Source organism: Sphingomonas parva (ex Maeng et al. 2020) (assembly GCF_004564275.1).
GTDB classification, from domain to species: domain Bacteria; phylum Pseudomonadota; class Alphaproteobacteria; order Sphingomonadales; family Sphingomonadaceae; genus Allosphingosinicella; species Allosphingosinicella parva.
The window spans coordinates 1-41,888 of record NZ_SPDV01000055.1; the positions used below are offsets into that span (position 1 = coordinate 1).

The following is a 41,888-nucleotide window of genomic DNA, read 5'->3' on the forward strand; positions in this document are numbered from 1 at the left end:
GCGGCCGGCGCCGGGCGCGGCCCGGCGCCGATCCTTCCCCGGCGGAGCACCTGCCGTGATCCTGGTCATCGACAATCACGACAGCTTCACCTGGAACATCGTCGACTATCTGCGCGCGCTCGGCGCCACGGTCCGGGTCGAGCGCAGCGACGAGATCTCGGTGGCCGAGGCGGTGGCCTCCGGCGCCGAGGGCCTGCTGATCTCGCCGGGCCCGGGCCGCCCGGAAGAGGCCGGCATCTCGATGCCGCTCGTCCAGGCCTGCGCCGCGGCCGGCCGCCCTTTGCTCGGCATCTGCCTCGGCCATCAGGCGATTGCCACCGGCTTCGGCGGCAGCATCGGCCGGGCGCCGGCGCCGATGCACGGCAAGACCTCGGAGGTCCGGCACGACGGCACCGGCGTGTTCGCCGGCCTCCCTTCGCCTCTCACCGCGGCGCGATACCATTCGCTGGTCGCCTCGGGCGCGCTCCCCGAATGCCTGGCCGTCAACGCCAGAGCCGAGGACGGCAGCGTCCAGGGCCTGCGCCACCGCACGCTGCCGATCCACGGCGTCCAGTTCCATCCGGAGAGCATCGCCAGCGAGGGCGGCCACGCCCTGCTCGCCAATTTCCTCGCCCTCGCAAACTCCGCGACGAGGAGCCGTTCGGCCCGCGCCTGAAACGAGTTGACAGGCCCGGACATGTTTCCTAAACGTTCCATGTCCGTTCCACGAGGGCCAGGCGATGCTGACGCGCAAGCAACACGAGCTGCTCACCTACATTCACGACAAATTGGCCGAGACCGGCGTCTCTCCCTCCTTCGAGGAGATGAAGGACGCGCTCGACCTCAAGTCGAAGTCCGGTGTCCACCGGCTGATCTCCGCGCTCGAGGAGCGCGGCTTCCTCCGCCGCCTGCCCAATCGGGCGCGCGCGCTGGAGGTCGTCCGCATGCCCGACGTCAAGGCCGGCATCGCCAGCCAGCCGACGCCGCCGGTCAGCGTTCCTTCCGCCGCCAACGATGTGATCGAACTGCCGCTCCACGGCCGCATCGCCGCCGGAATGCCGATCGAGGCGCTGGAGGGCCAGAGCAGCCTGCCCGTCCCCGCCGCCCTGCTCGGCCCGGGTGAGCATTACGCGCTCGAGGTGGCCGGCGATTCGATGGTCGAGGAAGGCATTCTCGACGGCGATTACGCGCTGATCCGCAAGACCGACATGGCGCGCGACGGCGAGATCGTGGTCGCCCTGATCAACGACGAGGAAGCGACCCTCAAGACCTTCCGCCGCGAAGGCACGATGGTCCGCCTCGATCCGGCCAATCGCAATTACGACCCCCAGCGCTACCGCCCCGACCAGGTCCGCATCCAGGGCAGACTCGCCGGCCTGCTGCGGCGGTATTGATTTTGCGACCTGCGATCTAGAAGCCCTCCCCCTCGATGGGGGAGGGTTTGGGAAAAGCTGCTCATAGGGCGTTCCAGCACCTCCGCCGGCACAGACTGGCTCCTCCCCCTTGAGGGGGGAGGCTGGGTGGGGGTGGAGTTCGAGGAGGCACCGCATGCGTCGTCGTCCCGCCACTGACTTAATCTCACCCGCTCGGCGCCTACGAAAGCATTCAACAGACGCCGAACGGCGCATCTGGCGGCTGCTTAGAGAGAACTTCCGGGAGTGGCGGTTTCGAAGGCAGGTGCCATTGCGGACCTTTATAGTCGACTTCGCAAGTCACCCGGCAAAACTCGTCATCGAGGCCGATGGCGGTCATCATGGAGGCGATGCCGACATCCAGCGCGATCGCCTCCTCGCCGATGAAGGCTATGGCGTTCTGCGCTTCTGGAATCACGATGTGCTCGGCAACAGCGAAGGCGTGTCCCTGAAGATCGCCGCAGCGCTGCACGAGCGCCACCCCCACCCCAACCCTCCCCCCTCGAGGGGGAGGGAGTGACTTCGAGGAGAGTTGACATGGCCCGCCTGAACTATGTCGAGCTGCCGGTCCGCGACGTCGGTGCCGCCACGGCGTTCTACGAGGCGGCGTTCGGCTGGTCGATGACCGCGTTCGGCCCGACCTATGCCGCGACGCTGACCGGCGACACCGATGTCGGCCTGCAGGGCGATCCGGCCGAGGCGACGCGGGCGCCGCTGCCGGTGATCGAGGTCGAGGATCTCGAGGCGGCGCTCGCCGCGGTGCAAGGCGCGGGAGGCACGATCGTCCGGCCGATCTTCGCTTTCCCGGGCGGGCGGCGCTTCCAGTTCCTCGATCCGAGCGGCAACGAGGTCGCGGCGGTCAAATCGGATTCGCATCCGGCCGGCTGATCGCCGGTGCCCAGGCCCCCGCAGCGGCGCCGCACGCCCCTCCCCTCGCCGCCAGACCCGAGGGCATTCGATCCGGTGAGACCAGTCTCGATGCTCCCTGTGAGGCGGAGCATCACGGGGAGGATTGCGGCCCGCGCGCCTTGGAGATGAAGGTCTCGGTTGCAATTCCGCCCCCCGCCGCGGACCCCAGGCCCTCGCCTCGCGGCGATGCCGCCTATTCGATCGTGTCGATCCAGGCGGGCAGCTCGGCGAGGCTCGCCAGCTCGCGGAAGCGGCGATGGTCGGTCGGCGGCGCCGCCGCCTCGTGCGCCCAAACCAGCTCGAACGGCACGAAAGCGGCATAGCCGCCCGCCTCGAGCACCGGCAGGATGTCGGACTTCATCGAATTGCCGGCCATCACCGCCTGCTCGGGAAAGACGCGGTAGCGCGCGAAGATCCGCCGATAGGTGTCGGGGTGCTTCTCGCTGACGATCTCCACCCCCTCGAACAGGTCGCCGATGCCCGAGGCGGCGAGCTTCGCTTCCTGGTGGTGGAGATCGCCCTTGGTGACGAGGATAAGCCGGCCGCGCTCGGCGAGGGCCGGCAGCGCCTCCTCGACGCCGGGCAGCATCTCGATCGGGTGCACGAGCATGTCGCGGCCCAGCGCCAGGATCTCGCGCACCGTTCGCGCCGGCAGCGCGTCTCCGGCAAGCTCCGAGGCCGCCTCAAGCATGGAGAGGATGAAGCCTTTCACGCCATAGCCGTAGACCGACAGGTTGCGGTGCTCGATCTCGTCGACCCTCGTCTGGATCTCTTCCGCCGGCGCGAATGGAGCGAGCAGGGCCGCGAAGTCGCCGAAGGTCCGGCGAAAGAAGGTTTCATTGTGCCAGAGCGTGTCGTCGGCATCGAGGCAGATGAGGGTGATCGGCATAGGCTGCGCGATCTAGACCGCGACTGCGGCGCGGGAAAGGCCGTGCTTCCCGGCCGGTCGCGACGGAGCGGCAGGAGGCCGTGGCGACGATCGCGATGGTGCCGGCACAAGAGCGTACATCATCCCTTAACCTAGTATAAGTCACACGTTTACAGCGACATAGAATTCGGCAGAGACAATCTGATCGGCAACGATCCTCAACGCCCTGGAGCAACGATGCAGTCCCGCCTTCCGCCAGAGCTTGAACGCTACACCCTCTCGCCGCCCTGGCAGCAGGAGCAGCAGGACGAGGCGCGGCGGCGCAAGGCGATCCAGGAGCTGCAGAGGCGCGCCGCGCGCGCCTGACCTTCGCCCCCTCCGACCGGGCCGAAACCTCTCTAGCGCACCGCCCAGGGGTGCTCCCCGGCGAAGGACGCGACCGTCGTCACCTCCGGCACCTTCCCCAGCACGATCGACAGGCCGCCCGTCCGGGCGAGCAACGCCCGGTCCGCCTTCAGCCAGCGCGGGCGGCAGGTGACCGGCAGCCGCCGGTCCGAGACGACGATGTCGGCCTCCGCGCAGGCGCGCCGCAGCGGATCGAAATCGACGAGATAGGGCGAGCGGGTGGCGAGCACCCGCCAGCGCGTGCCGTGGCGAATCACCTCGGCAGCGCACAGGTCCGGGCTGCACGATGCGCCGGCCAGGCTCTCGAGCTCGCGCGGCTCGCCTCCGATCCCGGCATTTTCCGACAAAGTGTCGCGCACGTAATCGCCGGCGCGCGGCCGCAGGATGGCGAGGCCGTCGCCGGTCCGCACCGCGAGATGGGCGCCGTCGCCGGTGACGAGCAGGTCCGGCGCCGGGGTGGCGAGCGCCCAGGCCGCGCCGGCCAGGATCGGCAGCAGACCGGCGATCCGCCAGCGGGTCCGCCACAGGGCCAGCCACAGCCCTCCTGCGACCAGGCAGGCGAACGCGCCGCGCGGAAGCGCGGGCAGCATCGCGACCGCGCCCGGCGCCGCGGCGACGGCGTGCGCAAGCCAGAGCAGGAAGGCGAGCGCGCGACCGGCCAGCCACCAGAAAGGCGCCGACAGGCCGAGCGGATCGGCGGCGAGCGCGAGAGCCTCCAGCGGCATGATCACGAAGGTGGTGAGCGGGATGGCGACGATGTTGGCGAGCGCGCCGTAGAGCCCCGCCTGGTGGAAATGGAACAGGGCGATCGGGATCAGCGCCAGCTCGACGGCGAGTCCGGTGAGCACCAGACCGGCGATCAGCCGCAGCAGCTTCAGCGGCAGCGCCTCGTCGCGCCGTGCCACGAAGGCACGCACCCGCGGATGGTCGTGCAGCACGACGATCGCCACGATCGCCGCGAAGCTCATCTGGAAGGATGGGCCGACGAGGCTCTCCGGCCAGACCAGCAGGACGATCAGCGCGCCGACCGCGACCAGGCGAAGCGTCAGCGCGTCTCGCCCCAACGCGATGCCGGCGAGCACGAGGATCGCGGCGATGCAGGAGCGGATCGTCGGCACCTCGGCGCCGGTGAACAGCGTATAGGCGATGCCGGCCGCCGCGCCGACGCCGGCGGCGATCACCACCAGGCGGAAGCGCAGCGCCAAGGCCGGGCTCAGCGCCAGCAGCTTCAGCGTCAGCAGCATCACCGCGCCGACCACTGCGGTGAGGTGCAGGCCGCTGACCGAGAGCAGGTGCGCGAGGCCCGAGCGGCGCATCGCCTCCGCATCCGCTTCGGGAATGCCGCCCTGGTCGCCGGTGGCGAGCGCCGCGGCGATGCCCCCTTCCCCGCCCGGCAGGCGCCTGCGCACATGATCGGCAAGGCTCTGTCGCGCGGACGCGAGGCGCGCCCGCCACCCGCGTCGCCGCGGCGGATCGGTGACCGTAACCTCGAGCGCGCGTGCGGTCGCCCCCAGCCGCTGGAACCAGGCGGCACGCGCGAAATCATAGGCACCCGGCACCGCCGGCGGCGGCGGCGGCATCAGCCAGGCGCGGACCGCCACGATCGCCTCCGCCTCGAGGTCGGGAGGCGCCTTCTCCTCGTCGAGGTTCAAGCGGATGCGCTCGGGCAGCCGCGCCGCCGCGCCGCGGCGATCGACCTTCACCACCAGGCGGACGATCTCCTCGGCAGGCAGGCGCTGCAGCGATTCGACCGTCGCGTCGAAGGTGGCGACGCCCTCGCGCCGCAGCACCGGCGCCGCGACACGCTCGGCCTTCCACCAGATGTTGGCGCAGCCGATCAGGGCGGCGAGCCAGAAGAGGGCGAGCGCCCGCGCCCAGCGCGTCTCGGCGGCGGCCGCGAAGCACGCCGCCGCCGTACCGCCGGCGAACAGCAGGAAGGCGGTCCAGGCGGGCGCGCTCGGCAGGACGAACCAGGCGGCGGTGCCGAGGCCGAGACCGACCGGCAGCCAGAGCGGAAGCTGGTCGCGCTCGGCATCGGCCAGCGCATCGAGCCGCGCCGAGCGCCGGGAGAGCGCGGCGCGAAGCCCGGCCGCCAAGCCCCTTGGTGGCGGCTCGTCCGCTATGCTAGGGGCGCATCCGTCACTGGCGGCCATGGCCGCATCCTTGGAGAATCGGCGCTTGAGCGCAACCGAAACCCAGCGCGAGGTCGTCACCCGCTTCGCGCCGTCCCCGACCGGCTTCCTGCACATCGGCGGCGCCCGCACGGCCCTGTTCAACTGGCTGTTCGCCCGCCATCACAAGGGCCGCTTCCTGCTGCGCATCGAGGACACCGACAAGGCGCGCTCGACCAAGCCGGCGATCGACGCGATCCTCGAGGGGATGCGCTGGCTCGATCTCGATTGGGACGGGCACGAATATTACCAGTCGCAATTCTGGGCCCGCCACGCCGAGGTGGCGAACGAGCTCCTCGCCCGCGGCCACGCCTATCGCTGCTACATGACCCAGGACGAGCTCGCCGCCGCCCGGGCCGAGGCCGAGCGCGAGCGGCGGCCGTTCCGCATCGTCAGCCCCTGGCGCGACTGCGCCGCGGACGCCGCGACGCCCGACCTCCCCTTCGTCGTCCGCCTCAAGGCGCCGCGCGAGGGCGAGACGGTGATCGAGGACCAGGTCCAGGGCACGGTCCGCGTCCAGAACAGCGAGATCGACGATTTCGTGCTGCTGCGCTCGGACGGGTCGCCGACCTACATGCTCGCGGTGGTCGTCGACGATCACGACATGGGCGTCACCCATGTGATCCGTGGCGACGACCATCTCAACAACGCCTTCCGCCAGCTCGCCATCATCCGCGGCATGGGCTGGCCGGAGCCGGTCTACGCCCATGTGCCGCTGATCCACGGACAGGACGGCGCCAAGATGTCGAAGCGGCACGGCGCGACCGGGGTGATGGACTATCACGAGATGGGCATCCTGCCCGAGGCGATGGCCAATTACCTGCTGCGGCTCGGCTGGGGCCATGGCGACGACGAGATCATCGCGCGCGAGGACGCGGTCCGCTGGTTCGATCTCGACCACGTCGGGCGCTCGCCGTCGCGGTTCGACACCAAGAAGCTCGAGAACCTCAACGCGCATTATATCCGCGAGGCGTCGGACGGACGGCTGGCCGGCCTCGTGACCCCGCGCGTCGAGGCGCTGATCGACGCGCGCCTCGACAGCGCGGAGATCGCTTTGCTGACCCGCGCGATGCCGGAGCTGAAGCCGCGCGCCAAGAACCTCAACGAGCTCGCCGAGGGCGCGACCTTCCTGTTCCGCGAGCGGCCGCTCGATCTGGACGACAAAGCCGCACAGCTCCTCTCAGGGGAGGGACCTCGGCTGCTCGCCCGCGTTTATGCGGGACTCTCCGCGCTTGACGAATGGAACGCCGAGACGACAGAGGCGGTCGTGCGCTACGTGGCGGAGACGACGGGAACGAAGCTCGGCCAGGTTGCGCAGCCGCTCAGGGCGGCCTTGACCGGGCGGGCGACGTCCCCCGGTATTTTCGATGTGCTGGTGCTGCTCGGGCGCGAGGAAAGCCTCGCCCGGATCGCGGACCGGATGATGACGGACGGAGAATAACATGGCGGACAATCAGGCCACTCTCGATTTCGGCGGCAAGACGAGCGCCATGCCCGTGCGGCAAGGCACGGTCGGCCCCGACGTGATCGACATCCGCAAGCTTTATGGCCAGACCGGCGCCTTCACTTACGATCCCGGCTTCACCTCGACGGCGGCGTGCGAGAGCGCGATCACCTATATCGACGGCGATCAGGGCATCCTGCTCCACCGCGGCTATCCGATCGACCAGCTCGCCGAGCATTCGACCTTCATGGAGGTCGCCTATCTGCTCCTCAACGGCGAGCTTCCGACCGCGGACGAGCACCAGAAGTTCGTCTACACGATCTCGCGCCACACCATGCTGCACGAGCAGCTGGCGACCTTCTACCGCGGCTTCCGCCGTGACGCGCACCCGATGGCGATCATGTGCGGCGTGGTCGGCGCGCTCTCCGCTTTCTACCACGATTCGACCGACATCACCGATCCCAAGCAGCGGATGATCGCCAGCCACCGGCTGATCGCGAAGATGCCGACGATCGCGGCGATGGCCTATAAATATTCGATCGGCCAGCCGTTCATGTACCCGCAGAACGACCTCAGCTACACGGGGAACTTCCTGCGCATGACCTTCGGCGTCCCGGCCGAGAATTACGAGGTCAATCCGGTCGTCGAGCAGGCGATGCGGCGGATCTTCATCCTCCACGCCGATCACGAGCAGAACGCCTCGACCTCGACCGTGCGCCTCGCCGGTTCGTCGGGCGCGAACCCTTTCGCCTGCATCGCGGCCGGCATCGCCTGCCTGTGGGGCCCGGCGCACGGCGGCGCCAACGAGGCGGCGCTCAACATGCTGCGCGAGATCGGCCGTCCGGAGCGGATCCCCGAGTTCATCGGCCGCGCCAAGGACAAGGACGATCCGTTCCGCCTGATGGGCTTCGGCCACCGGGTCTACAAGAATTTCGATCCGCGCGCGAAGGTGATGAAGGCGACCGCCGAGGCCGTGCTCAACGAGCTCGGCGTCACCGATCCGATCTTCGACGTCGCCCGGGAGCTCGAGCAGATCGCGCTCAAGGACGATTATTTCGTCGAGAAGAAGCTCTACCCGAACGTCGATTTCTATTCGGGCGTAATCCTCTCGGCGATCGGCTTCCCGACCTCGATGTTCACGGCGCTCTTCGCCCTCGCCCGCACCGTCGGCTGGGTCGCGCAGTGGAACGAGATGATCTCCGATCCCGAGCAGAAGATCGGCCGGCCGCGCCAGCTCTACACCGGCTCGGCGCAGCGCGACTACGTGCCCGTCGACCAGCGCTGATCGCCCTGCAGGGCAAGAAAGAGGGAGGCGGGTGCGGCGGCGCGCCCGCCCCTTCGCTCATCGGGCCATGCACTCGCGAAGCCGCACGAGCTTCTCCAAGACCGACCGGAACACCTCCGCCGTCTCGCGCGCATAGTCTTCGACCGGCCTGACATCGGGAGAAGCCACGCTCCGTAAGGGATCCGGCGCGAGGACGAAGGCCTCTCCGCCACGGAAATAGGCTCGGACGGCGCCGCCTTCGGCGATCTCGGTGAGCAGCGCCCGCAGGTCCGCACCCAGCATCGCGCATGCCGCCGCCGGATCGGTCGAGAAGACCTCCAAAGCGGCGTCGAAACAGGGATCGCCTTCGATGTCCACGGGCCGGAGTTGCACCCCGTCGCTCGGCACCGCTGCCTTACCGCCCTTCGGCAGGACAAGTGTGATCGGCTCCTTCACGGATTGGAGCGGCACCTGCCGCTCACGCCTTCCCGGAATGACCCGGTAGACGCGGCCGGTCAGTCCGCGCTCGAGACTGTAGGTCGCGGCGACCGCGATCTCGTCGACGCTGATCGCTGCCAAATTCTCGGCTCGCGCATTGCTCGGAACGCGTTCGAGCAGGAATGCGCCCGCACCCGCGAGCCCGTAGGGTTCGAACCAGTCTCGAACGAAGAGCAGTCCGGCGCGCTCGGCGACGGCCGGCAGCAACCACGGATCGATGCTGTCCGCGCCGACGCCGACGACGCCGCGCTGGACCTGGGTCGCGGCAGCCGCGACGATGCCAAGGGCGGCCAGGGTGCCGGCAACAGGAAAACCGTCCTCCGGAAAGAGCAGAAAAAAGGCCAGCAGGGCAGCGATGATCGCGACAGCGAGGCAGCCCCAGTGGCGCGGACGCGGCTCGCCGCGCTCCGCCTCCGCCTTCGCAATGCGGTGCTGGATCGCCTGGTCGGCGCTGAGGACGCTCCAGCCGCAGGCGGCGAGATCGACCATCTCGTTCCCCGTATGTTCCAGCGCGACATTGCCTCAGACGAAGAGCGATGTCCAGCCGGCGTCTGAAACAATTGATACCGCTTCACGCGCGCCGCGGCATCGGCGCGACACGCGCGGCAGCGATTGAACGATGCGTCGCCCGGCCCGCGAGCCGGGCCCAACAGACCAGGATAACGCGCATGAAGAGCCTCATCCTTGCCCTGCTGTTTGCGTCCGCGGCACCGGCCGCCGCCGCACCGGCCTCGGAGCCGAGCCTCGACGATGTCCGCGCCGCCACCGAGCGCTTCAAGGACGTCAAGGTCGCGCTCGCCGAGGGCTATCTCGCCGATCCCGAGAACATCTGCCACACTGCCGCGCACATGGGCCGCGACGCCAAGCTCGGCGGCATGGGCATCCATTATTTCCGCCCGGACCTGCTCGGCATCACGGCGCCGCCGAACCCGCGGATCGGCGGCGAAGGCGTGCACACCGATTTCCGCAAGCCGGCGATCCTGATCTACGAGCCCAATGCCAAGGGCGAGCTCGAGCTGATCGCGGTCGAGAACCTCGTCTTCGAGAAAGCGTGGCGCGCCTCAGGCAAGACCCAGCCGCCGACCTTCCAGGGCCAGACCTTCGACCACATGGTCGACGATCCGGCGACCGCGGAGGACGAGGCGCACAATTTTGAGCCGCATTACGATCTGCACGTCTGGCTCTACCGGCCGAACCCGGCGGGCATGTTCAAGCCGTTCAACCCGAATGTCACCTGCCAGTACAGCAAGCCGGCGCAAATGGCGCATGCCGGCCATGCCGGCCATGCCGGCGGCCAGGAGAGCCATACCGCGCACTCGGGCCACTAGCACAGGGCGTGATCGACGCTCCGGCGGCCCTGCCAACAGTGCCATGCCGGACGATCGCGCTCTCGCACGCGTCCCCCCGCCCCGCCCCTCCCGCGGGGGGACGCGTCACAACCGAGGCGACCGATAAAGTAAAAGCCCCAGCCGTTTCCGGCCGGGGCTTGGTTGGTAGTCACGGGGGGGGGGAGGTGACTACCAGCGGGGGGGTACTGGCAGAACGAGCACCCCTCGATGGGGTTCCCGGCAATTGACGATCGAGATGACGATCAAGGCGAATTTCCCGCGAGGCGTGCGCGAGGCGCGATGAGCCGCAGCAATCGGGCGGGCGAGGCAGACAAAAGGCGGCCAGGCCGCGCCGATCAGGCAAAACGAAGCGCCCCGGAATGGCTCCGGAGCGCTTCGCCGACAGTCCGCCATCCCGGCGACTATCTCCCGTCCCCGTGACCGGTTCTACACGATTCGAGCCGGATTTGGGAGTGCCGGGGCGCGCCCGCGGTTCAGGACGGCGCGCCAGACAGTCGCTCCGGCGCAACCGGCCTGACTCGTGCGAACGTCTGCGCGCGACCCTTGAATCACCAAAATCGTGCAAGCTCAATGACTTGGCAACTTGATCAAGATCAAGAAACGCCTACGGGCGAGTCGCGCCTAGCTGCGGCGGAGCGGCAGCGTGAAGGTGAACCGGGCCCCCTGCCCCGGCGCGCTGTCGACGCCGAGATCGCCGCCCATCGCCCGCGCCAGGCGCCGCGCGATGTACAGGCCGAGCCCGGTGCCTCCCGGCTCCGACGGATCGACCCGCTCGAACTTCTCGAACACGCGCGCCTGATCCTCGGCGGCGATGCCCTTGCCCTGGTCGGCGACGATCAGCACGGCGAGATCGCCCTCGCGGTCGGTCCGCACCCAGACGCTGCCGCCCTGCGGGGAATAGCGTATCGCATTGGTCAGCAGGTTCATCACGATCTGCAGCGCCCGCTTGAACTCGCCATAGGCAGGCACGGTGTCGTATTCAGCCGGGACGTCGATCCGCACCGCGCGCTCGGCGGCGCGGACGGAGAGCAGGCCGGCGGCCCGCCGCGCGACGTCGGCGAGGTCGATCTCCTCCCGCTCGGGCGCGAAGTCGGGCCGCTCAATCGCCTGGAGGTCCACCAGATCGTCGACCAGAGCGAGCAGGTGGCGCCCGGCCGCGGCGATGTCGCCCGCATAGCCGGCATAATCGGTGCGCAGCGGCCCTTCCGGCTGTGCGCCGATCGTCTCGGCGTTGCGGATGATATGGGCGAGCGGCGCGCGCAGGGCGCGGTCGAGCCGCTCCGAAAAGGCGCCATTGTCCTTCTGCGGCTCGGGCGGCTGCACCGGCGCCGGTTCCGAGACGAGGCTCGTCGCCGAGCCGCGGAAGCCGGAGAAACGGCCGTCGCCGTCGATCAACGGCACGCCGGCAAGGCGGTAGCGTTGGCTGCGGCCGCCGCGCAGCTGGGCGATCTGGCCGTCGAATCGCCGCTGCTCGGCGAGAGCGGAGAGCAAGGGGAGCACCCCCTCCTTCTCCTCCTCGAGCCGGAACAATTGGGTGAGCGGCTGGCCGATCAATGCGGCCGGGGCCTGGCCGGCCGCCGCTGCGGCGGCCGGGGAGAGGACGGTGAAGCGCAGCGCCTGGTCGGTTTCCCACATCCAGTCCGCGCCGGCGCGCAGGAAGTCCGCCTGCCGCTCCGCCTCGGCCGCCGGCGCCGGGCCGCGCGCCGGACGGATCGTCCAGCCGGAAATGGCGAGATCGACGGCGCCGCTCTCGGCCGGCACCGCCCGCACCCAGAGGTCGAGATCGGCGTCGCCGTCGGCGGCGACCGCGGCGCGCGAGATGGTGAGGCCAAGACGCCGCGCCAGCCGGGCCAGCGACGCGATCTGCGGAACGGCGAGCGGTCCCCCGCTGTCTCCGCCGGCAGCCTGCTGGAGCGCGAGCAGGCGCGCGTCGGCCGAGATCAGCCGCCCGTCCGGATCGAGCCGGCCGTGGACGACGTCGTTCACGAGGCGAGCCTCGCGACGGCCGCGCGATAGGCCGGATCGGCACGCCAGAGGGTGAGCAGAGCCTCGGCGTCGGCGGCGGAGAGGCCGTCGAAGAAATCGAGCAGCGGGACGAGCGCCGCCTCGTCCGCGGCGAGCGCGAGCAGGATCGCGCCGGCCTGCTCGCGGGCAATTCCGGCCGCGCGGAGGAGGAGCGCGGCGCCGCGGCCGCCGCGCGCCGAGAGGATCTCCCAGACGGCGCTCGGCGCGAGCCGGGTGCGCACCGCCAGCACCGCGAGGAACAGCGGCAGGCCCGCCTCGGTCAGCGCCCGCAGCGCGAGAGGATCGTCGAGTCTTCCGGAACGGTCGAGGGCGCCGGCGAGGCGGAGGCAATGCGCCTCGAGCGTCGCACCCTCGTCATAGCCGGCGAGCAGGCGTGCGGCGGCGGCCGCGATCTTGCCGTCGGTTTCGCTGGCGGGCATCTGGTGGCGCATCACGACATAGTGCCGGAGCGCAGCGGCCACCGTCCAGACGAGATGGTGCTCGAGCTCCGCCGGAAGATCGGAGCGGATCAGCAGCGGCTCCTGGAACGGATCGAAGCGGGCGCTCTGGGCGATCAGCAAGCCCATCGCCTCGGCGGCGATCCCGGCGTCGTGATCGCCGGCCAGGTCGATGAGCAGGGTCTTTTCGGCCGGGACACCGCTCCTGTGGAGACGATGCTCGTCGCTCCGGCGCAGCAGCGCGGCGACGAGCGGCAGGTCGGTCGATGCCCTGGCGCGCGCAAGGATCGGGCCGGCGATCTCGAGATGCGCGGAGGAGAGCGCCGCGCGCAGGGCTTCGTCCCCGAACGCCGTCGCCAGCTCGGCGCGCAGCTCGTCCTCGATCGCGCGCAGGAGCTTGGGGAGCAGGGTTCCCAGCGTCGCGCGCTGGCGCTCGCTCAGCCGCAGCTCGGATACGATCGCCAGATCGGCGGCCGCGGCGGCGACGCGCGCGTGCGCCGACGCGAGCAGCTGTGCCGCGCCGTCCAGCTCACTCGCGTTCGGCCGCAAATCGGACATCAGCCGCGTGTAAGGCCGTCAGAGTTAAGGGGCCGCTAATCAGCGCGTGGCGCGGAATCCGGTCGGTGCACATGGCGCTGCGCCCAGAAGAAGCTGCCGGCGGCATAGAGCAGGAGGATGGTGAGCCCGCTGCCCCACAGTCCGGTCGCGGCGAACGGGAGCAGCAGCCAGCTCATCCCCTTGCGCTCGGCCAGCCACAATCGGCCCGGAACGGAACGGCCGCGGGTCTCGGTCCGCAGCGCGAGCACGAAGGCGATGGTGGTGGCGGCGAGCACGATGCAGCCCCAGCCGAGCGTGCCGCTCAGCGACACCGCCAGCGCGACCAGCCCGGCGGCGGCCAGCGTCGGCAGCAGATGCGACCACCAGCTGTCGGTGACGGCGTCCTGCATGCGCAGCATCGCCAGACGCTCGCCGATTCCGTCGAGCGGGGTGGCGAGCAGGATCAAGGCCATGCCGAGCACGAGCCAGCCGGAGGCGAAGGAGAGCGCGCCGAGCGCCGTCAGCAGCGCAGCGCCGAGGCCGAGCATCGCCGGCGTCGTCGCCGTCGGCATCAGCCGCCGCGTCGCCTCCTGCTCCACCGGCCCGAGCAGATAGCGCGAGATCCAGTCGCCGCGCTGCGCGCCCGCGCCCTCGAAGAGCCGCTGCTGGAGCTCGGCAAGATCCTCCCCCCGCTCGGCGACGGTCAGCAGATCGTCGGCAGGCTCGCCGCGCACGGAGAATTGGCGCACGCCGTTCTGGATCGCGCGCCGGAGCAGGGTCGATTGCAGGTCCCACTCGCCGAGCATCGCGGCGGTGCGCTTCAGCGTCTCCCCGTCGAGCAGGGCGAGGCCGGCCCAGCGGCTGTGCGCGTCGATCCGCTCGTAGCGATCGTCGACCCGCACGTCGGGCACGGTCAGGATCGCCGGACCGCCCGCCGCGATCAGCCGCTCGAGATGCGTCTCGGTGGCGATCAGCCCATCGGCCATGATCAGCAGGCGGTCACTGGGGTGGACCGCCTCGGCAGCCTCCTCGGCGCTGCGGGCGACCGCGACGCGCAGCCCCTGCCCGCGCAGCCGGTCGAGCGCGGCAAGCAGATCGGACGGGACCCGTTCGACGGCGACGACGATCAGATCGGCTCCGACGGCGACGGCGAGGCGCGCCTGGCGCTCGAGGACGGTGCGCCCGGCGAGCGGCAGCGTCGCGCGCAGGCCGCCGCCGGGCTCGTCGGCTTCATGATAGGCGGCGATCAGCGCGGCGAGGGTCAAGGACGTCGGGCTCCCATCCCCGACCGATAGAGAATGGGCGCGCGCTTCGTAAAGGCCATCCCTCCGGCTGCGGCCGCGCCGGCCCTCAGGAGGCGGCGAATTCCTCGATCGCGGCGCGCAGCTTGCGCATCACCACCGGATCGCCGGGCGCGCCTTCCAGCGCCTCGTCGGCGAGCGCCAGCAGCTGCAGCGCGCCGAAGCTCGCCGCCAGTCCCTTGAGGCGCGACGCGGCGAACGCCCAATTGGCATCGCAGCGCGCCCGCCCCATCAGGTCCGCCTGGCGCGCCGCGCTCTCGACGAAGGCGAGGCGAAGCTCGCCCATCAGGCCGGGGTCAGCGCCGACCGCGGCGGCGAGGGAGGCGTTGATAGCGCCGGAATCATAAGCCATCCGGACGGTTTAGCCGCTCGGCGTTAACGGCTAGTAACCTTCCGAGCTTTCCAGCGCCGCGAATGATGGTAAACAAGGGCCTATGACGGGGGCAGAACGAGCGGAAGCGCAGCCGGACGCCGGCACGGGCGAAACCTCCCAGACGGCGAATGCCGACTGGATCGGCACGGCCGCCGATCCCGCCGCGTCCGCGCCCGCGGAGAAACGGGGCGGCAGCGCGGGCGTGCGGCTCTTCGGCGTCTTTCTCGTCCTGCTGGCGCTCGCCTGGACCGGCGCGATGGCCTGGACGGCCTGGACGCAGCGCCCCGCCGATCTGCACGGCATCGTCACCACCATCGCGGTGCTGAGCGGACCGCTCGTCCTCATCGTCCTGCTCTGGGTCTGGCTCGGGCGCACGCCGCGCCGCGAGGCCGAGCGCTTCACCCGCGCCGTCGCCGACATGAGGGCCGAGAGCAATGCGCTGGAAAGCGTGCTGTCGATCGTCTCGACCCGCATCGAGGAGAATCACGCGCGGCTTCGCGGCGAGGCCGAAAGGCTGATGTCGCTGGGCGACGAAGCTTCGGACCGGCTCGGCCGCGTCACCCATTATCTTTCCAAGGAGACCGCCTCGCTCGACCGCAAGGCCGCCGCGCTGGATGCGGCCGCCGCCGCCGCCAAGGTCGACATCGGCGTGCTGCTCCACGATCTGCCGCGGGCCGAGGAGCAGGCGCGCGGCGTCGCCGAGGCGATGAAGGAAGCGGGGCTGACCGCCCACACCCAGGCCGGCGCGCTCGAGGCGCAGCTGGCGGCGCTCTCCGCCCGGGCCCGCGAGGCGGACGAGCAGCTCGGCGGCGCCGCCCAGCGCCTCTCGGCGCACGTCGCCAGGGTCGAAACCGGCAGCGCCGCGGCGACGGCGAGCATGGAGGAAGCCTCCGCCGCCATGACCGGCGCGGTCGACGGCGCGATGGCGCGCGCCACCGATGCGCTGGAAGCGGCCCGCACCGGCCTCGACGCGCAGGGCGCCGCCTTGCTCGCCGCGATCGAGCAGAGCCAGGCCGCGCTCGACCGGGCCGGCGAGGATTCGGCGCGCAACCTTTCCAAGCGGCTCGATCTGATCGCCCAGAAGGTCGAGGGGCTGGCCGGCCACCTCGCCGCGCAGGACGCCGCCAGCCACGCGCTCGTCACCGGCCTCTCCAAGGAGCTTTCCGAGCTCGACGAATGGTTCGCGCGGCTCGGCCGCACCGGCGGCGAGCAGAGCGAGAAGCTCGGCGCCGCGGTCCAGGCGGTGCGCGACAGCACCAGCGCCCTCATCGCCGAGATCGACGGCGGCAAGGCCGGCAGCGAGGCGCTGATCGGCAGCGCCCGCGAGATGACCGAAGGCCTGACTGCGGTCGCCGCGCAGCTCAACCAGGAGCTGCCGGCCGCGCTCGCCCGGGTCGAGGCCCAGGCCGGCGCGACCCGCGAAGCGGCGGGCAAGCTCACGCCGGTGGTGTTCGAGATCGAGGCTTCGACCGGTACGGTCGTCAGCCGCATCGCCGAGGCCGAGGCGACGATCGTCCGCCAGCGCCGGGCGATCGAGGATCTGCTCGCCCGCATCGAAGAGGGGTCGACCGGCGCCGAGCAGAAACTGTCGGCGCTCGGCGAAGCCGCGAACGCGGCCCGCGACGCCGCCGGGCGCATCGCCGCCGAGACGGGTCCGGAGCTGGTCGAGGCCCTGGTCCGGGTCCGCGAGACCGCCAATCAGGCGGCCGAGCGCGCCCGCGATGCGATCGCCGGCGTCATTCCGTCGAGCGCCGCGGCGCTCGGCGAGGCCGGCCGCGAGGCCCTGACCAACGCCATCGCCGGTACGGTCGAGCGCCAGATGGCCGAGCTCGCCCAGGTCTCGGAGCGCGCGGTCGGCACCGCCCGCGCCGCTTCCGAGCGGCTGACCCGCCAGCTGGTCGTGCTCGGCGAGACCGCGGCCGCGATCGAGGACAAGATCGAGGAGGGCCGCAAGGAGCGCGAGGAGAAGGACAGCGAGAATTTCTCGCGGCGCGTCGCCCTGCTCATCGAGTCGCTCAACTCGACGGCGATCGACGTCACCAAGATCCTGTCGAACGACGTCACCGACAGCGCCTGGGCAGCCTATCTCAAGGGCGATCGCGGCGTCTTCACCCGCCGCGCCGTCCGGCTGCTCGACGCGACCGAGGCCCGCGAGATCGCCCGTCACTACGACGAGGAAGCCGAGTTCCGCGATCAGGTGAACCGCTACATCCACGATTTCGAGGCGATGCTGCGCCGCATCCTCGCCGACCGGGACGGCTCGCCGCTCGGCGTCACCATCCTCTCCAGCGACATGGGCAAGCTCTACGTCGCCCTCGCCCAGGCGATCGACCGCATCCGAAAGTAGCCTCCCGACACGTCATCCCGGCGGAGGCCGGGATCTCGGGTCGGAAAAGCACCTCGGTGTATGGAAGACGGTAGCGCGAACTCACGCCGGGACCTGGCGTTCGCCGGGGTGATCAGACGCGCGAAGCGCGCCTGATCAGTTCAGCCAGTCGAGGTCCTCGGCGGAGATCCAGCCGAAGACGTAATTGGCGAAGAACAGGCCGAACAGGATCGCCGAGAGGATTGTCGCGCGCAGCGCCACCATGCCGATCTCGAAGCGGTGCGGCGCACTCTCGGCATGGCCGGGCGCGCTCCTCTCCCCCTCCTCCTCGGCGGTGCGGACGCCGAACGGCAGCACCAGGAACAGGCTCATCGTCCAGAACAGGACGTAGATGGCGAGGATTGAGCTCCAGCGCATCGCGTCAGATCCGCACGATCAGGACGTCGACGACCGGCTTCTTGCCAGTCCATTCGGTGGCGCAGCGGCGCACCGCGAGGCGGATCTGCTCGCGAAGCTTGTCCTCGCTCTGCGCGCCCTTGCCGGCCGCCGAGGAGGCTGCCGCACAGGCTTCCTCGAGGAACGCCTCGCGATCCTCCTCCACCGGTATGCCCTCCAGCGCGATCTCGACGTCGCCGCGGACGCGATCGTCGTCATCCATCGCCAGGGCCACCGAGATCACGCCCTGGAAGCTGATCTTGCGCCGCTCGTTCATCGTGCTGCCGTCGGCGGTGAGGATGACGTCGCCGTCGAGGACGAGCCGCCCGACCCTCTCCTCGCCGAGCTTGCGCGGGCCGTCGGGCGCGAGGCGCACGAGATCGCCATTGGTCTGGACGATGCCGCGCGGCACGCCCTGCGACCGGGCGAAGCGGTCCTGCTCGACCATGTGCCGCATCTCGCCGTGCACCGGCACGATGATCTCCGGCCGGATCCATTTGTACATGGCGGCGAGCTCGGGACGGCCCGGGTGGCCGGAGACGTGGACGTTGGCCTGGCGGTCGGTGATCATGCGGATGCCGCGGCCGGCCAGCTCGTTCTGGATGCGGCCGATCTGGATCTCGTTGCCGGGGATCTGCTTGGACGAGAAGACGACGAGATCTCCTTCGGTCAGCTTCAGCTTGTGCTGGTCGAAGGCGATGCGGGCGAGCGCCGCGCGCGCCTCGCCCTGGCCGCCGGTGGCGATGATCATCACGTCGCGGCGGGGAAGCTGCATCGCCTCGTCGAAGTCGATCGTCTCGGGGAAATCGGTGAGATAGCCGACGCTGCGCGCGACGCGCAGGATGCGGTCGAGCGAGCGGCCGGCGACGCACACCTTGCGGCCGGTGTCCTGCGCGACCTTGCCGAGCGTGCTGAGCCGCGCCGCATTGGAGGCGAAGGTGGTGACCAGCACCCGGCCCTCGGCCGCGGCGATGACCTCGTCGAGGCCCTTGCGCACTTCCTCTTCCGACCCCGACGCTTCCTCCTGGAAGACGTTGGTCGAATCGCAGACCAAAGCGAGGATGCCCTCGTCGCCGACCTTGATCAGCTGCTCGGCGTCGGCCGGGTCGCCGATCTGCGGGAATTCGTCGAGCTTCCAGTCGCCGGTATGGAAGATCTTGCCGTAAGGCGTGTCGATCAGCAGCGCATTGCCTTCGGGAATCGAATGGGCGAGCGGCACGAAGCGGAAGCCGAACGGCCCCAATTGCATCGTCCCGCCGATGTCGATCACCTCGACCTTCACCTCCTTGGTAAGCCCCTCCTCCTGGAGCTTCTCGGCGATCAGCCCGGCGGTGAACGGCGTCGCGTAGAGCGGCACGCCGAGATCGGCCGCCATATAGGGAATGGCGCCGATATGATCCTCGTGGCCGTGGGTCAGCACGACGCCGAGCAGGTCCTTGCGCCGGTCCTCGATGAACGAGAGATCGGGCAGCACGAGGTCGATGCCGGGATAAAAGGGATCGCCGAAGGTCATCCCGAGATCGACCATGATCCACTTGCCGTCGCAGCCGTAGAGATTGACGTTCATGCCGATCTCGCCGGAGCCGCCGAGGGCGAGGAAGAGGAGTTCTTTACCGGGTTTCATCTGTCTGGCTTTCGGGTGCGATGCAGGGCGAAAGCGGCACGGCCGCATTCGTTCCGGCAGAGAGGATAAGAGCGTAAGCGAGCGCCCCCGCCCGGTCGCGGATCGTCACGAAGCGCCGACGCTCCGCTTCCACAGCAGGGAGAGGCCCTGGATGGTGAGGTCAGGCTCGATCTCGTCGAAGACCTGGGTATGGCGGTCGAACAAGCTGGCGAGACCGCCGGTCGAGATCACCTTCACCGGGCGGCCGATCTCGGCCTTCATCCGGGCGACCAGACCTTCGATCATCGAGACATAGCCCCAGTATATGCCGATGTGCATCTGGTCCTCGGTCGTGCGGCCGATCACCGAGAGGTTGTCGCGCGGCGCCTCGATCGCGATGCGCGGCAGCTTGGCGGCGGCCGTGACCAGCGCGTCGAGCGACAGGTTGATCCCGGGCGCGATGATCCCGCCCTTGTAGGCGCCGGTATAATCGACGACGTCGAAGGTCGCGGCGGTGCCGAAATCGATGACGATCAGATCGCCCTCGTGCAGCGCGTGCGCCGCGATCGCGTCGAGTACCCGGTCCGCCCCGACGCTCGCCGGCTCGGCGACGTCGAGCTCGATCCCCCAATCGGCCGGCGACACGCCGGCGACCAGCGGCTCGACGCCGAAATATTTGGTGGCGAGCACCTCCAGATTGTGCAGCGCGCGCGGAACGACGGTTCCGATGATCACCGCGTCGACGACGTCGCGCGGCAGATCCTGCAGGGCGATCAATTGATGGAGCCAGACTGCATATTCGTCCGCTGTCCGGCGGGGATCGGTCGCGATCCGCCAGCGGGCGCGGACCACCCCGTCCTCGAGCAAGGCGAAGACGATATTGGTGTTCCCGGCATCGATGGCGAGCAGCATGGCCGGGCTTTAGCGGCCACCGTAACGAATGGCGAGAAGAACCGCCTCAGAGCAGGAACACGTCGCCCGCGTGGATCAGCCGCACCGCCCCGTCGGCCGTGCGCAGGCGCAGCGCGCCGCTCTCGTCGAGGCCGTCGAACAGGCCGTTGCCCTCGCTGGTCGACAGAGCGGTGCCGCGGGGATGGGCGGCGGCGAGCCAGGCCTCGCGCACCGGCCCCAGGCCGTGGCTCCGCCACGTCGCCAGCCGGCGCGCGAACGCCTCGGCGAGCGCCTCGCAGAAGACCGCCGGCTCGGGCGCCTGTCCGCCGACGGCGGCGAGGCTGGTCGCCGGCCGCTCGATATCGTCGGGATGGTGCGCGAGATTGACGCCGAAGCCGATCACCACCGCGTCCCCCGCCCGCTCGAGCAGGATTCCGGCGAGCTTGGCCGGTCCGGCGAGCAGGTCGTTCGGCCATTTGATCCGGATCGCCGCGCCGGGCGCGAACAAGGACGTCGTTTCGTGCAGCGCAACCGCGGCCACCAGGGCGAGGGACGGCGCCGCCGGATCGCCGGGACGGACCCGCACGAGGGTGCTGGCGTAGAGATTGCCCTCGGGCGAGCGCCACGCCCTGCCCTGCCGCCCCTTGCCGCCGCTCTGCCGCTCGGCGCGCAGCCAGAAGCCCTCGGCCGCGCCCGCCGCCGCGAGCGCCGCCAAATCGTCGTTGGTCGAGCCGGTCTCCCGGACCGTGCGGATGTCGACGTTCGCCATCGGCTCGCCCTCAGCAGCGCCGGCGGCGCGGGGATGGCGCGAAAGCCACCCCCGGGCTCAGAACAAGGCGCTGGCTGCGTTCGCCGCGAGCGGCTGGATCAGCGGAATGGCGAGATAGCCGAGCGGCGAGACGAACAGCGCCGCGGCTGCGATCAGCACCGTCTGCGGCACGTCGTGCGAACGGGCGTAAGCCGGCGCCGGCTCGTCGAAGTACATCGTCTTGATGATCTTTAGATAATAATAAGCGCTGATCGCCGAGGTCGCGATGCCGACCGCCGCCAGCCAGGTGAGATCGGCCCGCACCGCGGCATCGAACACCAGGAACTTCGGCCAGAAGCCGAACAGCGGCGGAATGCCGGCGAGGCTGAACATGAACATCGCCATCGCCGCCGCGAGGCCGGGCCGGGTCCGCGACAGGCCGGAGAGCGAGGCGATCGTCTCGACCGGTCGGTCCGCCTCGTCGCGCATGCGCAGCACGACCAGGAACGAGCCCAGGGTCATCACCACATAGACGGCCATGTAGAAGAGGATCGCGGCGACGCCTTCGCGATTGGCGGCGGCGAGGCCGATCAGGATGAAGCCGACATTGTTGATCGACGAATACGCGAGCAGCCGCTTGATGTTGGGCTGGCCGATCGCCGCGACGCCGCCGAGAATGGTCGAGGCGAGCGCCATGAAGATCACGATCTGGCGCCACTCGAACGTCGCCGGGCCCATGCCCTCGATCGCCAGGCGGGTCAGCAGGGCAATGGCCGCGACCTTCGGGGCCGAGGCGAAGAAGGCCGTGACCGGCGTCGGCGCGCCCTCGTAGACGTCGGGAGTCCACATGTGGAACGGCACGGCCGAGACCTTGAAGGCGATGCCGGCGAGGACGAAGACCAGGCCGAACAGCTCGCCGGCCGAGACGCCGTCGGTGCCCAGCGCCACGGCGATGTCGCCGAACAGGGTCGATCCGGTGAAGCCGTAGAGCAGCGACACGCCGTAGAGCAGGATGCCCGAGGCGAGCGCGCCGAGGACGAAATATTTGAGGCCCGCTTCGGCCGAGCGGTTGTCGGTCCGCTGGAACGAGGCGAGGACATAGGCCGAGAGGCTCTGCAGCTCGAGGCCGACGTAGAGGGTGAGCAGGTCTCCGGCGGAGACCATCATCCCCATGCCGACGCTGGAGAGCAGGATCAGCACCGGATATTCGGCGCGATAATCGCCGTCGCGGCTGAACCAGCCGGTCGCGGCGACCAGCCCGATGGCGGCGGCGATGTAGACCAGGATCTTCGAGAAGGCCGCGAAGCTGTCGGCGACGAACAGGCCGTCGAAAGCGACGCCGCCGGCATCGCGGATCCCGGGCACGAACACGGCGGCCGCGATCAGCACCGCGATCGCGATCCAGGTGATCGCCCGGGCACTCCGGTCGCCGCCGTAAGCGGCGACCATCATCAGCGCGATCGCGCCGACGGTGAGAATGATCTCAGGCAGAGTGAGCGCAAGCGACTCGCCCATCAGTGATGCGCTCCTTCAGCGGCAGTGACGTGGGCCGCCGCGGCGGCCGGTGCATGTGCGGACTTGGCGAGGCGGGAATCGCTCGCCGGGGCGGCGCGCTCGATTCGCGCCATCAGGACGTCGACGTCCTTGCGCATCGGCGCGAGGAAGCTCTCCGGATAGATGCCCATCCACAGGACGACGAGCGCGATCGTGCCGAGGCTGACCAGCTCGCGGCCGTTCAGGTCGGGCATCGCCGCCGCGTCCGCGTTCCGGCTCGTGCCGTAGGCGACGCGCCAGTAGAGATAGAGCATGTAGGCGGCGCCGAGAATGATGCCGGTGGTGGCGATCGCGCCGACCAGGCTGTGCGCCTTGTAGGCGCCGATCAGGCTCAGGAACTCGCCGACGAAGCCGCCGGTACCGGGCAGGCCGACCGAGGCCATGGTGAACAGCAGGAACAGCACCGCATAGGCCGGCATGTTGTTCGAAAGGCCGCCGTAGCGCTCGATCTCGCGGGTGTGCAGGCGATCGTAGATCACGCCGACGCAGAGGAAGAGCGCGCCCGAGACGAGGCCGTGGCTGAGCATGACGACCAGCGCCCCTTCGATGCCCTGGCGGTTGAACGCGAAGATGCCGATCGTCACGAACGCCATGTGGGCGACGGACGAATAAGCGATCAGCTTCTTCATGTCCTTCTGCACCAAAGCGACCAGCGACGTGTAGACGATCGCGACGAGGCTGAGCCCCATCACCAGCCAGAACAGCTGGGCCGAGGCGTCCGGGAACATCGGCAGCGAGAAGCGGACGAAACCGTAGCCGCCGAGCTTCAGCAGCACGCCGGCGAGGATCACCGAGCCGGCGGTCGGCGCCTGGACGTGCGCGTCCGGAAGCCAGGTGTGGACCGGCCACATCGGCATCTTCACCGCGAACGAGGCGAAGAAGGCGAGCCACAGCCAGAATTGCGCCTGGCGCGGGAAATCGGTGGTCAGCAGCTTCGGAATCTCGGTGGTGCCGGCGTAGTTCACCATCCACAGCATCGCGACCAGCATCAGCAGCGAGCCGACCAGGGTGTAGAGGAAGAACTTGTACGACGCGTAGATCCGGTTCGCGCCGCCCCAGATGCCGATGATCAGGAACATCGGGATCAGGCCAGCCTCGAAGAAGATGTAGAAGAGGAAGATGTCCTGCGCCATGAAGACGCCGATCATCATCGTCTCCATCACCAGGAACGCGGCCATATATTCCTGGACGCGCTTCTCGATCGAGCTCCAGCTGGCGAGGATGCAGATCGGCATCAGGAACACCGAGAGCAGCGTCAGCATCAGGGCGATGCCGTCGATGCCCAGCGCCCAGGCGAAGCGCGAGAACAGGGGCTGATATTCGACGAACTGCCATTGCGGCCCGCCGATATCGTAATTGAGCCACAGGATTATGCCGAGCACGAGATCGGCCAGCGTGGCCGCCAGCGCGATCCACCGCGCCCCGTTCGCCGAGACGAACAGGCAGAGGATGGCGGCGACGACGGGCACCGCCAGCATCAGCGAAAGGATGCCGGTCATCGAGTCATCGCCCAGGTCGCGGCGGCGGCGATGCCGAGCAGCATCACCAGCGCATAGGTGTAGAGATAGCCGGTCTGGAGACGGGCGGTGAGCACATTGCCCCCGCGCACCAGAGCGGCGGCGCCGTTGGGACCGAAGCGGTCGATCGTGGCCTCGTCGCCCTTCTTCCAGAAGATGCGGCCGAGCACGACGGCGGGCCTCACGAACAGCACGTCATAAGCCTCGTCGAAGAACCATTTGTTGTAGAGGAAGCGATAGAGCACGCCCCATTGGGCGGTGAACCGGCCCGGGATCGAGGTGTCGCGGATATAGGCGAACCAGGCGATCACGAAGCCGAGGATCATTACCGCGGCCGGGGAGAGTTTCACCCACAGCGGCACGACGTCCGGCTCATGGAGCGAATGCATGAAGTGGGCGTCGAACGCGATGCTGCCGCCCCAGAAGTGCGCCCCTTCCTCGGCGCCGATGAACGCCTCGTGGAAGACGAAACCGGCGAAGACCGCGCCGAGCGACAGCACGCCCAACGGAACCAGCATGGTCCACGGGCTCTCGTGCGGGTGATAGCCGCCGGTGCCTTCCTTGACCTCGTGCGCCGAGGCCTCGTGCGGACGGGTGTCGTGGCCGGCGCTCTCCGCCGCGGGATCGTCATGGTGCGGATCGGGATCGTGGAGCGCGTGCTGGATGTGCTCGGACTGGATCCACCGCGGCTTGCCGAAGAAGGTCAGGAAGACCAGGCGCCAGCTGTAGAAGCTGGTCAGAAGCGCGGCGACGATGCCGACGACGAACGCGATGCCGCCGGCCGTGGTGCCGCTGGCGAAGGCGCTCTCGATGATCGCGTCCTTCGAGAAGAAGCCGGCGAAGCCGAAGCTCGGCAGGCCCGCGACCTGGATGATGCCGACGCCGGTGATCGCCAGCGTGCCGAGCGTCATCGCGGTGAAGGTCAGCGGGATGTGCTTCCTGAGGCCGCCGTAGAAGCGCATGTCCTGCTCGTGGTGCATGGCATGGATCACCGAGCCGGCGCCGAGGAACAGCAGGGCCTTGAAGAAGGCGTGGGTGAACAGGTGGAACATCGCCGCGCCATAGGCGCCGACGCCGGCCGCGAAGAACATGTAGCCCAGTTGCGAGCAGGTCGAATACGCGATCACCCGCTTGATGTCGTTCTGCACCGTGCCGACCGTCGCCGCGAAGATCGCGGTGGCCGCGCCGACGAAGGTGACGACGGCGAGCGCGGTGTCGCTCTGCTCGAACAAAGGCGAGAGGCGGCAGACCATGAACACGCCGGCGGTGACCATGGTCGCGGCGTGGATCAGCGCCGAGACCGGGGTCGGGCCCTCCATCGCGTCCGGCAGCCAGGTGTGGAGGCCGAGCTGCGCCGATTTGCCCATCGCGCCGATGAACAGCAGGATGCAGATCAGCGTCAGAGTGTCGACGCGCATGCCGAGGAAGCCGATCGTCGATCCGCCCATGCCCGGCGCCGCGGCCAGGATCTCGGGGATCGAGACGGTGCCGAACACCAGGAACGCGGCGAAGATGCCGAGGCTGAAGCCGAAATCGCCGACGCGGTTGACGATGAACGCCTTCATCGCCGCGGCGTTGGCCGAAGGCTTGTGGTACCAGAAACCGATCAGCAGGTAGGAGGCGAGGCCCACGCCTTCCCAGCCGAAGAACATCTGGACGAGGTTGTCTGCCGTCACCAGCATCAGCATCGCGAAGGTGAACAGCGAGAGATAGGCGAAGAAGCGGGGCTGCGACGGGTCCTCCGCCATATAGCCCCAGCTGTAGAGGTGGACGAGCGCCGAGACGGTCGTCACCACCACCAACATCACCGAGGTCAGCGCGTCGACGCGCAGCGCCCAGTCGACCTGGAGGTCGCCCGAGTGGATCCAGGCGAGCACCGGGTGCACGCCGGCCTGGGCGGTGCCGGCCATGAAGTCGAGGAAGATCGGCCAGGCGAGCGCGCAGGACGCGAACAGCGCGGCCGTGGTGACGAGCTTCGCGGCGAAATTGCCGATCATGCGGTTGCCGAGGCCCGCCACGATCGCGGCGAGCAAAGGCAGGAAGACGAGGAGCTGGACGGTCAAGGGATCAGCCCTTCATCTGGTTGATGTCGTCGACCGCGATCGTGCCGCGGCCGCGGAAATAGATGACGAGGATGGCCAGGCCGATCGCCGCCTCGCCCGCGGCGACGGTGAGCACGAACATCGCGAACACCTGGCCGACCATGTCGCCGAGGAAGGCGGAGAAGGCGACGAGGTTGATGTTCACCGACAGCAGGATCAGCTCGATCGCCATCAGGATGACGATCACGTTCTTGCGGTTGATGAAGATGCCGAACACGCCGAGCACGAACAGGATCGCGCCGACGGCGAGATAATGCCCCAAACCGATCACAGCTCGACTCCCTGCCCGACGCCCGGGTTCATGTTGACGACGGCGTCCTCCGGCCGGCGGCGCACCTGGTGCGAGACGTTCTGCGGGCGAAGGTCGCTGCGGCGGCGGTGGGTGAGCACGATTGCGCCGATCATCGCGACGAGCAGGACAAGCCCGGCCGCCTCAAAGATGTAGAGGTAGCGGCCGTAGAGCGCGCGGCCGAGCAACTCGATGTTCGGCACGCCCTGCGCGGCCGGCGAGGCCTTGGCGGCGACCACCGTGCCGGCGTTCCAGGCCATCACCGCGAAGACGATCTCGGCGAGCAGGATCAGCGCCAGGATCGAGGCGAACGGCCAGTAGCGCGCGATGCCGGAGCGCAGCTCGGCGAAATCGATGTCGAGCATCATCACGACGAACAGGAACAGCACCGCGACGGCACCGACGTAGACGATCACGAGCAGCATCGCGATGAACTCGGCCCCGAGGATGAGGAAGAGCCCGGCGGCGTTGAAGAAGGCGAGGATGAGCCAGAGCACGCTGTGCACCGGGTTCCTGGCGCCGATCGTCATCACCCCGCTGGCGATCACGATCGCCGCGAACAGGTAAAAGGCGAAGGCTTGGATCACGTTTCTGTCGGCCTTTCGGATTCGGCGGCGGATTAGCGGTAGGGGGCGTCGGCGGCAAGGTTCGCGGCCAAGGCCCGCTCCCACTTGTCGCCGTTCTCGAGAAGCTTCGCCTTGTCGTAGAGAAGCTCCGCGCGATCCTCGACCGCGAACTCGAAATTCGGCCCTTCGACGATCGCGTCGACCGGGCAGGCTTCCTGGCAAAGGCCGCAATAGATGCACTTCACCATGTCGATGTCGTAGCGCGTCGTACGGCGGCTGCCGTCCTCGCGCGGCTCGGCCTCGATCGTGATCGCCAGCGCCGGGCAGACCGCCTCGCAGAGCTTGCACGCGATGCAGCGTTCCTCGCCGTTCGGATAGCGGCGGAGGGCGTGCTCGCCGCGGAAGCGCGGGCTGATCGGGTTCTTCTCGAACGGGTAGTTGATCGTCGCCTTGGGCTTGAAGAAATACTTCAAGGTCAGCCAGTGCGCCTTCACGAACTCCCAGAGCGTGAACGACTTGATGTAGTGGGCGATCATTGGTGGGCTCCAGCCGCGCGGTCGCGGCCCGTGAGGTTGGGCATCTGGCTCCGGCAGGACGGCATGAAGCGGTCGGCCTCGTCGTCGGTGCGGACCGAGGCGAGCTCGGTCGTGCCCACCGGGCATTGCTCCTTGGTGACCAAAAGATAGCCGGAGACCAGGAACACCCAGAGCAGCGACACCGGCAGGAAGATCTTCCAGCCGAGGCGCATCAGCTGATCGTAGCGGAAGCGCGGGACGGTCGCCTTCACCCAGCTGAACACGAAGAAGAACAGGAAGATCTTGGCGAAGAACCAGATGATGCCGGGGACGAGGTAGAGCGGCGCCCAGTCGATCGGCGGCAGCCAGCCGCCCCAGAACAGCACCGCCGTCATGCCGCACATCAGCAGCACGTTGCCATATTCGCCGAGCCAGAAAAGCGCGAAGCTCATCGAGCTGTATTCGGTCTGGTAGCCGGCGACGAGCTCCGATTCCGCCTCGGTGAGGTCGAACGGCGCGCGCGCCGTCTCCGCCATCGCCGAGATCAGGAAGATGATCGACATCGGGAAGAGCAGCGGATTGAAGGCGAAGCCGTTCAGGAAGAAGACGTGGCTGCGCTGGGCCTCGATGATGCCGGACAGGTTGAACGTGCCCGACCACAGGATCACCGAGATCAGCACGAAGCCGACCGAGACCTCGTAGCTCACCATCTGCGCCGCGGCGCGAAGGGCCGAGTAGAACGGGTATTTGGAGTTGGACGCCCAGCCGGCGATGATCACGCCGTAGACGCCCAGCGACGAGACCGCGAGCAGGTAGAGCAGGCCGACGTTGATGTCGGCCAGCACCATGCCGTCGCCGAACGGCACCACCGCCCAGCCGATCAACGCCACCGTGAAGGTGAGGATCGGCGCGATGATGAACAGGCCCCGGTTGGCGCCCGACGGGATGATCGTCTCCTTGAGGAAGACCTTGAGACCGTCGGCGAAGCTCTGCAGCAGGCCGAACGGTCCGACGACGTTCGGGCCGCGGCGCAGCGCCATCGCCGCCCAGATCTTGCGATCGGCGTAGATGATCATCGCCACCGCCAGCATCAGCGGCAGCGCGATCATCAGGATCAGGATCAGGGTCGCGACGAACCAGCCGAAGCCGTAGCCGAGAGTCCCCTGGAACCATTCAGTCATGTCTTACTCCGTCATCCCGGCGAAGGCCGGGATCTCAGGACGAGAAGTCTCGGCGGGCTCCACGAGACCCCGGCTTTCGCCGGGGTGACGCGATTTCGATTCGATCATTCCGCGGCCTCCTCGAAGACCTGGCCGTGGAGGATCTCGGCCGAGCAGCGCTGCAGCGTCGGAGACGCGCGAGCGATCGGGTTGGTGAGGTAGAAGTCCTCGATCGGATAGACGATCGCGCCGGAGACCTGCGGCGTTCCGCCGGCCGGCGCCGCAGGCGCCGGGAAGACGGTGAGGCCGGCCTCGCCAAGGTGCGGGAAGTCGGCCCGGATCGCGGCGCGCAGCTGCGAGAGATCGTCGAACGGCAGCGTCTTGCCGAGCGCGTCGGACAGCGCCCGGAGGATCGTCCAGTCCTCGCGCGCTTCCCCCGGCGGGTGGACGGCGAATTCGGAGAATTGCACCCGGCCTTCGAGGTTCACGTAGGTGCCGTGCTTCTCGGTGTAGGCGGCGCCCGGCAGGATCACGTCGGCATGGGCGACGCCGCGGTCGCCGTGCGTGCCGATGTAGACCGTGAACGTGTCGGCGAAGGCGGAGGTGTCCATCTCGTCGACGCCGAGCAGGAACAGCGCCTTCAGCTCCCCTGCCCGCCTCGCGATCGCCTCGACGCCGCCGTCGGTGGCGAAGCCGATGTCGAGCGCGCCGACGCGCGAGGCGGCGGTGTGGAGCAGGCTGAAGCTGGCGCCGAGCGAGGCGGCCGCGGCGCGCGCGGCCTCGTAGGCGCCGTCATGGACGAGCGCGCCCATGCCGACGATCACCGCGGCATTCTCCTTGTCGGCGAAGGCGTCGCGAAGGGCCTCCGGCAGATTGCCGAGCGCGGCGAGATCGGCGCCGAGATCGGTGACCGGATAGGTGAGATCGACCGGCGGGCCGATCCGGAAGACCTTTGCGCCGCGCTTCACCGCCTTGCGGATCCGCGTGTTGACCAGCGGCGCTTCCCAGCGCGGGTTGCTGCCGATCAGCAGGATCGCCGGTGCCGTCTCCAGCCCCGCGATCGTCGCGTTGAAGCGGTAGGCGGCGGGGCTCGACACGTCGAACTTCGCATTGTCCTGGCGGCTCTCGTGCAGGCTCGAGCCATAAGCGCGGAGCAGCGCCTTCAGCGCATAGATCGATTCCAGATCCTGAAGATCGCCGGCGATGCCCGCGACCTGGTCGCCGCTCGCGCCCTGCAGCCGGGCGGCGATCGCCTCGAACGCCTCCGCCCAGGTCGCCGGCTGGAGCTTGCCCTCGCGGCGGACCCACGGCCGGTCGAGCCGGCGGCGGACCAGGCCGTCGACGGCGTGGCGGGTCTTGTCGTGCGCCCACTCCTCGTTGACGTCCTCGTTGATGCGCGGAAGGGCGCGCATCACCTCGCGGAAGCGATGGTCGATGCGGATGTTGGTGCCGACCGCGTCCATCACGTCGATGCCCGGGATCTTGCGCAGCTCCCAGGGACGCGCCTCGAAGCTGTACGGCTTGGAGACGAGCGCGCCGACCGGGCAGAGATCGACGACGTTGCCGGACAGCTCGGACGTGACCGCGCCTTCCAGATAGGACGTGATCTGCATGTTCTCGCCGCGTCCGATCGCGCCGATCTCCTCGGTGCCGGCGACTTCCTCGGCGAAACGGATGCAGCGCGTGCACTGGATGCAGCGGGTCATGATCGTCTTCACGACCGGACCCATGTACTTCTCGGTGACCGCGCGCTTGTTCTCGTGGAAGCGCGAATGGCCGCGGCCGTAGGCGATCGACTGGTCCTGCAGGTCGCACTCGCCGCCCTGGTCGCAGATCGGGCAGTCGAGCGGATGGTTGATCAGCAGGAACTCCATCACGCCTTCGCGCGCCTTCTTCACGGCGGGCGTCATCGTCGAGATTTCCTGGCCGTCGGCGGCCGGCAGCGCGCACGACGCCTGCGGCTTGGGCGGCCCGGGCTTCACCTCGACGAGGCACATCCGGCAATTGCCCGCGATGGTCAGGCGCTCGTGATAGCAGAAGCGCGGGATTTCCTTCCCGGCGAGCTCGCACGCCTGCAGGACGGTCGCGCCCTGCGGAACCTCGATCTCGACACCGTCTACCTTGACTGTGGGCATGATTACTCCGCGGCCTCCAACTGGCCGGACTGCTTGTCACGAATGCGGCGCTCGAGCTCCGGCCGGAAGTGCCGGATCAGGCCCTGGATCGGCCAGGCCGCCGCGTCGCCCAGGGCGCAGATGGTGTGGCCCTCGACCTGCTTGGTGACGTCCCAGAGATCGTCGATCTCGTCGACCGTGGCGTTGCCCTCGACGAGCCGCTCCATCACCCGCCACATCCAGCCGGTGCCCTCGCGGCACGGCGTGCACTGGCCGCAGCTCTCGTGCTTGTAGAAATAGGAGAGGCGGGCGATCGCGCGGACGACGTCGGTCGACTTGTCCATGACGATCACGGCGGCGGTACCGAGGCCCGATTTCAGGTCGCGCAGCGCGTCGAAGTCCATCGGCGCGTCCATGATCTCGGCCGCCGGCACCAGTGGGACCGACGAGCCGCCCGGGATCACCGCGAGGAGATTGTCCCAGCCGCCGCGGATACCGCCGGCGTGGCGGTCGATCAGCTCGCGGAACGGGATCGACATCGATTCCTCGACCACGCACGGCTTGTTCACATGGCCGGAGATCTGGAAGAGCTTGGTGCCCTCGTTCTTCTCGCGGCCGAAGCTCTTGAACCAGGCGGCGCCGCGGCGAAGGATCGTCGGCGTGACCGCGATCGACTCGACGTTGTTGACCGTGGTTGGGCAGCCGTAGAGGCCGGCGCCGGCCGGGAACGGTGGCTTGAGGCGCGGCTGGCCCTTCTTGCCCTCCAGGCTCTCGAGCATCGCGGTCTCTTCGCCGCAGATATAGGCCCCTGCCCCGCGGTGGACGAAGACGTCGAAATCGTAGCCGGAGCCGGCGGCGTTCTTGCCGAGCAGGCCGGCGTCATAGGCCTGCTGGACGGCGGCGAAGAGCGTCTCCGCCTCGCGGATGAACTCGCCGCGGATATAGATATAGGCGGCGCGCGCCCGCATCGCGAAACCGGCGATCAGCGCGCCCTCGATCAATTTGTGCGGATCGTGGCGGATGATCTCGCGGTCTTTGCACGAACCCGGCTCGGATTCGTCGGCGTTGATCACCAGGAAGTTGGGCCGGCCCGGAGTCGGGTTCTTCGGCATGAAGCTCCACTTCATGCCGGTCGGGAAGCCGGCGCCGCCGCGGCCGCGCAGGCCCGAAGCCTTGATCTCGTCGATGATCGCGTCCTGGCCGATCTCCATCAGCTTCCGGGTGTTGTCCCAGTCGCCGCGCGCCTGCGCCGCCTTCAGCCCCCAGTCCTGGAAGCCGTAGAGGTTGGTGAAGATGCGGTCCTTGTCCGCCAGCGGATTGATCGTCACTCCGCTTTCTCCCGGTAATCGTGGTTCTCGTGGACCATTTCCTTGAGCGTCGTCGGCCCGCCCAGCGGCTCGCTGGTGCGGCGGTCGACGCCCTGCGGACCCGGCTTCGGAGTCTCGCCGCGGGCGAGCGCCTCCAGCAGGGCGGTGGTCGTCTCGAAGGTCAGGTCCTCGTAATTGTCGTCGTTGATCTGGACCATCGGCGCATTGGCGCAGGCGCCCATGCACTCGACCTCGTTGAGGGTGAACAGCCCGTCCTCGGTGGTGTGGCCCTTCTGCAGCCCCTTCGCCTTGCAGGCGGCGAAGACGTCGTCCGACCCGCGCAGCATGCACGGCGTCGTGCCGCACACCTGGACGTGGTAGCGGCCGACCGGGCGCAGGTTGAACATCGTGTAGAAGGTCGCGACCTCGTAGGCCCGGATGTAGGGCATATCGAGATATTTGGCGACGAACTCGATCACCGGCACCGGCAGCCAGCCCTGCGTGTTCGTCTCGGCGCCGACCTGGCGCTGGGCAAGATCGAGCAACGGGATGATCGCGCTGTACTGGCGCCCCGGCGGGTAGCGGCCGACGACCGTCTTCGCCTTGTCCGCATTTTCCGCGGTCCAGGCGAATCCGCCCCAGCGGGCACGAAGCGCGTCGATGTCGATCGCGGTGGGAAGGATGTCGGCCATCAGCGGTCGATCTCCCCGAACACGATGTCGAGCGAGCCGAGGATGGCGGTGACGTCGGCGAGCATGTGGCCCTTGGTCATGAAATCCATTGCTTGGAGGTGGCTGAAGCCGGTCGGGCGGATCTTGACCCGGTACGGCTTGTTGGTGCCGTCGGCGACGAGATAGATGCCGAACTCGCCCTTGGGGCTCTCGGTGGCGACATAGACCTCGCCCGCCGGCACGTGGAAGCCCTCGGTGTAGAGCTTGAAGTGATGGATCAGCGCTTCCATCGACTGCTTCATCTCGGCGCGCTTCGGCGGCACGACCTTGCGGTCGAGCGAGGCGATCGGGCCTTCCGGGATGTCGCGGATGCACTGCTTCATGATCCGCACCGACTGGCGGACCTCCTCGACCCGGACCATCATCCGGTCGTAGCAATCGCCCCGGGTCCCGACCGGAACGTCGAACTCGACGCGGTCATAGGCGTCGTAGGGCTGCGCCTTGCGGATGTCCCAGGGAATGCCGGCGGCGCGGATCATCGGCCCGGAGAAGCCCCAGGCCAGCGCATCCTCCTTCGAGACGATCGAGATGTCGACGTTGCGCTGCTTGAAGATGCGGTTGTCGGCGACGAGGCTGATCGCGTCCTCGAAGATCGGCATCAGGCTCTTGTCGAGCCAGGCGTCGACCTCTTCCAGGAAGCCGGCCGGCACGTCCTGGTGGACGCCGCCGGGGCGGAAGTAATTGGCGTGCATCCGCGCGCCGGACGCCCGCTCGTAGAAGTTCATGATGTCTTCGCGCGGCTCGAACAGCCACAGGTTCGGCGTCATCGCGCCGACGTCCATGATGTGGCTGCCGATGTTGAGCAGGTGGTTGGACACCCGGGTCAGCTCGGCGAAGAAGGTCCTGAGATACTGGGCGCGGAGCGGCACCTCGAGCCCGAGCAGTTTCTCGATGGCGAGGACGTAGCTGTGCTCCATGCACATCGGCGAGACGTAATCGAGCCGGTCCATGTAGGGGATCGACTGGATGTAGGTCTTGTACTCGCAGAACTTCTCGGTGCCGCGGTGCAGCAGGCCGACGTGCGGATCGACGCGCTCGACGATCTCGCCGTCGAGCTCGAGCACCAGGCGGAGCACGCCGTGCGCCGCCGGGTGCTGCGGGCCGAAATTGATCGTGTAGTTCGCGATCTTGCTCTCGGTCGCGCCGGAACGGGCGACCTGCGTCTCGGAGCTCATGTCCGGGGAGGCGATGGTCATTTCTTGATCTCGTCGGCCTTGAGCGGTGTCGGAGCGCCGGGCGCCTCGGGCGCGGCGGCCTTCTCGTCACCGGGCAGGATGTAGGCGGCGCCTTCCCACGGGCTCAGGAAATCGAAGGCGCGGAAGTCCTGCGGCAGGCGCACCGGCTCGTAGACGACCCTTTTCTGCTCCTCGGAATAGCGCAGCTCGACATAGCCGGAGAGCGGGAAATCCTTGCGGAACGGGTGGCCGCGGAAGCCATAGTCGGTCAGGATCCGGCGCAGGTCCTCATTGCCGTCGAAGATCACGCCGTAGAGATCGAACACCTCGCGCTCGAGCCAGCCGGCGACCGGCCAGACCGAGGTGACCGACGGCACCGGCGCCTCCTCGTCGGTGGTGACGCGCAGCCGGATGCGGTGGTTCCGCGTCACCGAGAGGAGGTGGTAGACGACGTCGAACCTCTCCTCGCGGCTCGGATAATCGCAGCCGGCGATCTCCATCAGCTGCTGGTATTCGAAGCGGTCGCGCAGCGTCTCGCACGCCTCGACGATGCGCTGGCGCGCGATCGTGAGGTTCACTTCCTGCACGGCTTCCTCGGCGTGGAGGAGGGCATCGCCGAGCGCAGCCTTCACTTCTTCGATGAGGCCTTCGCGCGGGGCGATCCTGGGAGCGGAGTTGTTCATGGCTTCTCAGCGCTCGATCGTGCCGACGCGGCGGATCTTCCGCTGCAGCTGCATGACGCCGTAGAGCAAGGCCTCGGCGGTGGGCGGGCAGCCCGGGACGTAGATGTCGACCGGCACGATGCGGTCGCAGCCGCGCACCACCGAATAGCCGTAATGGTAATAGCCGCCGCCGTTGGCGCAGCTGCCCATCGAGATGACGTAGCGAGGCTCCGACATCTGGTCGTAGACCCGGCGCAGAGCCGGCGCCATCTTGTTGCAGAGCGTGCCGGCGACGATCATCACGTCGGACTGGCGCGGGGACGCGCGCGGCGCGACGCCGAAGCGCTCGAGATCGTAGCGCGGCATGTTGGCGTGGATCATCTCCACGGCGCAGCAGGCCAGGCCGAAGGTCATCCACCACAGGGACCCTGTGCGGGCCCATTGGAACAGATCCTCGGTCGAGGTGACGAGGAAACCCTTGTCGGAGACTTCCGACTGCAGGTCGTTGAAGAACTTCGGGTCCGGCTGCTGGAGATCGGCCGGGCGGACGTTCTCGTGGCGCGGGTCGAGGATCACTCCCATTCGAGCGCTCCCTTCTTCCAGGCGTAGACGAAGCCGAGGGTGAGCTCGGCGAGGAAGATCATCATCGCGACCCAGCCGGCGACGCCGATCGCCCCGAGCGACACCGCCCAGGGGAAGAGGAACGCGGCTTCGAGATCGAAGATGATGAACAGGATGGCGACCAGGTAGAAGCGGACGTCGAACTGGGCGCGGCTGTCCTCGAAGGCGGGGAAGCCGCACTCATATTCGGCGAGCTTGTCCGCATAGGGGTTGCTCGCGCCGGTCAGCTTGGCGACCATCATCGGCAGCACGACGAAGCTGAGCGACAGCGCCAGGGCGACGCCGAGGAACAGCAGGATGGGCAGATAATCGGCGGCGGTGGACGCCATCGAGACTCTCCAGGGGGCTAGGTTGTGGCGGCTTCTAGGACAGGGAAACCGTCACCGCAACTGCTGAGCACGGCCCCTCGAAAACGTACGGCAAGGACGAAGGATGCCGTTGATTTCACGGGCGGTTTTCAGGCGCGGCGAGGCGCCGGCGGCGGCCCACGGCGCCCGTGCGAGGCGCCGGCGTTGACAGGGCCGCTCCAGGGAAGCAGCTTCGCGGCTTTGGGGGAGGAGACACTTCATGGGCGCCAGACTTGCAGGGTTGATGCTTTTGGGGCTGGCGATGGCCGCGCCCGCCGGGGCGCAGATGGTGAAAGCGCAGGATCCTGCAGGGGTCGCCGCCGCGATGAAGGCCGCCGGCTTCACCGCCGAGCTGGGCGAGGACGCTCAGGGCGAGCCGATGATCAGCAGCGAGCACAAGGGCACCGCGTTCAAGGTGCTGTTCTACAATTGCACCAACAAGCGCAATTGCGCGACGATCCAGTTCCACTCCGGCTACGACGTCGCGTCGGCCGTGTCGCTCGAGACGATCAACAACTGGAACAGGACGCAACGCTTCGGCCGCGCCTTCATCGACAACGTCGGCGATCCGATCCTGCAGATGGACCTCGACCTCGACGACGGCGGCGTCTCGCCCGCATTGTTCGCCGACAATCTCGAATTCTGGACCAGCGTCATCGGCCAGTTCGAGAAGCACATCGGCTTCACCAAATGAGCGCGGCACGGCCCGCCGCCTGAGGCGCGGGGCGGAAGCAGCGCTCCCGCCCCTTCCGGGTCAGGCCCTCAGCGCACCGCCGACCAGGCGGTGCAGCTTGGAATGAAGCTGGTCGTTGGCGGCGAGGATCTGCCCCTTGGCGATGCCCGCCTCGCTGCCGCGGAAATCGGTGACGAAGCCGCCCGCCTCGCGGACGAGCAGCAGCCCGGCGGCGAGGTCCCAATATTGCAGGTCCTCTTCCCAGAAGCCGTCGAACCGCCCGGCGGCGACCCAGGCGAGATCGAGCGCGGCCGAGCCGTTGCGGCGGATGCCGGCGACGCTCGGCGCCACCGCCTCGAGGATGCGCTGGAAGCGCGGCAGCTGGCCGTGGCCGAAGTAGGGAATGCCGGTGGCGATCAGCGAGTCCGCCAGGTCGCGCCGCGACGAGACGCGCAGGCGGCGCTCGTTCAGCCAGCTGCCCCTGCCCTTCTCGGCCCAGAAGCTCTCGTCGGTGAGCGGCTGGTAGACCAGCGCCTGGGTGATCTCCGGGCGCCCGCCCGCGCCGCGCGGGTCCTCGACTGCGATCGAGATCGCGAAATGCGGGATGCCGTGCAGGAAGTTCGAGGTGCCGTCGATCGGGTCGACGATGAAACGCGGCTTGTCGGGATCCCCCTCGACCGATCCGCCCTCCTCGAGCAGCAGCCCCCAGTCGGGGCGGGCATGGCGAAGCTCCTCGACGATCGTCTGCTCGGCGCGCTTGTCGGCCATCGAGACGAAGTCGGCCGGCCCCTTGCGGCTGACCTGGAGCTGCTCGACCTCGCCGAAATCGCGCCGCAGCCGCGGCGCGGCCTTGCGGGCTGCGCGCTGCATGACGGTGATGAGGCCGGAATGGGAAACCATGGATTGTGCCTTTTGGTAAATCTCCTCTCCCCTTCAGGGGGAGAGGCCGGGAGAGGGGGAGTCTGAGAAACGCTCGGCGACCGAGATCGACTCCCCTCTCCTTGCTCGCTGCGCCCGCCTTCCTCTCCCCTGAAAGCGAGAGGATTTAGTCCGCGCGGCGGATGTAGGTCTGCTCGTAGACGTCGACGACGATGCGCGTGCCGGAGCTGATGTGCGGCGGCACCATCACGCGGACGCCGTTGTCGAGGATTGCCGGCTTGTAGGAGGAGGAGGCGGTCTGCCCCTTCACCACGGCATCGGCCTCGACGATCGTCGCCTCGATCTGGTCGGGCAGCTGCACGCTGATCGGCCGCTCGTTGTAGAGCTCCATGACGACGTCCATGCCGTCCTGCAGGAAGGCGGCCGGCTCGCCGATCAGGTCGCGCGGCAGCTGCACCTGCTCGTAATTTTCCTTGTCCATGAACACCAGGTCGTCGCCCTCGGCATAGAGGAACTGGAAATCCTTGGTGTCGAGGCGGACGCGCTCCACCGTCTCGGCCGAGCGGAAGCGGACGTTGTTCTTGCGGCCGTCGATGAGGTTCTTCATCTCGACCTGCATGTAGGCGCCGCCCTTGCCCGGCTGGGTGTGCTGAATCTTCACGGCGCGCCAGATGCCGCCTTCATATTCGATGATGTTGCCGGGACGAATGTCCACGCCGCTGATCTTCATGCTTGTCTCACAGGTTGGAAAAGAGCCGCGGCGGCTTTAGCGGCGGGCCCCGCTTCCCGCAAGCAGCGGGTAGGGGTTGATCGGGGTGCCTTCGTGCCAGTCCTCGCCCTCCGCCATGCGGTTGATCGCGAAATGGAGATGTGGCCCGGCGGGATTGGCGTTGCCCGTCGATCCGACCGTGCCGATCGCGTCACCCTGCTTCACTGCCTGGCCTTCGTGGAGGCCAGGGGCATAGGCCTGGAGATGGGCGTAATAGAAGGTCCATTTCCTGTCCGGCGAGCGGACGTAGGCGGTGATCCCGCCGCCGCCCTGACTGAAGAACAGTTTCTCGACCGTGCCGGGGGCGGAGGCGACCACCGGCGTGCCGTGCGGCGCCATGATGTCGATCGCATTGTGGACGCGGGCGCCGCCGGCGCGGGACTGGGTGTAGGTGTCGGAGAGCTGCGACGCCTTGACGCCGGCGACCGGGATGGCGAGCCCGGTGGGTCCGAGCTCCAGCTCGGGCCGCGGCGGCACGTTGGGCGGCGGCGGCGCCGCGACCGGCGCGCCGCTCCCGATCGGCCCACGGTTGAACGCGATCAGCCAGAAGGCGCTGGTGATCGCGGAGCTCAGCAAGGCGGTCACGAACACGACCGCAATCAAGGCGGAACGCTTCATCCTCTCTCCCTCTCGACGACGAAACGATTCCGCGGCCGTTCCGTTTCGAGAGGCTAATGACTCCCGATTCCACCACCGGCGAGATCCGTATCGGCTGCTCGGGCTGGATCTACCGGCACTGGCGGGAGCGCTTCTATCCGCCGAAGCTCGCCCAGCGCCTATGGTTCGATTTCTACGCCGACACGTTCGACACGGTCGAGCTCAACACCAGCTTCTACCATCTGCCCAAGGCCGACACGTTCACCAAGTGGAAGGACCAGGCGCCCGCCGGCTTTCGCTATGCGGTCAAGGCGCCGCGCTTCATAACCCATATGAAGAAGCTGAAGGACTGCGCAGAACCGGTACAGGAATTCCTCGGCCGCGCCCGCAATCTAGGAGACGCGATCGGGCCGATCCTCTATCAGCTCCCGCCGCGCTGGGCGCTCAACCGCGAACGGCTTGAAACGTTCATCGACCTGCTCCCTGGCGATCTCGACCACGTCTTCGAGTTCCGGGAGACGAGCTGGCTGACCGAGGAGGTGCTCGCCTTGCTCGACGCGCGCGGCGTCTCCTTCTGCGCCCACGACATGCCGGGCTCGGCGACCCGGCGCTGGGCGGCGGGCCCGATCGCCTATGTCCGCTTCCACGGCGGCCAGGGCAAATATTGGGGCCGCTATTCGGACGAGGGCCTGCTCGCCTGGACCGACTGGATCGTCGCGCAGGCGAAAGGCGGGCGGGACGTGTGGTGCTATTTCAACAACGATATCGACGCCCACGCCATCCACGATGCGCTGACGCTGCGCGCCATGGTCGGCCAGGCGCTGCGCTAGCGATTCGGCTCCGCCCGGCCTTGCGGTTACCGCGCGATCCCGGCCGCGATCGTCGTCTGGGCCGTGGTGATGGCGTGGAAGCGCAGCTCCAGCTCCGACAGCTTGGCGAGCAGCTCCGGCGACGCCTGCCTGGTCAGCGCCGCTGCCGTCGTCGCGGATTCGCGCTCCGCCAGGGCGGCGATGTCGTCGGCGAGCGCGAAGACCTTGGCTTCCTCGTCGAGCATGCGTCCCATGGCGGCGAGGTCGGCGCTCTCGCTCGCCGACAGGCCGCCCGCCCGGGCGCCCGCCTCCACCTCGCCCCGCTCGCGCGCGAGGTTCTTCCGGCCGGCCGCCGCCACCAGCCGGACGTCCCGCGCCAGCGCGCCGAGCTCGGTCCTGAACGAGGCCGCCACGGCCTCTTGCGGGCCGCCGCGCGAACGCAGCCATGCCGAGGCCGACGCCTTCATGCCGCGATAGATCTGGAGCAGGACGCCGAGCGCCTGGTGCGAGGACTCGCTGGTCGGGATCATCGCCTGGCGGTTGCGCATCAGCAGCCGGTTCGAATCGATCAGCAGGAAGGCGCCCTCGAGCACCTTGGGCGCCAGCCGGTCGCCGGTGGTGCGGTCCCCGATCTCCATCGCCACCATCAACCCGTCGACGTTGCCGAGGAGCTCCAGCACCTTGGCGTTCTGGTCACGCGCCTCGGAGACGATCTGCTTCGGCGTCAGGCCGGCGCCGAGATCGAGATCCGGAACCGACATGGCTGCGAGCATCGCATTGGCCTGCTCGGTCTTCCTGCGGGCGCCGGCGACGATCGCCCGGATCCTCGGACCGACTGCCTTGGCCTCGGCTGGGCTGCGAACCGCCGCGAACAGCGGCCGGATCTCGCCTAGCGCCTGCACGCCGTCGCTGGCGACGGTCATCGCCTCCGACACGGCCTCCAGCCAGGACGCGAAGGCATTCCTCTGCGCCTCGCTCAGTTCTGCCGCTTGTGTCTGCGCCGTTGCCGGTACCGCCGCCACAAGCGCCGCAGCGGCGATGGACGCCGCAATCACCCTGATCATCCTGCCCCCCGAAATCCAATGTCTCCATGGGCTTAGCCGAGAGCAAGTGGGTTTGCGAGCCCTCATCGGGCCGAACCAGCATCAGGGGGCGAGCACGTCCTCGAAAGCGGCGATCGCGGCGGCCGGGCCGCCGTCATGGCCCCAGACAGCGTTGCACACGGCCAGGAAATCGGCGCCGGCCTCGACCAGCACGCGGGCATTGGCCGGCGTGATGCCGCCGATCGCGACGCACGGTATCTCGAACAGGCGCGACCACCAGGAGAGGATCGACGGCTCCGGCCGGTGGTGCGTCTCCTTGGTCGACGTCGGAAAGAAGGCGCCGAACGCGACATAATCGGCCCCCGCTTCCCCGGCTTCCATGGCGAGATGGCGGCTGTCGTGGCAGGTGACGCCGATCTGCGCCGCCGGGCCGAGCACCGCGCGGGCGTCGCGCGGATCGCCGTCCGCCTGGCCGAGATGGACTCCGTCGGCGCCGAGCCGCTTGGCGAGGCCGACGCTGTCGTTGACGATGAAGGCGACCTCGCGGTCGCTGCAGATCCGCATCAGCGGCTCGGCGGCGCGCGCGATGGCATGCTCGTCCATGCCCTTCAGCCGGAGCTGGAAGGCCGCGACGCTGCCGCCGTCGAGCGCGGCCTTCAGCCGGTCGGCGAAGTCGCCGCCGACGTCGAGCGGCGAGATCAGATAGAGCTGGCAGGGCGCGCGCTCCTCCGGCTCGAACAGGTCGGCGAATTCGGACAGGTCGGCGTCGAGATCGTCTTCGGTCATTCGCCACCTCTGTCAGCGACGCGCGTAAGGCTCAAGCAGAGAAAGCGGTCGGGCTTGCGGCCCCTGCCCTCGCGCACCCGCGGCGCCTCGAAGCCGGCGGCGAGGGCGAGCCCGATCAGCGCGTCCGCGGCGACGCCGCGGAAGCCGTGGACGTGCCCGGGCCATTTGCGCAGCTCCTCGGGCGGCTCGAAGGCGAGCACGAGGCGCCCGCCGGGCCGGATCACCCGCGCGAGCTCTGCAAACGCGGCGGCGAGGTCGGGCCAGAAATAGAGGCTGTTGACGCTCACAGCGGCGTCGACCAAGGCGTCGGGAAGCGGCAGGCGCTCGACCGAGGCCTGGGACAGGTGGAGGCGAGCCTCACGCCGGAACCGCCGCTCTGCCCTTGCCACCGCGACGGCGGAGACGTCGACGCCGAAGACCGCTGCGTCGGTTCTCGACAGGATGTCGCGCAACAGGGCCCCGCCGCCGAAGCCGATCTCGACGATGCGCTCGCCCGTTGCGGGCGCCAGCTCGGCCAGCGCCAGCGCGTTCATGTTCCGGCTGATCCGGTCGAGCCACGGCGCGATCCACAGGCGCCCGAGGACACCCGTTGGGCGGGCGAATTGCGCTGCGAGGAAGCGGCGGAGCACTACTCCCTCTCCCCTTCAGGGGAGAGGGTCGGGGAGAGGGGGAGTCGATGAAGGACTCGGCGCCTGGA

The 41,888-nt window shown here is 68.7% G+C and carries 42 protein-coding genes; 11 read left to right on the forward strand and 31 right to left on the reverse strand.

Annotated features, from left to right (window positions below):
• Positions 1-55 precede the first annotated feature (55 nt).
• The 4 genes from E2493_RS18455 to E2493_RS18470 all read left to right on the forward strand — a co-directional run bounded on the left by E2493_RS18455 (position 56) and on the right by E2493_RS18470 (position 2,279).
• Complete coding sequence (locus E2493_RS18455) at positions 56-655, forward strand: anthranilate synthase component II (RefSeq protein WP_135089856.1); 600 nt, start codon at positions 56-58, stop codon at positions 653-655.
• Between the two features lie 64 nt (positions 656-719).
• Entirely contained in the window at positions 720-1,373 is a 654-nt protein-coding gene (lexA, locus tag E2493_RS18460) for a transcriptional repressor LexA (protein ID WP_135089857.1), read from the forward strand.
• Positions 1,374-1,527: 154 nt separating this feature from the next.
• Positions 1,528-1,911 carry an endonuclease domain-containing protein gene (locus E2493_RS18465; protein WP_135089858.1) on the forward strand — a complete coding sequence of 128 codons (384 nt, stop codon included), beginning with the start codon at positions 1,528-1,530 and terminating at the stop codon, positions 1,909-1,911.
• Positions 1,912-1,928: 17 nt separating this feature from the next.
• Positions 1,929-2,279, forward strand: coding sequence for a VOC family protein (locus E2493_RS18470; protein ID WP_135089859.1), 351 nt, complete (start codon positions 1,929-1,931; stop codon positions 2,277-2,279).
• A gap of 214 nt (positions 2,280-2,493) precedes the next feature.
• Here E2493_RS18470 and E2493_RS18475 read toward each other — a convergent pair whose 3' ends face one another.
• A complete protein-coding gene (locus E2493_RS18475) occupies positions 2,494-3,189 on the reverse strand; it encodes an HAD family hydrolase (protein ID WP_135089860.1) in 696 nt (231 codons plus the stop codon).
• Positions 3,190-3,405: 216 nt separating this feature from the next.
• On the opposite strand from E2493_RS18475, the gene E2493_RS22150 reads away from it, so the two are divergent.
• A complete protein-coding gene (locus E2493_RS22150) occupies positions 3,406-3,534 on the forward strand; it encodes a hypothetical protein (RefSeq protein ID WP_263854104.1) in 129 nt (42 codons plus the stop codon).
• A 32-nt stretch (positions 3,535-3,566) separates the two neighbouring features.
• Here E2493_RS22150 and E2493_RS18480 read toward each other — a convergent pair whose 3' ends face one another.
• Entirely contained in the window at positions 3,567-5,669 is a 2,103-nt protein-coding gene (locus tag E2493_RS18480) for a ComEC/Rec2 family competence protein (RefSeq protein ID WP_225421589.1), read from the reverse strand.
• Positions 5,670-5,724: 55 nt separating this feature from the next.
• On the opposite strand from E2493_RS18480, the gene gltX reads away from it, so the two are divergent.
• Both gltX and E2493_RS18490 read left to right on the forward strand, forming a co-directional pair.
• Entirely contained in the window at positions 5,725-7,185 is a 1,461-nt protein-coding gene (gene gltX / locus E2493_RS18485) for a glutamate--tRNA ligase (RefSeq protein ID WP_135089862.1), read from the forward strand.
• 1 nt (position 7,186) lies between these two features.
• Positions 7,187-8,473, forward strand: coding sequence for a citrate synthase (locus E2493_RS18490; RefSeq protein WP_135089864.1), 1,287 nt, complete (start codon positions 7,187-7,189; stop codon positions 8,471-8,473).
• Positions 8,474-8,530: 57 nt separating this feature from the next.
• Here E2493_RS18490 and E2493_RS18495 read toward each other — a convergent pair whose 3' ends face one another.
• Positions 8,531-9,439, reverse strand: a complete 909-nt coding sequence (locus E2493_RS18495) for a hypothetical protein (protein WP_135089866.1) — start codon at positions 9,437-9,439, stop codon at positions 8,531-8,533.
• 179 nt (positions 9,440-9,618) lie between these two features.
• Between E2493_RS18495 and E2493_RS18500 the strand changes: the two genes are divergently transcribed.
• Positions 9,619-10,278, forward strand: coding sequence for a hypothetical protein (locus E2493_RS18500; RefSeq protein WP_191993023.1), 660 nt, complete (start codon positions 9,619-9,621; stop codon positions 10,276-10,278).
• Positions 10,279-10,920: 642 nt separating this feature from the next.
• Here the strand turns inward: E2493_RS18500 and E2493_RS18505 are convergent.
• The 4 genes from E2493_RS18505 to E2493_RS18520 form a co-directional block, all read right to left on the reverse strand.
• A complete protein-coding gene (locus tag E2493_RS18505; RefSeq protein ID WP_135089868.1) occupies positions 10,921-12,285 on the reverse strand; it encodes a sensor histidine kinase in 1,365 nt (454 codons plus the stop codon).
• Complete coding sequence (locus E2493_RS18510; protein ID WP_135089870.1) at positions 12,282-13,319, reverse strand: DUF2336 domain-containing protein; 1,038 nt, start codon at positions 13,317-13,319, stop codon at positions 12,282-12,284. The genes E2493_RS18505 and E2493_RS18510 overlap by 4 nt, the downstream gene beginning before the upstream one ends.
• Before the next feature lie 35 nt (positions 13,320-13,354).
• On the reverse strand, positions 13,355-14,563 hold the full coding sequence (locus E2493_RS18515; protein WP_135089872.1) for a hypothetical protein: 1,209 nt from the start codon (positions 14,561-14,563) through the stop codon (positions 13,355-13,357).
• A gap of 85 nt (positions 14,564-14,648) precedes the next feature.
• The gene (locus E2493_RS18520; RefSeq protein ID WP_135089873.1) at positions 14,649-14,951 is read right to left on the reverse strand and encodes an Hpt domain-containing protein; all 303 of its coding nucleotides are present in this window, start codon (positions 14,949-14,951) and stop codon (positions 14,649-14,651) included.
• 82 nt (positions 14,952-15,033) lie between these two features.
• On the opposite strand from E2493_RS18520, the gene E2493_RS18525 reads away from it, so the two are divergent.
• Positions 15,034-17,319 carry a coiled-coil domain-containing protein gene (locus E2493_RS18525; RefSeq protein ID WP_135089875.1) on the forward strand — a complete coding sequence of 762 codons (2,286 nt, stop codon included), beginning with the start codon at positions 15,034-15,036 and terminating at the stop codon, positions 17,317-17,319.
• Between the two features lie 135 nt (positions 17,320-17,454).
• Here E2493_RS18525 and E2493_RS18530 read toward each other — a convergent pair whose 3' ends face one another.
• The 18 genes from E2493_RS18530 to ndhC all read right to left on the reverse strand — a co-directional run bounded on the left by E2493_RS18530 (position 17,455) and on the right by ndhC (position 35,617).
• A complete protein-coding gene (locus tag E2493_RS18530; RefSeq protein ID WP_135089877.1) occupies positions 17,455-17,715 on the reverse strand; it encodes a DUF1467 family protein in 261 nt (86 codons plus the stop codon).
• Between the two features lie 4 nt (positions 17,716-17,719).
• Entirely contained in the window at positions 17,720-19,357 is a 1,638-nt protein-coding gene (locus E2493_RS18535; protein WP_135089879.1) for a ribonuclease J, read from the reverse strand.
• 105 nt (positions 19,358-19,462) lie between these two features.
• Positions 19,463-20,248 (reverse strand): type III pantothenate kinase, encoded by a 786-nt coding sequence (locus E2493_RS18540; protein WP_135089881.1) that lies wholly within the window; start codon positions 20,246-20,248, stop codon positions 19,463-19,465.
• 46 nt (positions 20,249-20,294) lie between these two features.
• The gene (locus tag E2493_RS18545) at positions 20,295-20,996 is read right to left on the reverse strand and encodes a biotin--[acetyl-CoA-carboxylase] ligase (protein ID WP_135089883.1); all 702 of its coding nucleotides are present in this window, start codon (positions 20,994-20,996) and stop codon (positions 20,295-20,297) included.
• A 57-nt stretch (positions 20,997-21,053) separates the two neighbouring features.
• On the reverse strand, positions 21,054-22,490 hold the full coding sequence (gene nuoN / locus E2493_RS18550) for an NADH-quinone oxidoreductase subunit NuoN (RefSeq protein ID WP_135089885.1): 1,437 nt from the start codon (positions 22,488-22,490) through the stop codon (positions 21,054-21,056).
• The gene (locus tag E2493_RS18555) at positions 22,490-24,028 is read right to left on the reverse strand and encodes an NADH-quinone oxidoreductase subunit M (protein ID WP_135089887.1); all 1,539 of its coding nucleotides are present in this window, start codon (positions 24,026-24,028) and stop codon (positions 22,490-22,492) included. The genes nuoN and E2493_RS18555 overlap by 1 nt, the downstream gene beginning before the upstream one ends.
• On the reverse strand, positions 24,025-26,043 hold the full coding sequence (gene nuoL / locus E2493_RS18560; protein WP_404828340.1) for an NADH-quinone oxidoreductase subunit L: 2,019 nt from the start codon (positions 26,041-26,043) through the stop codon (positions 24,025-24,027). The genes E2493_RS18555 and nuoL overlap by 4 nt, the downstream gene beginning before the upstream one ends.
• 70 nt (positions 26,044-26,113) lie before the next feature.
• Positions 26,114-26,419: an NADH-quinone oxidoreductase subunit NuoK gene (nuoK, locus tag E2493_RS18565; protein WP_135089891.1), complete on the reverse strand. Its 306-nt coding sequence runs from the start codon at positions 26,417-26,419 to the stop codon at positions 26,114-26,116.
• Positions 26,416-27,024, reverse strand: a complete 609-nt coding sequence (locus E2493_RS18570; RefSeq protein WP_135089892.1) for an NADH-quinone oxidoreductase subunit J — start codon at positions 27,022-27,024, stop codon at positions 26,416-26,418. Before E2493_RS18570 ends, nuoK begins: the two co-directional genes overlap by 4 nt.
• 32 nt (positions 27,025-27,056) lie before the next feature.
• Entirely contained in the window at positions 27,057-27,539 is a 483-nt protein-coding gene (gene nuoI, locus E2493_RS18575; RefSeq protein ID WP_135089894.1) for an NADH-quinone oxidoreductase subunit NuoI, read from the reverse strand.
• On the reverse strand, positions 27,536-28,699 hold the full coding sequence (nuoH, locus tag E2493_RS18580; protein ID WP_135089896.1) for an NADH-quinone oxidoreductase subunit NuoH: 1,164 nt from the start codon (positions 28,697-28,699) through the stop codon (positions 27,536-27,538). Before nuoH ends, nuoI begins: the two co-directional genes overlap by 4 nt.
• A 104-nt stretch (positions 28,700-28,803) precedes the next feature.
• Positions 28,804-30,813: an NADH-quinone oxidoreductase subunit NuoG gene (gene nuoG / locus E2493_RS18585; RefSeq protein ID WP_135089898.1), complete on the reverse strand. Its 2,010-nt coding sequence runs from the start codon at positions 30,811-30,813 to the stop codon at positions 28,804-28,806.
• 2 nt (positions 30,814-30,815) lie between these two features.
• Positions 30,816-32,120 (reverse strand): NADH-quinone oxidoreductase subunit NuoF, encoded by a 1,305-nt coding sequence (gene nuoF / locus E2493_RS18590; RefSeq protein WP_191993024.1) that lies wholly within the window; start codon positions 32,118-32,120, stop codon positions 30,816-30,818.
• Positions 32,117-32,791, reverse strand: coding sequence for an NADH-quinone oxidoreductase subunit NuoE (nuoE, locus tag E2493_RS18595; protein WP_135089900.1), 675 nt, complete (start codon positions 32,789-32,791; stop codon positions 32,117-32,119). Before nuoE ends, nuoF begins: the two co-directional genes overlap by 4 nt.
• Positions 32,791-34,005 carry an NADH-quinone oxidoreductase subunit D gene (locus E2493_RS18600; protein WP_191993026.1) on the reverse strand — a complete coding sequence of 405 codons (1,215 nt, stop codon included), beginning with the start codon at positions 34,003-34,005 and terminating at the stop codon, positions 32,791-32,793. Before E2493_RS18600 ends, nuoE begins: the two co-directional genes overlap by 1 nt.
• 17 nt (positions 34,006-34,022) lie before the next feature.
• Positions 34,023-34,688 carry an NADH-quinone oxidoreductase subunit C gene (locus E2493_RS18605; RefSeq protein ID WP_135089903.1) on the reverse strand — a complete coding sequence of 222 codons (666 nt, stop codon included), beginning with the start codon at positions 34,686-34,688 and terminating at the stop codon, positions 34,023-34,025.
• Positions 34,689-34,694: 6 nt separating this feature from the next.
• Positions 34,695-35,249: a NuoB/complex I 20 kDa subunit family protein gene (locus E2493_RS18610; RefSeq protein ID WP_135089904.1), complete on the reverse strand. Its 555-nt coding sequence runs from the start codon at positions 35,247-35,249 to the stop codon at positions 34,695-34,697.
• Positions 35,240-35,617, reverse strand: a complete 378-nt coding sequence (gene ndhC, locus E2493_RS18615) for an NADH-quinone oxidoreductase subunit A (RefSeq protein ID WP_135089906.1) — start codon at positions 35,615-35,617, stop codon at positions 35,240-35,242. Before ndhC ends, E2493_RS18610 begins: the two co-directional genes overlap by 10 nt.
• Positions 35,618-35,855: 238 nt before the next feature.
• Here ndhC and E2493_RS18620 point away from each other — a divergent pair, with 238 nt between their 5' ends.
• Positions 35,856-36,329 (forward strand): YbjN domain-containing protein, encoded by a 474-nt coding sequence (locus tag E2493_RS18620; RefSeq protein ID WP_135089908.1) that lies wholly within the window; start codon positions 35,856-35,858, stop codon positions 36,327-36,329.
• A gap of 60 nt (positions 36,330-36,389) precedes the next feature.
• On the opposite strand, the gene E2493_RS18625 is transcribed toward E2493_RS18620, so the two are convergent.
• The 3 genes from E2493_RS18625 to E2493_RS18635 form a co-directional block, all read right to left on the reverse strand.
• Positions 36,390-37,208: an inositol monophosphatase family protein gene (locus E2493_RS18625; protein ID WP_135089910.1), complete on the reverse strand. Its 819-nt coding sequence runs from the start codon at positions 37,206-37,208 to the stop codon at positions 36,390-36,392.
• A gap of 145 nt (positions 37,209-37,353) precedes the next feature.
• Entirely contained in the window at positions 37,354-37,917 is a 564-nt protein-coding gene (gene efp / locus E2493_RS18630) for an elongation factor P (RefSeq protein ID WP_135089912.1), read from the reverse strand.
• A gap of 36 nt (positions 37,918-37,953) precedes the next feature.
• A complete protein-coding gene (locus tag E2493_RS18635; RefSeq protein ID WP_135089914.1) occupies positions 37,954-38,574 on the reverse strand; it encodes a M23 family metallopeptidase in 621 nt (206 codons plus the stop codon).
• 56 nt (positions 38,575-38,630) lie between these two features.
• On the opposite strand from E2493_RS18635, the gene E2493_RS18640 reads away from it, so the two are divergent.
• Positions 38,631-39,383, forward strand: coding sequence for a DUF72 domain-containing protein (locus E2493_RS18640; RefSeq protein WP_135089916.1), 753 nt, complete (start codon positions 38,631-38,633; stop codon positions 39,381-39,383).
• A gap of 26 nt (positions 39,384-39,409) precedes the next feature.
• Here the strand turns inward: E2493_RS18640 and E2493_RS18645 are convergent, their stop codons facing one another.
• From E2493_RS18645 to E2493_RS18655, 3 genes are all read right to left on the reverse strand, one after another.
• On the reverse strand, positions 39,410-40,426 hold the full coding sequence (locus E2493_RS18645; protein WP_135089918.1) for a hypothetical protein: 1,017 nt from the start codon (positions 40,424-40,426) through the stop codon (positions 39,410-39,412).
• A gap of 81 nt (positions 40,427-40,507) precedes the next feature.
• Positions 40,508-41,191, reverse strand: coding sequence for a thiamine phosphate synthase (gene thiE / locus E2493_RS18650; RefSeq protein ID WP_135089920.1), 684 nt, complete (start codon positions 41,189-41,191; stop codon positions 40,508-40,510).
• Positions 41,188-41,820 carry a class I SAM-dependent methyltransferase gene (locus E2493_RS18655; protein ID WP_135089922.1) on the reverse strand — a complete coding sequence of 211 codons (633 nt, stop codon included), beginning with the start codon at positions 41,818-41,820 and terminating at the stop codon, positions 41,188-41,190. Before E2493_RS18655 ends, thiE begins: the two co-directional genes overlap by 4 nt.
• Positions 41,821-41,888 lie beyond the last annotated feature (68 nt).

Excerpts from the sequence above, each read along its gene's own strand:
- lexA (WP_135089857.1), top strand. The coding sequence starts at position 720 with ATGCTGACGCGCAAGCAACACGAGCTGCTCACCTACATTCACGACAAA.
- E2493_RS18465 (WP_135089858.1), top strand. The coding sequence starts at position 1,528 with ATGCGTCGTCGTCCCGCCACTGACTTAATCTCACCCGCTCGGCGCCTA.
- E2493_RS18470 (WP_135089859.1), top strand. The coding sequence starts at position 1,929 with ATGGCCCGCCTGAACTATGTCGAGCTGCCGGTCCGCGACGTCGGTGCC.
- E2493_RS18475 (WP_135089860.1), bottom strand. The coding sequence starts at position 3,189 with ATGCCGATCACCCTCATCTGCCTCGATGCCGACGACACGCTCTGGCAC.
- E2493_RS22150 (WP_263854104.1), top strand. The coding sequence starts at position 3,406 with ATGCAGTCCCGCCTTCCGCCAGAGCTTGAACGCTACACCCTCTCGCCG.
- gltX (WP_135089862.1), top strand. The coding sequence starts at position 5,725 with ATGGCCGCATCCTTGGAGAATCGGCGCTTGAGCGCAACCGAAACCCAG.
- E2493_RS18490 (WP_135089864.1), top strand. The coding sequence starts at position 7,187 with ATGGCGGACAATCAGGCCACTCTCGATTTCGGCGGCAAGACGAGCGCC.
- E2493_RS18495 (WP_135089866.1), bottom strand. The coding sequence starts at position 9,439 with ATGGTCGATCTCGCCGCCTGCGGCTGGAGCGTCCTCAGCGCCGACCAG.
- E2493_RS18500 (WP_191993023.1), top strand. The coding sequence starts at position 9,619 with ATGAAGAGCCTCATCCTTGCCCTGCTGTTTGCGTCCGCGGCACCGGCC.
- E2493_RS18510 (WP_135089870.1), bottom strand. The coding sequence starts at position 13,319 with ATGTCCGATTTGCGGCCGAACGCGAGTGAGCTGGACGGCGCGGCACAG.
- E2493_RS18520 (WP_135089873.1), bottom strand. The coding sequence starts at position 14,951 with ATGGCTTATGATTCCGGCGCTATCAACGCCTCCCTCGCCGCCGCGGTC.
- E2493_RS18525 (WP_135089875.1), top strand. The coding sequence starts at position 15,034 with ATGACGGGGGCAGAACGAGCGGAAGCGCAGCCGGACGCCGGCACGGGC.
- E2493_RS18530 (WP_135089877.1), bottom strand. The coding sequence starts at position 17,715 with ATGCGCTGGAGCTCAATCCTCGCCATCTACGTCCTGTTCTGGACGATG.
- E2493_RS18535 (WP_135089879.1), bottom strand. The coding sequence starts at position 19,357 with ATGAAACCCGGTAAAGAACTCCTCTTCCTCGCCCTCGGCGGCTCCGGC.
- E2493_RS18540 (WP_135089881.1), bottom strand. The coding sequence starts at position 20,248 with ATGCTGCTCGCCATCGATGCCGGGAACACCAATATCGTCTTCGCCTTG.
- E2493_RS18545 (WP_135089883.1), bottom strand. The coding sequence starts at position 20,996 with ATGGCGAACGTCGACATCCGCACGGTCCGGGAGACCGGCTCGACCAAC.
- nuoN (WP_135089885.1), bottom strand. The coding sequence starts at position 22,490 with ATGGGCGAGTCGCTTGCGCTCACTCTGCCTGAGATCATTCTCACCGTC.
- E2493_RS18555 (WP_135089887.1), bottom strand. The coding sequence starts at position 24,028 with ATGACCGGCATCCTTTCGCTGATGCTGGCGGTGCCCGTCGTCGCCGCC.
- nuoL (WP_404828340.1), bottom strand. The coding sequence starts at position 26,043 with ATGATCGGCAATTTCGCCGCGAAGCTCGTCACCACGGCCGCGCTGTTC.
- nuoI (WP_135089894.1), bottom strand. The coding sequence starts at position 27,539 with ATGATCGCCCACTACATCAAGTCGTTCACGCTCTGGGAGTTCGTGAAG.
- nuoH (WP_135089896.1), bottom strand. The coding sequence starts at position 28,699 with ATGACTGAATGGTTCCAGGGGACTCTCGGCTACGGCTTCGGCTGGTTC.
- nuoG (WP_135089898.1), bottom strand. The coding sequence starts at position 30,813 with ATGCCCACAGTCAAGGTAGACGGTGTCGAGATCGAGGTTCCGCAGGGC.
- nuoE (WP_135089900.1), bottom strand. The coding sequence starts at position 32,791 with ATGGCCGACATCCTTCCCACCGCGATCGACATCGACGCGCTTCGTGCC.
- E2493_RS18600 (WP_191993026.1), bottom strand. The coding sequence starts at position 34,005 with ATGAGCTCCGAGACGCAGGTCGCCCGTTCCGGCGCGACCGAGAGCAAG.
- E2493_RS18605 (WP_135089903.1), bottom strand. The coding sequence starts at position 34,688 with ATGAACAACTCCGCTCCCAGGATCGCCCCGCGCGAAGGCCTCATCGAA.
- E2493_RS18610 (WP_135089904.1), bottom strand. The coding sequence starts at position 35,249 with ATGGGAGTGATCCTCGACCCGCGCCACGAGAACGTCCGCCCGGCCGAT.
- ndhC (WP_135089906.1), bottom strand. The coding sequence starts at position 35,617 with ATGGCGTCCACCGCCGCCGATTATCTGCCCATCCTGCTGTTCCTCGGC.
- E2493_RS18620 (WP_135089908.1), top strand. The coding sequence starts at position 35,856 with ATGGGCGCCAGACTTGCAGGGTTGATGCTTTTGGGGCTGGCGATGGCC.
- E2493_RS18625 (WP_135089910.1), bottom strand. The coding sequence starts at position 37,208 with ATGGTTTCCCATTCCGGCCTCATCACCGTCATGCAGCGCGCAGCCCGC.
- efp (WP_135089912.1), bottom strand. The coding sequence starts at position 37,917 with ATGAAGATCAGCGGCGTGGACATTCGTCCCGGCAACATCATCGAATAT.
- E2493_RS18635 (WP_135089914.1), bottom strand. The coding sequence starts at position 38,574 with ATGAAGCGTTCCGCCTTGATTGCGGTCGTGTTCGTGACCGCCTTGCTG.
- E2493_RS18640 (WP_135089916.1), top strand. The coding sequence starts at position 38,631 with ATGACTCCCGATTCCACCACCGGCGAGATCCGTATCGGCTGCTCGGGC.
- E2493_RS18645 (WP_135089918.1), bottom strand. The coding sequence starts at position 40,426 with ATGATCAGGGTGATTGCGGCGTCCATCGCCGCTGCGGCGCTTGTGGCG.
- thiE (WP_135089920.1), bottom strand. The coding sequence starts at position 41,191 with ATGACCGAAGACGATCTCGACGCCGACCTGTCCGAATTCGCCGACCTG.